51 protein-coding genes (1 of these 51 only partly in view) are annotated in these 57,671 nt (G+C 35.0%); 8 read left to right on the top strand and 43 right to left on the bottom strand.

Annotation, left to right across the window (positions count from 1 at the left end; genetic code table 11):
- The 4 genes in view from ACYSNW_RS00535 to sfsA are tightly spaced (at most 36 nt apart) and all read right to left on the bottom strand, a layout consistent with a single transcriptional unit that may run on beyond the window.
- A protein-coding gene (locus tag ACYSNW_RS00535; RefSeq protein ID WP_461742314.1) for a sigma 54-interacting transcriptional regulator crosses the window boundary here: on the bottom strand, positions 1-144 show its beginning. 2,577 nt of this gene lie to the left of the window's left edge; only the first 144 of its 2,721 coding nucleotides appear in the window; the start codon lies at positions 142-144; its stop codon lies off the left edge, out of view.
- Positions 145-176: 32 nt separating this feature from the next.
- Positions 177-1,436, bottom strand: coding sequence for a DEAD/DEAH box helicase (locus tag ACYSNW_RS00540; protein WP_461742316.1), 1,260 nt, complete (start codon positions 1,434-1,436; stop codon positions 177-179).
- Between the two features lie 36 nt (positions 1,437-1,472).
- Positions 1,473-2,471, bottom strand: coding sequence for a Gfo/Idh/MocA family protein (locus ACYSNW_RS00545; RefSeq protein ID WP_461742318.1), 999 nt, complete (start codon positions 2,469-2,471; stop codon positions 1,473-1,475).
- An 8-nt stretch (positions 2,472-2,479) separates the two neighbouring features.
- Positions 2,480-3,217 (bottom strand): DNA/RNA nuclease SfsA, encoded by a 738-nt coding sequence (gene sfsA / locus ACYSNW_RS00550; RefSeq protein ID WP_461742983.1) that lies wholly within the window; start codon positions 3,215-3,217, stop codon positions 2,480-2,482.
- Positions 3,218-3,399: 182 nt separating this feature from the next.
- Between sfsA and ACYSNW_RS00555 the strand changes: the two genes are divergently transcribed.
- On the top strand, positions 3,400-3,786 hold the full coding sequence (locus ACYSNW_RS00555; RefSeq protein ID WP_461742319.1) for a DUF4828 domain-containing protein: 387 nt from the start codon (positions 3,400-3,402) through the stop codon (positions 3,784-3,786).
- A 69-nt stretch (positions 3,787-3,855) separates the two neighbouring features.
- Here the strand turns inward: ACYSNW_RS00555 and hisE are convergent, their stop codons facing one another.
- From hisE to ACYSNW_RS00620, 13 genes are all read right to left on the bottom strand, one after another.
- Positions 3,856-4,170, bottom strand: a complete 315-nt coding sequence (gene hisE, locus ACYSNW_RS00560) for a phosphoribosyl-ATP diphosphatase (protein WP_461742321.1) — start codon at positions 4,168-4,170, stop codon at positions 3,856-3,858.
- 21 nt (positions 4,171-4,191) lie between these two features.
- A complete protein-coding gene (gene hisI / locus ACYSNW_RS00565; RefSeq protein WP_461742323.1) occupies positions 4,192-4,500 on the bottom strand; it encodes a phosphoribosyl-AMP cyclohydrolase in 309 nt (102 codons plus the stop codon).
- A complete protein-coding gene (gene hisF, locus ACYSNW_RS00570) occupies positions 4,497-5,252 on the bottom strand; it encodes an imidazole glycerol phosphate synthase subunit HisF (RefSeq protein ID WP_461742324.1) in 756 nt (251 codons plus the stop codon). Before hisF ends, hisI begins: the two co-directional genes overlap by 4 nt.
- Positions 5,242-5,967: a 1-(5-phosphoribosyl)-5-[(5-phosphoribosylamino)methylideneamino]imidazole-4-carboxamide isomerase gene (hisA, locus tag ACYSNW_RS00575; protein WP_461742326.1), complete on the bottom strand. Its 726-nt coding sequence runs from the start codon at positions 5,965-5,967 to the stop codon at positions 5,242-5,244. The genes hisF and hisA overlap by 11 nt, the downstream gene beginning before the upstream one ends.
- Positions 5,945-6,571 carry an imidazole glycerol phosphate synthase subunit HisH gene (gene hisH / locus ACYSNW_RS00580; RefSeq protein ID WP_461742328.1) on the bottom strand — a complete coding sequence of 209 codons (627 nt, stop codon included), beginning with the start codon at positions 6,569-6,571 and terminating at the stop codon, positions 5,945-5,947. The genes hisA and hisH overlap by 23 nt, the downstream gene beginning before the upstream one ends.
- Positions 6,572-7,156: an imidazoleglycerol-phosphate dehydratase HisB gene (gene hisB, locus ACYSNW_RS00585; RefSeq protein WP_461742330.1), complete on the bottom strand. Its 585-nt coding sequence runs from the start codon at positions 7,154-7,156 to the stop codon at positions 6,572-6,574.
- Positions 7,153-8,445 carry a histidinol dehydrogenase gene (hisD, locus tag ACYSNW_RS00590; RefSeq protein ID WP_461742331.1) on the bottom strand — a complete coding sequence of 431 codons (1,293 nt, stop codon included), beginning with the start codon at positions 8,443-8,445 and terminating at the stop codon, positions 7,153-7,155. Before hisD ends, hisB begins: the two co-directional genes overlap by 4 nt.
- Positions 8,442-9,083 carry an ATP phosphoribosyltransferase gene (hisG, locus tag ACYSNW_RS00595; protein WP_461742333.1) on the bottom strand — a complete coding sequence of 214 codons (642 nt, stop codon included), beginning with the start codon at positions 9,081-9,083 and terminating at the stop codon, positions 8,442-8,444. Before hisG ends, hisD begins: the two co-directional genes overlap by 4 nt.
- Positions 9,080-10,270, bottom strand: a complete 1,191-nt coding sequence (gene hisZ / locus ACYSNW_RS00600; RefSeq protein WP_461742335.1) for an ATP phosphoribosyltransferase regulatory subunit — start codon at positions 10,268-10,270, stop codon at positions 9,080-9,082. Before hisZ ends, hisG begins: the two co-directional genes overlap by 4 nt.
- 556 nt (positions 10,271-10,826) lie before the next feature.
- Complete coding sequence (locus tag ACYSNW_RS00605; RefSeq protein ID WP_461742337.1) at positions 10,827-11,822, bottom strand: LacI family DNA-binding transcriptional regulator; 996 nt, start codon at positions 11,820-11,822, stop codon at positions 10,827-10,829.
- Positions 11,823-11,843: 21 nt separating this feature from the next.
- A complete protein-coding gene (gene galT / locus ACYSNW_RS00610; RefSeq protein ID WP_461742338.1) occupies positions 11,844-13,325 on the bottom strand; it encodes a UDP-glucose--hexose-1-phosphate uridylyltransferase in 1,482 nt (493 codons plus the stop codon).
- Positions 13,326-13,336: 11 nt separating this feature from the next.
- A complete protein-coding gene (gene galE, locus ACYSNW_RS00615; RefSeq protein ID WP_461742339.1) occupies positions 13,337-14,326 on the bottom strand; it encodes a UDP-glucose 4-epimerase GalE in 990 nt (329 codons plus the stop codon).
- Between the two features lie 46 nt (positions 14,327-14,372).
- Positions 14,373-15,533, bottom strand: coding sequence for a galactokinase (locus ACYSNW_RS00620; RefSeq protein ID WP_461742340.1), 1,161 nt, complete (start codon positions 15,531-15,533; stop codon positions 14,373-14,375).
- Between the two features lie 231 nt (positions 15,534-15,764).
- Between ACYSNW_RS00620 and ACYSNW_RS00625 the strand changes: the two genes are divergently transcribed.
- Positions 15,765-15,932, top strand: coding sequence for a DUF3042 family protein (locus ACYSNW_RS00625; protein ID WP_461742342.1), 168 nt, complete (start codon positions 15,765-15,767; stop codon positions 15,930-15,932).
- Between the two features lie 61 nt (positions 15,933-15,993).
- Here ACYSNW_RS00625 and ACYSNW_RS00630 read toward each other — a convergent pair whose 3' ends face one another.
- The 18 genes from ACYSNW_RS00630 to uvrB form a co-directional block, all read right to left on the bottom strand.
- Entirely contained in the window at positions 15,994-16,353 is a 360-nt protein-coding gene (locus ACYSNW_RS00630) for a DUF488 domain-containing protein (protein ID WP_461742344.1), read from the bottom strand.
- 426 nt (positions 16,354-16,779) lie between these two features.
- Positions 16,780-17,718, bottom strand: coding sequence for a class C sortase (locus tag ACYSNW_RS00635; protein ID WP_461742346.1), 939 nt, complete (start codon positions 17,716-17,718; stop codon positions 16,780-16,782).
- A 503-nt stretch (positions 17,719-18,221) separates the two neighbouring features.
- Positions 18,222-20,930, bottom strand: a complete 2,709-nt coding sequence (locus ACYSNW_RS00640) for a cation-translocating P-type ATPase (RefSeq protein WP_461742348.1) — start codon at positions 20,928-20,930, stop codon at positions 18,222-18,224.
- A 585-nt stretch (positions 20,931-21,515) separates the two neighbouring features.
- Entirely contained in the window at positions 21,516-22,256 is a 741-nt protein-coding gene (locus ACYSNW_RS00645; RefSeq protein ID WP_461742349.1) for a tRNA lysidine(34) synthetase, read from the bottom strand.
- Positions 22,257-22,259: 3 nt separating this feature from the next.
- The gene (locus ACYSNW_RS00650) at positions 22,260-24,035 is read right to left on the bottom strand and encodes an LTA synthase family protein (RefSeq protein ID WP_461742984.1); all 1,776 of its coding nucleotides are present in this window, start codon (positions 24,033-24,035) and stop codon (positions 22,260-22,262) included.
- A 192-nt stretch (positions 24,036-24,227) separates the two neighbouring features.
- Positions 24,228-25,262: a Gfo/Idh/MocA family protein gene (locus tag ACYSNW_RS00655; protein WP_461742350.1), complete on the bottom strand. Its 1,035-nt coding sequence runs from the start codon at positions 25,260-25,262 to the stop codon at positions 24,228-24,230.
- 52 nt (positions 25,263-25,314) lie between these two features.
- Positions 25,315-26,283, bottom strand: a complete 969-nt coding sequence (locus ACYSNW_RS00660) for a sugar phosphate isomerase/epimerase family protein (RefSeq protein ID WP_461742352.1) — start codon at positions 26,281-26,283, stop codon at positions 25,315-25,317.
- A 2-nt stretch (positions 26,284-26,285) separates the two neighbouring features.
- Entirely contained in the window at positions 26,286-27,023 is a 738-nt protein-coding gene (locus tag ACYSNW_RS00665) for a ThuA domain-containing protein (protein WP_461742353.1), read from the bottom strand.
- The gene (locus ACYSNW_RS00670) at positions 27,020-27,778 is read right to left on the bottom strand and encodes a sugar phosphate isomerase/epimerase family protein (RefSeq protein WP_461742354.1); all 759 of its coding nucleotides are present in this window, start codon (positions 27,776-27,778) and stop codon (positions 27,020-27,022) included. Before ACYSNW_RS00670 ends, ACYSNW_RS00665 begins: the two co-directional genes overlap by 4 nt.
- 16 nt (positions 27,779-27,794) lie before the next feature.
- Positions 27,795-28,874: a Gfo/Idh/MocA family protein gene (locus ACYSNW_RS00675; RefSeq protein ID WP_461742355.1), complete on the bottom strand. Its 1,080-nt coding sequence runs from the start codon at positions 28,872-28,874 to the stop codon at positions 27,795-27,797.
- A gap of 552 nt (positions 28,875-29,426) precedes the next feature.
- The gene (locus tag ACYSNW_RS00680) at positions 29,427-30,317 is read right to left on the bottom strand and encodes an AraC family transcriptional regulator (RefSeq protein ID WP_461742356.1); all 891 of its coding nucleotides are present in this window, start codon (positions 30,315-30,317) and stop codon (positions 29,427-29,429) included.
- Positions 30,318-30,558: 241 nt separating this feature from the next.
- Positions 30,559-31,386 carry a DUF975 family protein gene (locus ACYSNW_RS00685; protein ID WP_461742358.1) on the bottom strand — a complete coding sequence of 276 codons (828 nt, stop codon included), beginning with the start codon at positions 31,384-31,386 and terminating at the stop codon, positions 30,559-30,561.
- A gap of 1,097 nt (positions 31,387-32,483) precedes the next feature.
- Positions 32,484-32,924, bottom strand: coding sequence for a threonine/serine exporter family protein (locus tag ACYSNW_RS00690; RefSeq protein ID WP_461742360.1), 441 nt, complete (start codon positions 32,922-32,924; stop codon positions 32,484-32,486).
- 15 nt (positions 32,925-32,939) lie between these two features.
- On the bottom strand, positions 32,940-33,725 hold the full coding sequence (locus ACYSNW_RS00695) for a threonine/serine exporter family protein (RefSeq protein ID WP_461742362.1): 786 nt from the start codon (positions 33,723-33,725) through the stop codon (positions 32,940-32,942).
- A gap of 234 nt (positions 33,726-33,959) precedes the next feature.
- Positions 33,960-34,235, bottom strand: coding sequence for a hypothetical protein (locus tag ACYSNW_RS00700; protein WP_461742363.1), 276 nt, complete (start codon positions 34,233-34,235; stop codon positions 33,960-33,962).
- 357 nt (positions 34,236-34,592) lie between these two features.
- Positions 34,593-35,030, bottom strand: a complete 438-nt coding sequence (locus tag ACYSNW_RS00705; protein ID WP_461742364.1) for a GNAT family N-acetyltransferase — start codon at positions 35,028-35,030, stop codon at positions 34,593-34,595.
- Positions 35,031-35,143: 113 nt separating this feature from the next.
- Positions 35,144-37,966, bottom strand: coding sequence for an excinuclease ABC subunit UvrA (uvrA, locus tag ACYSNW_RS00710; RefSeq protein WP_461742366.1), 2,823 nt, complete (start codon positions 37,964-37,966; stop codon positions 35,144-35,146).
- A 24-nt stretch (positions 37,967-37,990) separates the two neighbouring features.
- Positions 37,991-39,985, bottom strand: coding sequence for an excinuclease ABC subunit UvrB (uvrB, locus tag ACYSNW_RS00715; RefSeq protein WP_461742368.1), 1,995 nt, complete (start codon positions 39,983-39,985; stop codon positions 37,991-37,993).
- Between the two features lie 446 nt (positions 39,986-40,431).
- On the opposite strand from uvrB, the gene ACYSNW_RS00720 reads away from it, so the two are divergent.
- The 3 genes from ACYSNW_RS00720 (at position 40,432) to ACYSNW_RS00730 (ending at position 45,230) form a co-directional block, all read left to right on the top strand.
- Entirely contained in the window at positions 40,432-42,048 is a 1,617-nt protein-coding gene (locus ACYSNW_RS00720; protein WP_461742369.1) for an immunoglobulin-like domain-containing protein, read from the top strand.
- 284 nt (positions 42,049-42,332) lie between these two features.
- The gene (locus ACYSNW_RS00725; RefSeq protein ID WP_461742370.1) at positions 42,333-44,492 is read left to right on the top strand and encodes an amino acid ABC transporter substrate-binding protein/permease; all 2,160 of its coding nucleotides are present in this window, start codon (positions 42,333-42,335) and stop codon (positions 44,490-44,492) included.
- Entirely contained in the window at positions 44,493-45,230 is a 738-nt protein-coding gene (locus ACYSNW_RS00730; protein ID WP_461742371.1) for an amino acid ABC transporter ATP-binding protein, read from the top strand.
- Between the two features lie 84 nt (positions 45,231-45,314).
- Here the strand turns inward: ACYSNW_RS00730 and ACYSNW_RS00735 are convergent, their stop codons facing one another.
- Both ACYSNW_RS00735 and ACYSNW_RS00740 read right to left on the bottom strand, forming a co-directional pair.
- Complete coding sequence (locus tag ACYSNW_RS00735) at positions 45,315-47,033, bottom strand: Na/Pi cotransporter family protein (protein WP_461742372.1); 1,719 nt, start codon at positions 47,031-47,033, stop codon at positions 45,315-45,317.
- 369 nt (positions 47,034-47,402) lie between these two features.
- Complete coding sequence (locus ACYSNW_RS00740) at positions 47,403-48,506, bottom strand: glycerol dehydrogenase (protein WP_461742373.1); 1,104 nt, start codon at positions 48,504-48,506, stop codon at positions 47,403-47,405.
- 147 nt (positions 48,507-48,653) lie between these two features.
- On the opposite strand from ACYSNW_RS00740, the gene ACYSNW_RS00745 reads away from it, so the two are divergent.
- The gene (locus ACYSNW_RS00745) at positions 48,654-49,763 is read left to right on the top strand and encodes an SLC13 family permease (RefSeq protein WP_461742985.1); all 1,110 of its coding nucleotides are present in this window, start codon (positions 48,654-48,656) and stop codon (positions 49,761-49,763) included.
- A gap of 55 nt (positions 49,764-49,818) precedes the next feature.
- Here the strand turns inward: ACYSNW_RS00745 and trhO are convergent, their stop codons facing one another.
- Together trhO and ACYSNW_RS00755 are read right to left on the bottom strand one after the other, a co-directional pair.
- Positions 49,819-50,757, bottom strand: coding sequence for an oxygen-dependent tRNA uridine(34) hydroxylase TrhO (gene trhO / locus ACYSNW_RS00750; RefSeq protein ID WP_461742375.1), 939 nt, complete (start codon positions 50,755-50,757; stop codon positions 49,819-49,821).
- A gap of 200 nt (positions 50,758-50,957) precedes the next feature.
- The gene (locus ACYSNW_RS00755; RefSeq protein WP_461742377.1) at positions 50,958-51,341 is read right to left on the bottom strand and encodes a VOC family protein; all 384 of its coding nucleotides are present in this window, start codon (positions 51,339-51,341) and stop codon (positions 50,958-50,960) included.
- Between the two features lie 121 nt (positions 51,342-51,462).
- Here ACYSNW_RS00755 and ACYSNW_RS00760 point away from each other — a divergent pair, with 121 nt between their 5' ends.
- Positions 51,463-52,272 (top strand): MBL fold metallo-hydrolase, encoded by an 810-nt coding sequence (locus ACYSNW_RS00760; RefSeq protein WP_461742378.1) that lies wholly within the window; start codon positions 51,463-51,465, stop codon positions 52,270-52,272.
- Positions 52,273-52,328: 56 nt separating this feature from the next.
- Here the strand turns inward: ACYSNW_RS00760 and ACYSNW_RS00765 are convergent, their stop codons facing one another.
- Entirely contained in the window at positions 52,329-53,720 is a 1,392-nt protein-coding gene (locus ACYSNW_RS00765) for an L-cystine transporter (protein ID WP_461742380.1), read from the bottom strand.
- Positions 53,721-54,059: 339 nt separating this feature from the next.
- Between ACYSNW_RS00765 and ACYSNW_RS00770 the strand changes: the two genes are divergently transcribed.
- A complete protein-coding gene (locus ACYSNW_RS00770) occupies positions 54,060-55,364 on the top strand; it encodes an ISL3 family transposase (protein WP_461742381.1) in 1,305 nt (434 codons plus the stop codon).
- 86 nt (positions 55,365-55,450) lie between these two features.
- Here ACYSNW_RS00770 and ACYSNW_RS00775 read toward each other — a convergent pair whose 3' ends face one another.
- From ACYSNW_RS00775 to ACYSNW_RS00785, 3 genes are all read right to left on the bottom strand, one after another.
- Positions 55,451-55,837 carry a DUF1149 family protein gene (locus tag ACYSNW_RS00775; RefSeq protein WP_461742383.1) on the bottom strand — a complete coding sequence of 129 codons (387 nt, stop codon included), beginning with the start codon at positions 55,835-55,837 and terminating at the stop codon, positions 55,451-55,453.
- Between the two features lie 128 nt (positions 55,838-55,965).
- A complete protein-coding gene (locus ACYSNW_RS00780) occupies positions 55,966-57,309 on the bottom strand; it encodes a DUF711 family protein (protein WP_461742385.1) in 1,344 nt (447 codons plus the stop codon).
- 59 nt (positions 57,310-57,368) lie between these two features.
- Positions 57,369-57,638: an ACT domain-containing protein gene (locus ACYSNW_RS00785; protein WP_461742387.1), complete on the bottom strand. Its 270-nt coding sequence runs from the start codon at positions 57,636-57,638 to the stop codon at positions 57,369-57,371.
- Positions 57,639-57,671 lie beyond the last annotated feature (33 nt).

Below are 57,671 nucleotides of genomic sequence, written 5' to 3' on the forward strand. Positions count from 1 at the left end.
GATTTTTTTCTCTTTATACAGTTCACTTAGATATCGACTTGCGTTGCTTCGATCGATAGTCAATTTTTCCGCAATATCGCTTGCGGTCATCCCTGTTTTTTGAGATTCTAAAATCGACAGAATCTCATCTTTTCTAGACTTCATAACTACCTCCTTCAAACACAAAAAACATCAATCTAATGTGACTCTTTCTTGCGAGCCCCTTTGTTTTTGCTTTTTTTCGATTTCGATCCTTTTTTCTTTGGTTTACTATCTTTAGTGGCTCTAGGATTGTTCCCTTTTTTAGCCCCTTGTTCTTTTCTACTTCCAATGCCTTCTTTTCGAGTCAGATGAAAATCACCATCATAAATAAAAATCTCTTTCGTTGGAAGATCAATTTTTTTCATTAAACGTTGATAATCTCTTTTCGTTGCATCATTAACAAAAGTAATGACTGAGCCGCTAGCGCCCATTCTACCTACCCGTCCCGCACGATGAATATAGCTTTCTTCTGATAAAGGGACTTCTGTATTAATTACGTAGGGAACTGCTTCAAAATCAAGTCCTCTAGCTGCTACTTCCGTCGTCAAAAGTAATTTTGCATTCTTTTTAGCAAATTCATGAATAGCCAATTTACGCAGTTGTTTATTTTGATCCGAAGCTAAACCAACAACTGGAACTCTTTCATAAAGTAATTTTTCTTCAATATTTCCTAAATCCATCACTTGATTAAAAAAAACAATGGCTGAAAAATCTGGCGTATAGGCAAAGCTTCTTAGAAAATCACTTTTTTTTCTTGGAGATAAAGTCATGAAATAATGTTGCACTTGTCCTGATGACGTATCCTCTTGCGTCACATCCAAAACAACTAATTCATCGACCAGTTTATTCGCTTCTTCAACTACTCGATCTGCAGTTGCTGAATAAAAGACTAATTGGAATTCATTCGGCGCACTGGCAATGATTTGTTGCGTACGATTCATTTCAGCATCAAAAAATAGTTGATCGACTTCATCCATCACAATTGTCCGCAGTAAATGACTTTTGATTTTTTTCGCTTTGATTAACTCTAAGACTCTCCCTGGAGTACCAACTAAAATTTCAGGCTTCTTCTTTAGTTTTTCGACCTGACGATTGACATTGGCTCCCCCTATTAATGCTTGCGTTTTTAATTGTAACAACGCTGCCCATTCTCTTACTACTTCTGCGATTTGCATCGCTAATTCTTGCGAGGGCGCTAAAATCAATAACTGATTTCCTTGGTCTTTCTCGACATTCAAAAGCAACGGCAAAACATAAGCGAGCGTTTTACCTGAACCTGTAGGTGAAATTCCTAATACGTTTTTTTGTTCATGTAACGGAGCAAAGCTCTTTTCTTGAATGATTGATGGCTCTTTAAAACCAGAGGCTTGCCATTGGTTCAGCCAAGCCTCTGGTAATTGATTTAATATACTCATAAAAATCCTTTCTATCTTACCTTTGACTACACTAGTTTATTTATCTGCGTCAAAGGTGATATTCGCGCTTTTTCTTAATGCATAAAGCGTTGTATTAACATTTCTAGCTAATTCAACCCACTCTTCATAAAGAGTAATATAGTTTTTATCTTCTGGATGTTCTAAAATATCCGCAAAATCACGCGCTTCTTCAATCATTGGATTTTCTTCTACTTTAACCTCAATCGCTTCATTTTCTTTTGTTTTACGGTTATAAAACGCTGCTCTTGAGATTGCATTCACACTGTCCAATAATAAGGTTCCATGATCAAAATAAATCTCAGAATCTAAAAAGGCATCGCCGATTTTACCTGTTTGTAAAGTAACATCAAATGAATCATATCTTAAAATCGCTGTCCCGATACCATCGACACCTGTAGCAATTTTCCGAGCAAAATAATGACTTTCTTTTGGCAAACCAAACCAACCGACTGCTGCATAGACTAAGTAAACACCTAAATCCATGATCGCGCCACCTGAAAAATGAGTCGAAAAGATATTTGGTTCATTGCCTTCTAACACTTGATCATAACGAGAAGAATATTTCATATAACTAAAGTTTGCACCAGTGATTTGGTTTTCCAATGGTAACCACTCGGCAATTTTTTTGAAACTTGTTTCATGAATATTTCGAGCTGCCTCAAAAAAGAAGACTTTCTTTTGATTCGCTAATGTAATGATTTCATCCATTTCTGCAGGTGTTGAGAAAGCTGGTTTTTCAACGATGACATTTTTTCCAGCTAAAATAGCTTGTTTCGCTTGTTCAAAATGAAGCGAATTGGGAGAAGCGATATAGATCGTATCCATATGAGCAATACCAAAAAAGGTTGCTAAATCGGTTGCATATTCTACATCTCCATATTTTTCACCAAATTTTTGGGCCGTTTCTAATTTCCGAGAATAAACAGCCGCCAAATCATATCTTTTTGTTTCGATAGCAGCCATTACGAATTGATGACTGATCCAGTTTGTACCAATAACGCCTAAGTGAATCATTTAAATCCTCACCTTTCTTTGTTTGGGCTTTCAAAATCATAACTCACATCAAATGGAACTGGTTTATCTATGCTAATTGTCGCGGGTGTTACTTGACAATTATACGCAATCACTTGTACGCCGTGTGCCTGTGCACGTTGAATCGCTTGTGCTAATTCAGGCTGCATCTCTTGATGAATCGTGGCTTTCTTTACTTGTTCAAATTGAATCACAAACAAAACGTAACACTGATAGCCGTCTGATTGAGCAGCAATCAGCTCATTGACATGCTTCAGGCCTCTTAATGTAGGAGCATCTGGAAAAGCACCAATCTGATTATTTTCCAAAGTCATTCCCTTAACTTCCACAAAAGCCAAACGTTCGTTGTCTGTTTGAATCAATAAATCAAATTGAGAATTCGCGTATCTTTTTTCTCTTTTGACAGAAACAATTTCACCACTTAGTTCAGGTAAACAGATTGTTCCATCTAATAAAGCTTGAGCTGCTAAAGCATTTGGTACTTGACTATCGATATTGATCCATTGATTCCCCTTTTTTACCGCAATCAAATCATAGTCCGTTTTTCTTTTTGAAGAGGGTTGGTAAGATAGCGCCACTTCCGCATTTGGAAGCAATAACTCTTTGCACCGACCAGTATTTTTCACATGAGCGATAATTGGTTCTTCGCTATCCTCTAGACGACACTCGGCAATAAATCGATTGGGTCGCTGAATAAATCTTGCCAGATGAATATTCGGATAAGTAATCATACAAACACCCTTTCCTCAAAACAATACCATAATTCAGCTAAAAAATCATATTTATTCTCTGGGTTTTAAAAGTTTAAGTTATTTTTTACGCTTCTTTACAATTTAGTTACTAAAATCGTTTCACGTGGTTTATAACCCTATTCCGTGCTATTATTACTAGGTGGGAGGAGATTGAATAAATGAAAAAAAATTGGTCATTTTTATTAGGTGCTTCATTAATTACAGGCGTAGTTGGCTCGGTCTTTTTAAAAAACAAGGCAAAAAAACATCCAACCGAACGTTCTGAACAAAATCTCTATCAATCTTACAAAGGAAATTGGTGGTTTGTAAACCGACAAAAAGCCACTCAGCATACATTAAAAATAGAAGAAAATCTTTCTATTTTAATTGATGGCAAAAAGCTTCGTTACGCTCTGATTGAGTTGACGAAAGATCGTTTGGTCGTTCAAGATGAGTTTGGCTATCATTTAATCATCCAATCGGAACAAGCAAAACCAATCGCACTTTATGATGAAGCCGATGATGCGACCTATCCATTAGAAGCAATAAACCCATTAGAAACTTAATTACTTTTTAAATAAACAAGCAGAGGTTCCCAAACGAGTAAAACGGTTTGGTGAATCCCTGCTTTATTTTTATAATTCCTTAATCTCTTTACGCTCTTCTGTTTTACTTAATTTACCTTCTCTTTTTCTTAATTCTGCCTCAATCGCAGATAAAGGAATATTTTTTTCAGCAAGTAAAACAAGCATATGATACACTAAATCAGCCGTTTCATAAATCAATTCTTCGTCGTCCTCATTTTTAGCTGCGATGATGACTTCGGTTGCTTCTTCGCCAACTTTTTTCAAAATTTTATCTAAACCTTGAGTAAATAAGTAATTTGTATACGATCCTTCTTTAGGATTTTGTTTTCGTTCCATAATTTCTTGGGATAATTGATCGATCATTTTTTTACCTCCGTTCATCTTTTATCCTTTAATTTCATTAAAAAAGCAGCTATGAGCCCCGGTATGACAAGCAGGGCCCGTTTGCTCTACAGTGATTAATAAAGTATCTTGATCACAGTCTGTCGCTATCTTTTTTACTTTTTGAATGTGACCGCTCGTCTCGCCTTTGTTCCATAATTTTTGCCGAGATCGCGAATAAAACCAAGTTTTTCCAGTATCCAATGTTTTTTGATAACTTTCTTCGTTCATATATGCCAGCATCAAAACGTCATTTGTTTGCTCTTCAACAATGATTGCTGGAATCAAGCCGTTTGTAAAATCTGGTTTCATATCCGCACCTCCACGTTTTGTTCCTTTAAAGTTTGTTTTAAATCTGGAATTTTTACTTCTCCATAATGGAAAATACTGGCTGCTAAAGCTGCTGAAACTTCAGTCTTTTCAAACACTTCGACAATATCAGCCGCATTTCCGCAACCTCCTGAAGCAATCACCGGAACTGAAACAGCTTCACAAATCGCTTGATTCAACGCTAAATCATAACCTTTTTTCGTTCCGTCGGCATCCATACTTGTCAGTAATATCTCACCAGCACCCAAAGAGACCGCTTTTTCCGCCCATTCGACTGCATCTAGACCCGTATCTTCACGGCCACCCTTCACAAATACGTGCCACGAATCACCTATTTTCTTTGCATCAATCGCAACAACGATACATTGAGAACCAAATTTCTCTGCTCCTTGTTGAATCAATTCTGGTTGTTGAATCGCTGCTGAATTAAGCGAAATTTTATCTGCTCCAGCTAAAAGCATTTTTTTCATATCTTCAACAGAACGAATTCCTCCACCCACAGTTAAAGGAATAAATACTTCAGCTGCTGTACGTTCCACAACATCAACCATCGTATTTCGCTCATCACTTGTCGCAGTAATATCTAAAAAGACTAATTCATCGGCCCCTTGTTCGTTATAGGCTCGTGCAACTTCTACTGGATCGCCAACATCCTGTAAATCAATAAAATTAACCCCTTTGACCACTCGTCCATTGGTTACATCTAAACAGGGAATAATTCGTTTAGTTAACAATTTGCTCCACCTCCAACATATCTGCTAAAGTAATCGCACCATTATAGAAAGCTTTCCCCACAATGGCTCCATAAATCTCACCTTTAGCTAATTTGATTAAATCCTCTTTACAGCTAACTCCACCAGAAGCAATGATTTGCACATCCGGAACTGCCACTGATAATTTTTCATAGTCTTCAAATGTTGGACCTGTTAACGTTCCATCTTTGGCAATATCCGTATAGATAATCGTTTTTACCCCAATGGCTGCCATTTCTTTTGCCATTTGAATAAAATCAGTTTCGCTGACATCCAACCAACCACTAATAGCAACTTTGCCATTTTTAGCATCGATCCCAACGGCAATTTTATCGCCATAACGTTCGACCGCTTTTTTAACAAGTTCTGGATTAGTTAACGCTGCAGAGCCAATAATCACTCGATCAATCCCTAAAGAAACATAACGTTCAACCTGCTCCAAAGTGCGTATCCCACCGCCCACTTCAAGCTTGATTCCTGTCGTTTTTTTCATTTGTTCAATTAACGTGGCATTTGTTGTTTTCCCATCTAAGGCACCATCTAAATCCACTACATGCATCATTTCAATCCCAGCTTCTTTAAATTCTTTCGCTTGAGCAACAGGATCTTCATTAACCACTGTTTTTTGTGAAAAATCTCCTTGCACGAGACGAACAGCTTTGCCTTCTTTAATATCAATTGCTGGTAAGACGTGCATTTTCAACAACCTCCTTGAATCCTTTTAAAATCGTTAAGCCAACTTCGCTACTTTTTTCAGGATGAAACTGCGTACCATAAACATTTTCTTTAGAAATCATAGCTGGAACTTTTAGTGAATACTGAGCAAAAGCATCAATCATCGTTGGCTCACAATCAGCATAGTAAGAATGAACAAAATAAACAAATTGATGATCAATATGCTTAGTCAATGCCGTTTCATTGGTGACCACCAGCTCATTCCACCCCATATGAGGAACTGGATAGCCTGGATCATCTGGTAATTTCTCACAAATTCCTTCGATTAAGCCCAATCCTTCAGTAAAACCATTTTCCATACTACCTTCTAAAAGTAATTGCATACCCAAGCAAACACCTAAAATCGGAATTCCATTTGCTGCTGCCGTTTTAATAATGGGTACAAGATCACGCTGATTCAATTCTTCCATAGCCAAGGAAAAAGCGCCCACTCCTGGTAAAATCAACCCATCTGCAGCCAAAATTTCTTTAGGATCAGCTGAAATTTTATTTTCTAAACCAACAAAATCTAAGGCTTTTTGAACGTTGCGGGTATTTCCTGTGTCATAATCTATAATAATGATCATCTACAAAATCCCCTTCGTAGAATTAACCCCTTGAATATCAGGGTTTTTCGTAATCGCTTCTCTTAGTGCACGACCAGTTGCTTTAAATAAAGCTTCAATTTTATGATGGGTATTTTTCCCGTGTAAAATTTTCAGATGTAAATTCATTTGCGTGTTAAAAGCTAATGCTTGGAAAAATTCTTCTGTTAATTCAGTATCAAACGCCCCTAATTTAGGATTATCAAATGTTGCATCGAAAACTAAATACGAACGTCCACTTAAATCTAATGAAGCCATTCCTAATGATTCATCCATTGGTACAAAACTAGTTCCATAACGATTGATGCCCACTTTATCGCCTAAAGCTTCTCTAATACATTGTCCTAATACGATGCCGACATCTTCCACCGTATGATGACTATCTACTTCAATATCCCCATCAACAACTACTTCCAAAGACATCCGGCTATGTCTAGCAAACAACGTTAACATATGATCAAAAAAGCCGACACCGGTTTGAATGATTACAGGCTCTTGTTGATCCAGATTTAAACTTAAAGAAATTTTTGTTTCCGCTGTTTCTCTTTTTAATGAAGCTTGTCTCATTTTTCTTCCTCCTCAAAACGACATTCTACAGCGCGAGCATGTGCTTCTAAACCTTCTTTACGTGCTAAAAGCGCAATAGAATCTTTGGTTTGTGCTAAAGCCTCTTTGGTATAATAGGTCACTTGACTGTATTTAACAAAATCGTAGACACCCAATGGCGAATAAAACTTCGCTGTGCCACTAGTCGGTAAAACATGGTTTGTGCCTGATAAATAATCCCCAACCGGTTCTGATGCATAAGCACCCAAGAAAATAGAACCTGCATTTTTGATTTTATGTAAATAACTCATTGGATCATCAAGTTGAACTTCTAAATGTTCTGGTGCAATCCCATTCATAATTTCAAACATTTCTTGAACGGTCTCAGTCACAATGATTTGACCATAATCTTCAATGGCTTTTTCAGCAATTTGCTTGCGAGGTAATGTTTTTAACTGACGCTCAATTTCTTGTTCTACCTTCTTCCCTAATTCCGTTGAATTTGTTACTAAAATCGCTCGAGCTAATGTATCATGTTCGGCTTGTGATAATAGATCTGCTGCAATATAAGTTGGATTTGCTGAGTCATCTGCTAAGACACCAATTTCAGAAGGCCCTGCAATCATATCGATTCCGACTAAACCAAAAACTTGTTTTTTAGCTGTCGCAACATAAATATTTCCCGGTCCAACAATTTTATCAACTTGGGGAATCGTTTCAGTTCCCAAAGCGAGTGCTGCTACTGCTTGGGCACCACCCACTTGATAAATTTTATCAACTTCCGCAATTTTAGCTGCCGCTAGTATCACATCTGGAATTCCCTTGCTTGATGGTGGAGTGACCATGATGATTTCATTTACGCCAGCGATTTTAGCTGGCAACACATTCATCAAAACCGAAGATGGATAGGCTGCTGTTCCACCAGGAACGTAGACTCCGACACGATTTAATGGTAAAACTAATTGGCCTCGGATGACTCCTGTTTTTTCCGTATCCATAAAATCATATTGTTTTTGCTTTTTATGATAGCTAATAATATTTTCTTTTGCTAGTTCCAACGCAGCGATAACTTCTTTTTCCACACGTTGATAACCTGCTTCGATTACTGCTTGAGAAACTTCCAGCGATTCCAACTTAACCCCATCAAACATCTGGGAAAATTGTCTCAGTGCTTTATCTCCCGTTAGACTGACTTCTTCCAGAATTTCTTGCACTTGATTTTCAATGTTTTGATTGCTTTGTTGCGCCCCACGCTGTTCCTCTTGCAGTAACGCTAAAATTTCTGCTGTACTTCCAGTGATCCATTTCATTCGTTGGTTCCTCCTTCAATCACAGATTCTAATTGCTTGAATAATTGAAAAATCGCTTGTCTTTTTCTCTTCAACAGCGCTTTATTCACAATTACTCGAGCAGAAATCGGACAGATATCTTCATAAATCTCTAATCCATTTTCTTTCAACGTTGTGCCCGTTTCTACAATATCGACGATTGCATCTGCTAAACCTAAAACAGGTGCAATTTCAACGGAACCTTCAATTTTAATCAATTCAATATCTTCGCCTTTTTTACGAAAATGATCGGATGCTACTGTAGGATATTTCGTCGCAATTCGTTTTCGTTTATAATCATCTGGTTGATAATCTTTCGTAGAAGCAACAGAAAACTTACATTTACCGATTCCTAAATCCAGCATTTCATAATACCCAAAAGGATGTTCATAAAGCACATCTTTTCCAACGATACCCAAATCAGCAACCCCGTGACGCACATACGTCGTTACATCAGCCGCTTTCACTAATAAGAATGTCAATGTTCCATCTGGACTCGTAAAAATTAGTTTTCGTTGTTTATCTTTCATAAATGACAAGTCGATGCCTGCTTGTTCAAATAAAGTAATTGTTGATTTTTCTAAACGACCTTTTGTTAATGCTATCGTTAATTTTGTCACAGTGATTCACCTACCTTGATTATGCGTTGATTTTCTGCTGTTACTTCGATTACTTCTTGATAGTTCCATTTTTCACCATAAGCAATCGCTTCTTCTAATGTATCGAATAAAGATAATTGATAGTTTTTATTCTCTTTGACTAGTTTTTCCATTGTTGAAAATTGACTTAAATTACCATGAACCAGAGTCGTTGGTTGATCCAATTTTGCTAATTTGTTTAATTGATACTGTAAATTAACTAACGTATCTAAATTAATCCCTAAACCAACTGCTGGAATCACTGGATGGTCAAATTGTTCAACCAAATGATCATAACGTCCCCCTCTTAAAAAGACGTCTGGAACTAGATCAGCATAACCATTAAACAAGACACCCGTATAATAATCCATAATAGCTACTAAGCCTAAATCAACCGTCAACGACATTTCTTTATGGACAGTCGTAATAGCACTCGCAAGGATCGCCAACTCTTCAAGCAATTCATTGATTGGTGAATCATTGGGCACCAACGATTTCGCTAAATGCAACACTTCTTTTGCTTCTCCAAACAACATTGGAATCGCTGCAATAAAAGCATCTAATTCACTTGGATGTTTTTTGGTAAATTCTTTTAACTCTGTTAAACTTTTATTATTAACATGCAGTTCTAATTCTTTTTTCTCTTCTGCATTCAAATCAAGCGTCTGAACAATCAAACGGAACAATTGAGCATGGCCTAATTCAAAATGAAAATTAGGAATCATCAAATCTTCTAATATTTCCACTGCACAACTAATACATTCTACTTCTGCTTTGATAGACGGATAGCCAATCAATTCAATGCCAGCTTGAGTCAGTTCATTTTGTTCTCCAAGCATTTCATCATTCGCTCGAAAAATTTTACCACTATACGAAAGTTTTAATGGAGGTGTTATCCCTGTCGTTGCTAATACACGTCCAATCGGCATTGTCATATCTGGTCTAAGAACAAGCAATCGACCATTTTTATCAAAAAAGCGATAGAAATCCTTTTTATTTTTACCTTCGCTATAAAATACATCTTCAAATTCAATCACAGGTGTATCAATCCGCTGATAGCCTCTTCTTTTTAAAGTATCATTTACTTGCTTTTCTAATTGATAAGCGCCATTTGCCTCACGAAATAGTTTATCTTTCGTTCCTGAGGGTAAACTACGGTTCCATCTCATCCCAACACTTCCTATCTTTTTTCATTTTTTATTTCTCATTCATACTCACTTAAACGCTCAATTTTTGCGATACAACTTTTAAAACAATAAAAAACGCCCCCTTGGCAAATAAGCCAAGAGGACGAGAATATTTATTTCACGTGATCCCACCTCAGATTCATTTTTACTTCACAGTAAAAATCTCTGTTAGTCAAAAAGACTATGAGCAATAACGGGCTCTCCGAATTTTCCTACTTATCAAAATCAAGTTAATTTGATTAATCACTTAAATCAATTTCCAAGGTAGAAACTGAAGAAAAATGATCCTATGTTTCAGAAAAAAAACTTTCAGGCGTGTTCAATGAACCTTTATTGTTTTCTTGCACCAACCGAAAACTCTCTTAAATAAATAAATTCATCTACTATTCTGATCTTCGTTCTTTCATTTTATTCTCATTTATTTCTTAAAACTTTATCATGAAAAACACCAATAGTCAATTGTTTTTCTAAGATCAACAAGTAATAAATCTATATGGAAGATAGGGAGTGTTGAAAAAAATTTTCTTTCTGACCAAACTCAATTTAATTCATTTTTAGTCGAATCTCTAAGAACCAATTCAGTTCCTACCGTTATTTTTCTAGCAACAGGTGTTTTTTCATGTATTAGTGACATCATCGTATCAACTGCTAATTCACCCATCCACTCGGTATAAACTTTTACAGTCGATAAAGGCGGACTAACATACTTAGCCACGCTACTATCATTAAAACCAATGATGGCAATATCTTCCGGTACGTTGAACTTCATTTCTTGAATCGCTTTTAAGGCGCCGATTGCTAAAGCATCGTTTGAAGCAAAAAAAACTGCTGGATATTCTTTTGTTCCCTTTAAATACTGTCTCATTGCTTGATAGCCGCCATCTACCGTAAAATTTCCCGATAAAAAAAATCGTTCTTCAAATAAATTATGTTCCATTAATGCTTCTTTAAACAATTTTAACCGACGATCTTCTATTGGAACTCGACTACCTCGGATACATTCTTTGCCTGAAAGCATACCAATTTGCGTATAACCTGCCTGAATTAAAAAACGAGTAATCAGTTTAATGCTTTGTTCAAAATCAATTACGAGCGAGTTATGGCCGTATTCTAACGCATCAAAATCAACAAATAATACATTAGGATTAATCTTAGTTAGTTGTTGGATTTGTTGCTGATCAAATTTACCTACTGCAATTATTCCATCTACATCCATTGGTACTAAGTTATCAAGCGTTTGTTTAACTAATTCGCAACCTAATTCTTCTGCTTTTTTTTCAATGCCTAAACGAATCGATAAATAATACAAATCATCAAGTTCTTCCGATTCATCATACCACTGAACGAGTATAATTCTTGCTTTAACTATTTTTTGATTTTTTTTGTATTTTGTATAGTTTAACTCTTCCGCCGCTTCAAAAATTTTCTTTTTGGTATCATGCCCCACGGATAATTCAGTATCATAATTTAAGACTCGAGAGACTGTCGCAGGTGAAACATTTGCTAAGGTTGCAATATCTTTGATGGTTGCCATTCGTTCACCTCTCTCTTTTTATCATAAGGTTTCAATAAATCGTTTAAATGCTTTTTGTCCCTGTTCATCACGCTTAAATACACCCGCATCAGTTAAAACTTGCGCAAAAATCAACCCAACTTCTTTTTGGATGATATCCGTCACATTCTCGTTTGAAAATGAATAGTTTTCTCTCAATCGGTCAGCCCATTCTTGATGGTATTCAGCGATATCATTTTCTTTTTCTAAAACATAACGTTCGACTTCTTTTAATTCGGTTGCTAAACGAGGTGGTAAAACAGCTAAGCCCATCACTTCAATCAAGCCAATATTTTCTTTTTTAATATGTTGCACCTCTTTATGCGGATGAAAAATCCCATCTGGATGCTCCTCAGAAGTTTGATTATCACGTAATACTAAATCTAATTCATAAAGATTTCCGCGTCTTCTAGCAATTGGAGTAACTGTGTGATGTGGAACTTCTGTTTCTGAAAAAGCACGTACTGAAACGGATTCATCTGAATAATTACGCCATTTTTCTAAAATCATCGTTCCAACTTCTACTAAGTCTTCTGCATTCGGACTTTGTAAACGAATCACTGACATTGGCCATTTGACGATTCCTGCATTAATTAGTGGAAAATCAGCTAATTCGAAAAAGTATTCCATTTCTGCTATTTCCATCGGGAAAGTAAAACGTCCAGCTTGATAGTGATCGTGAGATAAAATAGATCCCCCAACAATCGGTAAATCCGCATTAGAACCAACAAAATAGTGAGGTAATACTTCAATAATCTTCATCAAGCGCTTAAACGTTCCGCGAGAAATAACCATCGGACGATGTTCTTCAGATAAAATAATCGCATGCTCATTATAATAAGCATAAGGCGAATATTGAAACGCCCAGCTTTCTTGATCGAGGTTCATTCGAATCAAGCGATGATTCGTTCTCGCTGGGAAATTTTCACGTCCTTTATACCCTTCGTTTTCCATACAAAGTTGACATTTCGGATAATCAATTTTTTTTAACTTACTATCCGCAATAATTTGTTTAGGATCTTTTTCAGGTTTTGAAAGATTAATAGTGATTTGTAGTTCTCCATATTCTGTTTCAACTGGAAAAATAATATTTTTAGCGATTGCTCGCGTTTTAATGTAATCATTTTCCTTGCTCAATTTATAAAAGTAATCTGTCGCTTCTTTTGGATCATTAGCATAATGCTGAGCGAAAAAAGCATTAACCACCGATGGAGGCGGTGTTAAGAAATCCATAATCTGAGCTTCTAAAATTTCTTTACTGGCTAATGATTCATCGATTAGCTTATTTTCACGAGCTTTGACAATCAATTGATCCAATAATTCTAACGACGTGCTAGTTGGTTGTCTCACCTGGACCGCTTCTAAACTATCTTCTCCAATCAGAGCTAAAACACGATTTTGAACGTAAATTCGATCCATTTCCATCCAGCCGCCAGCTTGAATTGCTAAAGTGGTAAAATCACAAATTGTTTGACTAATTGACATCTTTTTTCCTCCTAGCCTTCGTAACCATTGGGATGATTTTGATGCCATTGCCATGCTGTTTCAATAATTGCCTTAATTGATGTTACTTGTGGTTGCCAACCTAAAATAGCTTGCGCTTTTTCACTTGATGCAATCAGCGCTGCTGGGTCTCCAGCACGACGTGGTAAGATTTCGGCTGGAATTTCTTTCCCAGTGACTTCTCTAGCTGCTACTAACATTTCATTAACAGAATAGCCTTGATTACTACCAAGATTGAAGACATCACTTTTACCGCCGTTTTGTAAATATTCTAAAGCTAAAACATGGGCATTAATCAAATCTTCAATATAAACGTAATCTCGAATACAAGTACCATCTGGTGTCTCATAATCATCACCAAAAATTCCTAAAGAGGTTCTTTGACCTAAAGCTACTTGTAAAATAATCGGTACTAAATGACTTTCAGGTGTATGATCTTCTCCAATCGAAGCATCGCCTTTTGCACCAGCAACGTTAAAATAACGAAGCGCTACATAACGCATGTCATAGGCATTATCACACCATTTCATCATTTTTTCCATCATCAGTTTACTTTCACCATAAGGATTCTTAGGATTGGTTGGCATCGTTTCTTTGATTGGCATTTCTTTAGGTTCGCCATAAGTTGCAGCGGTTGATGAAAAGACGATATGTTTCACATCAAACTCTTCCATCACTTCTAAAACAATCTGAGTCCCATAAACGTTATTATTAAAATAAAGCAATGGTTTTTCAACAGATTCTCCAACTAGTGAGTTAGCGGCAAAATGAATGACTCCTTCAATTTCTTCTTTAGCAAAGACTGCTTGCATAAAGGCTTTATCGCGAATATCCCCTTCATAAAAAGTCGCTTCTGGATGAATCGCTTTTCTGTGTCCTGTTTGTAAATTATCTATAACAATGACTTGTTTTCCACGATTAACTAACTGATCTACTGCATGCGAGCCAATATAACCTGCTCCACCTAAAATTAAAATAGACATGATTTTCCTCCAATTTTTAACTCAAATTTTATTTAGCTTTTCAAGTTTAAAGCTTTCTTGCACCATCATCAATACTTGCTTGATAAAAATCAGCAGAATAGCCAATTTTTTCAGCATATTTTTTACCAACGACGTCACTAAAAGTCGCTACATCTTTTTCTTTGACTAACGCAATCGCACAACCGCCAAAACCAGCCCCAGTCATTCTTGCTCCTAACACATCTGGGAAATTTTGAGCAGCCGCTACTAATGTATCCAATTCAATCCCTGTTACTTCATAATCCACTTTTAATGATTCATGAGAGGCATTTAGTAATTTTCCAAACGCAGTAAGATCTCCATTTTGTAAAACTTCTTTAGCCTTCAAAGTACGTTGATTTTCAGTCACAGCATGTTTCGCACGTTTGATTAGAACTTCATCACCAATCGCTTGTTTATACTGTTCAAATGTTGCTTCGTCTAAAGCACCTAATGAAGGAGTATCGATTGCCTTTTGTAATAAGCTTAGCGCCTCTTTACATTGTGCAAAACGTTCATTATATTTCGAATCTGCTAATTCTCTTCTCTTATTTGTGTTCATAATAACAATACAATATTCGCCAAATTTAGCGGGAACTAGTTCATAATCCAAGGTATTTGTATCTAAAAGTAGAGCCTGCGCTTTTTTACCCATTCCAATCGCAAATTGATCCATAATGCCTGAATTAACACCTATAAAATGATTTTCTACTCGTTTACCAGTAATAACTAAATCTAACGTACTAATCTCTAAATCAAACAAATCTGCTACAATTACACCTGTCAATAATTCGATTGAGGCAGATGAAGAAAGTCCTGCACCATTGGGAATATTACCATTAAAATAGATGTCTAGGCCTTGTTCAATTTGATAGCCATCTTCAATCAAATAATGAATAATTCCTTTAGGATAATTGGTCCAGTCATGCTTTTGGTCATAGCTTAAGTCATCTAATGTAAATTCAATAATTCCTAAATCAGCAAAATTTTCTGAATATAAACGGAATGTTCGATCTGTTCTTTTACGAGCTGCTCCGTAAGTCCCAATTGTAATTGCAGCGGGAAAAACATGTCCGCCATTGTAGTCTGTGTGTTCTCCAATCAAATTGATTCTTCCTGGAGCAAAGTAAAAGTCAGCTGTTTCCTCTTGAAAAACGCTTTCAAATCGTTCCGATAACTTTTCTTTCATCCTATAGACACCTCTTCTTTTTTATTTAGTAAATATATGATAAAACATTTACTAAATATTTTCAAGAGTTTTATTGACGAGAATCGTCATTTTTTCTAATAGTAAATACTCATTCAGACATTCACTTATAAATGTCTATCATATTTAAAAAAAAGTGGAATACATTGGCTTTTTATTTCATTTTAGTTCATAATGAATACAAAGTAGTTAGAAAAGAAAGGAAGAATTTATATGAAAAAATTTGTATCAGGATTATTAGTAGGGACTGCGATTACTTCAGCTGCAGTCGTTGGTTTAGCTGCAACTATTAAGAAAACAGTTATCGATCCAATTGAGGAAAAAGAAGATATGATTGATCAAAATCGTAAAAAAGCGATGCGTAAACGTATTGCTCGTTAATTCAAGCAATAAAAAAGAAGCTATTTCTCAGTATTTTGTGAAATAGCTTCTTTTTTATATTTTAATTAAACGATTCTTGTGTTTCCATAAATTCTTTTAAAACGACTGCATTGTTATCTTGTTGATTTTTCGCAGCATAAACCAACGTTACTATTTTATGTGTTGCGACTATTTTCATTAATTGGCTAATCGCTTCTTGATTATTTTTTAGTTCTTCAATATATTTTTTTCTAAATTCAGGAAATTTTTCTGGCTCATGACCAAACCACTTACGCAATTCATCACTAGGAGCAATCTCTTTTAGCCAACAATCAAGTTGCTCTTTTACTTTTGATTCACCTCTAGGCCAAAGTCGATCCACTAAAACACGATATCCGTCACTAACTTCTTGGGGTTCATATGCTCTTTTTATTTGTATCATTCCTCTCACCTCTTATTTTATAGTTTATCTCAGCTAAATCAAAACATTCAAATAAAATAGATTGAGATTCTAAAAATTTTACCTTCTAAAGCGCGGAAGACAAAATAAAAAACAATCACTTAGAATCTCAGCAATTTTCTCCTTTCCATTCATTGCATCGCTTGCAATAAATGAGGATTCGTTCAATTGCTCGATTTTAAGCGATTGTTTTATGTTCTAGGGAAAGAAATGCTTCGGAAATTGCTTCATATAGCAATAAATCATGAAAAATACCGTCCTTCGATGATGAAACATGCATACTTAGATGCTGATGCTAACCACTTTAGTCTACTCGTCTATTTCGTTTATTCAGGGTATGTCTGAATATTTTTTATAGTTTTATTAACTCAATTATTTTTAGAAAACCTCTAAACTAAATACCAATTTTTACTCAACAATTTTTTGCTTCTTTTTCTTTAACTTTTTCTTGTTCTTTCGTTTTCGGACCTTCTTTTTCTTTACATTTCGCCAAATAATAAAACTAGCGACAAGCAAAAAGAGTCCTAATAGAACTACCATCAAAATATGTTGTAGGGTCCAGAAATAGCCTTTTTCTGCATTTTTTTCTTTGCTATCGTAAGGAATTCGCTGACCTCTAACAAGTAAACGGTGACTATTAATCCCTAGTGGTGTACAAGTAACTAAAGTAACGGTATCTTTGCCTTCTTCTTTATCAAAATGAGATAAATCATCTGGCTTGATGGTTTCAATTTGATCAACTTCATAGGCTAGTGTTTTATCTAAAACTTCAATATAAAATTTATCACCTAATTTAAGCTTTGGTAAATCCGTAAACATTTTTCCTAATGATAAACCTCGATGACCAGTTAAAACAGAATGATTCCCCTCCCCACCAGTCGGCAACGAAGTTCCTTCTAAAATCCCGATCCCTTTTTCCAAGACTAAATTTGATGTCGTTGGATAAACTGGAACTTCTAGATTTATTTTAGGAATCGTTAAGATACCAAAAACATCAGGCAATTTGCTTTCTTTCAAATCAAATTTACTTGTTGCAAAAGGATCTTCTACAGATGATGACTGTTCATTCAATTCTTTATTATTTTTTTCTATATCAGCAATTTCGGCAGTAGACTTTTTTTTGTTCTCCACTCGATAAGAGCGAATTTCCGCTTTTTGTGACTGATTCAATTTATAATCTGTATAAAAAGGATACAACAAACATAATAGCCCTGTAATAGTAATCAATAAAAAGAGACTATCTTTGATTTTTCGACTTTTATTTTTATTAAGATTCTGCTTATTCATCGTATTTTTTTGCTTGGTGGGTCTTATTTTCTTTTGTTTCTTTTTTGGTTCCTGCTTCAATGCTTACACCTAATTTCATTTCTGTTCTAGCTAGGGCTAGGTAAGTAAATAGCTAAATTGGGGAAAATTAATGTATTTCAAGTCTACTCACGTTATTTATTTTTTCTTGTCACTAGAGACTACATTGACTATAAAAATCAATGATTCCACTAGCTACAACTCTAACGCATTTTAATTATAGTAAGGCGAATAAGCCGTTGGACTTTTTACATCAATCTTTAAATTACTTGATAACAATGAAAAAAACATGGAATCTATATTTATTTAACGGTTTCTTAATTAAATACTTTTGTTATTTTTAATCACTTTCAATCGTTTGATTCCCTCGTTTAGAGCGTAACTAAAACGTTAATAGTAAACATTCCTAGCTAAATCCAAAAAAAAATCGCAGAGTCTTCATTTTTCAATGATTGCTCTACGATTTTTTAGTTCTTGTTCAATAAAACGTGGGTGCAAAAGCAGCTTTCCTGGAGCTAAACGCTTTTTGAACCAATTTCATTTTCCTATCCTTTGCCCATTTTCCTTTGAAAGAATTTTACCAATTCAACAATCGGAACAATAGCAAATGAAGTTCCTACAACGATGCCCCATTGATAAGCATCAAGTGAAGTTACGCTAAACAAACTATTAAAACCAGGAATTAAAATGGTTGATGCCAAAAGTACAAATGAAATTAGAATTGCCCAGTTAAATGATTTGTTGCGGAATAAACCAACTTTGAAAATTGATTGATAAATAGATTTCACATTAAAGGCATGGAATAATTGGATTAATCCTAATGTAGCAAAAGTCATGGTTAACGCATCTCCATGTTGTAAATCATTCAATGCTTGTGCAGATAAACCAGGCATATTTGCTGCTGTATGAGCAGGAAACTCAATCGCCATTTTATATACAAATAATGTCAAACCACCTTGAACAATACCTTGATAAACCACGCTTCCAAACACTCCACCAGAAAAGAAATTAGATTTTTTGCCTCGTGGTACATGATTCATCACATCTCGCTCAGCTGGTTCTACTCCTAATGCGATAGCTGGAAACGTATCTGTTACTAAATTAATCCATAATAAATGAACAGGTAGTAAGGTATCCCAAGCAAACATCGTTGCAATAAATAGTGTTAAAACTTCACCTAAGTTAGCAGAAAGTAAATATTGAATGGTCTTTTGAATATTTGAGAAAACTTTTCGTCCTTCTTCAACAGCTACGATGATGGTCGAGAAGTTATCATCCGCCAACACCATATCAGAAGCCCCTTTAGAAACTTCGGTACCTGTGATTCCCATACCGATTCCAATATCAGCAGCTTTTAAGGCTGGCGCATCATTCACTCCATCACCCGTCATGGCAACGACTTTTCCTTCTTGTTGCCAAGCTTTAACGATACGAACTTTATGTTCAGGAGAAACACGTGCATAAACGGAATAATGATCAACTACTTTGGCAAATTCTGCCTCTGATAATTCATTCAATTCTCCCCCAGTAATTACCGCATCATTATCTCCCTCTTTAATGATACCTAGACGAGCAGCAATTGCTTCAGCAGTATCCCGATGATCGCCTGTGATCATAATTGGACGAATTCCTGCTTCTTTAGCCACTTTAACAGCTTCAGCTGCTTCTTTCCGTTCAGGATCAATCATTCCTACCAATCCAGCAAAAATCAATTGATTTTCAACAGTTTCTGAATCCACTTCTGTTGGAATTGTGTCGATGATTTTATAAGCCATGCCTAGCACACGTAAGGCTTGTTTCGCCATCTTTGTATTGTTGCTTAAAATTTCTTTTTGCACTGTTGTATCTAATGTTTTGACATCGTCATTTATCAATACTTGTGAGCAACGTTTTAGTAATTCATCGGGTGCGCCTTTGACAGAAACTAAAAATTTTCCATTGGCTAATTGATGGATTGTTGTCATTAATTTTCGATCTGAATCAAAAGGAATCTCTGCCACACGCGGTTCAGCTGCTACTTTTTCAGTAACATTAAACGCATGATCTAAACCAAATTGAATCAGAGCTGTTTCCGTCGGATCACCAATCAATGTACCATCCTGAGAGATCTTTGTATCATTCGTATAAGACATAATTTTTAATGCCATTGTTTCTAACGAAATATCTGAATTTGCTGGTTTGATTTGGTTATCCACATACAATGCTTCAACGGTCATTTGATTCAATGTCAAGGTTCCTGTTTTATCGGAACAAATAATATCTGTACTTCCTAATGTTTCAACAGCTGGTAATTTACGGACAATCGCATTTTTCTTCGCCATTTTTTGAGTACCTAAGGCTAAAATAATCGTCACAATGGCTGGCAAACCTTCTGGAATAGCCGCTACTGCTAAGGAGATTGAAGTTAATAACATATCAATCCAAGTTCTACCATTCATCAACCCAACAACAAACATGATTGCTGCAATAATCAAAATAGCAATCGTCAACATTTTTCCTAATTGATTTAAGTTTTGCTTTAATGGCGTTTCAGTTTCTTGCTCGTTTGCTAACATCCCAGCAATTTTACCAACTTCGGTATTCATCCCAGTAGCAACAACAACGCCGACTCCACGTCCATAAGTTACGTTACTGTTAGAATAAGCCATATTGATTCGATCACCAATCCCAGTAGCAGTATCAGCAGCCAATACACTCGCTTCTTTACTAACTGGAACAGATTCGCCAGTTAGAGCCGCTTCTTCAATTTTTAAACTCGCAGCTTCCAACAATCTTAAATCAGCTGGCACTACATCGCCCGCTTCAAGTAAAACAATATCACCTGGAACTAATTGATCACTTTTTACAGTACTCACATGTCCGTCTCGACGAACATTTGCATTTGGTGAAGACATTTCTTTTAGGGCATCAATTGCCTGTTCGGCTTTCGCTTCTTGGACTACACCAAAAATAGCATTCAATATAACAACAATTAAAATAATAACTGAATCAACAATATCATGTGAAAATAATGCCGAAATAACTGCAGCGAATAAAAGAACAATAATCATAAAATCTTTGAACTGTTCCAAAAATTTTATTAAAATTGATTTCTTTTTCCCTTCATCTAACGTGTTTTCCCCATAACTCACTAATCTACTTTTTACTTCTTGCTCTGATAATCCTTCAAGCGATGAATCCATTTTTTGTAGCACTTCTTGCTCTGATTGTGTGTAAAAAGCTTCTGACAATTGTGCTTTTTTTTCGTCTATCATTTCCTGCTCCTCCCTTTTCTCCCTTACCATTCTTATTTTACTTTAAAAAAACGGGATACGCATGTCCTAACCCTTATAACTATTTTTCACTTTTTATCCTAAAATTCAGAATTCAGTCTCTCAAATTTATCGGAAACGATCTTTCTTTAAAAAGAAAATAAAAAAATAGACCCTTGTATGTTCACTAAATAAAACATACATAAGTCTCACCGTTTAAGACAACACCAGAAATTTCTTTCGGATTTGGTGATGTTGCCGCAGCTTACGCTGTCAGTTACTCCCTCATGAATTATGATAACAAAATGCTGAAATAATTAAATAGAGCACAACCATTCGTATCAATGGATGTACTCTATTATAACGATTTGATTCTTTATTTTCAAATAGTATTTTGATTTTAGGCAAACTTATTTAGTTACTTGTATAAATTAACTAGTAGAAAGACTAAACTTATCTCATTCGTGGGTGAGACAAAAGTAAAGAACACTTTTCGGAAATTCCTTCTTATTGCGATAAATCACGAAGAACGTAGTGATTCAATGATGCATCGTACCTACTTGGTTCTCGGAGCTAAACACTTTTTTCTCAACCTCTCGTCCAAAAATTATCAGCCGTTCCTTGTTCCATACCCATAATAAATTTCTCTCGAATATCTTCATAGTTTTCAGCCAGAGAGGAAACTAAGTGCTTGATTTCTTCCCGTTTCGTTTTTTTATCGACTGGACAAGGATTAAAAACAACCGGCAATTGCTCTCTTTTTACAAAGCGAATGACTTCTTGTTCCCTGAGATAAAGTAACGGTCGAATCAACGTGATATCGGTCTTACTCAGATAACTTTTCGGCTCAAAACTCGCCATTTGTCCATGAAACAAGAAATTCATAAAGTAAGTCTCAATTGCATCATCCAAATGGTGTCCCAAAGCCACTTTGTTACATCCTAATTCTTTGGCACGATTATATAAAATTCCCCTTCTCAATTTTGCACAAAGAGAACACGGCGATCGTTCTTTTTTAATATCAAAAACCACTTTAGCAATGTTAGTAGGAACAATCTCTAAATCATAACCTAAAGAATCAACAAAAGTTTTCAAAGGCGTAATATCCATCTCAAATCCCATATCCAATGAAATTGGAACAACTTCAAATTCAAAGCCTAAACGCTTTTGTTTACTAATCATATCTAAAAAATACAATAAACTTGTGCTATCTTTTCCACCACTCATGCCGACGGCTACCTTATCCCCTGGCTGAATCATTTCATGATTTAAAATCGCGCGCCGAATGGGATTGTAATATAATTGATTATCTTTTTTCTTAAAACTCATAGGCTACTCCTTAAAAAAATCGGTTTTCAAACTGTACTTTTCACCAGAAAAAATATCATATTGAATCATTTGATACTCTTTATAAAGTTCTTCTTGGTTTTGATTTAGAGACAATGTTTTAGACCACTGCTCATCTTTATAATAAAGACCCTTTTCAAATGCTGGAATCTCTTTTTCGACAGTCGTCAATAATTGATAAAAACCAGTCATTTTTAAATCACTTTGTTCAAACAACGAAGGGGCAAAATAAAAGGTACTTAAAATCGCTTGGTGATCTTCTTTTTGCGACAACTGATTTTTATTATCATACATTAGAAATTCTGTTTGATGCAAGGTTTCTTCTTGGTTTTGATTTTTGATTTCATCAGAATAAATACTTGGCAAATGGTCTCCCCAAAATACAACTAATGTTCGTCGGTCAATTTGATCTAATTCCTTAATAAACGCTTTTAATGCCTCGCTACTATAGGCAATATCTTGCATATAGCTATCAATCGCTTCTTTGTTCCCTTCACTTTGAGAGGAGTACTCTTTTTCAGTGTATTTATCGCTATATGGCATATGCGTTTGCATCGTAACTAAATGAACAAATTGTGGACTGTCTTCTTTTAATAAATCCATGACTTCTTTATACGCAGCTTCATCTGAAATATACGGATTGTTTTGAATTTTATCCGTGTATTTCATCGTGCTTTCACTAATAAATTGATCAAACCCAAATACATCATATACATCTTTGCGCTTATACATTGATGTATTGTATGGATGAATTGCTGTCGTTTGATATTTTTGTTCATTTAGTAGAGAAACAATCGACGGAGCTTTTTCCATTTTTGGCACTAACATCGTATAAGGTGTAGTCATTTGAGCATTCATTAGTTCCATCGAAAAACTTGTCAAAGCTTCAAATTCAATATTAGCCGTTCCGCCACCATAGTTTTGCGATAACATTTTACCACTATATGTTTGATCTGCTACGTCATAATAATCTTTTAATGGATCTTTATCTGCCGTTACACCAACTAAATTTTGAGGATTAGAGAAACTTTCACTCATAACAAAGATAATATTAGGTTGCTCATCTGACTTATTTTTGTTCGTTTTCTCAGCTTCTTCACTATATTTGTCGGTAATTTTTTCAACCGCTTCTTTAGAATAGCCTTCAGGTTTATCCATTGCTTCTACTTTTAAATTAAATAAAAAACCACCCATAAATCCAGTATTATAATAATTCATTTTTTGGCTATAAGGAATCCAATACGCCGTTCGATTATACGCTTTTCTTAATAGATTTGATGGATTATTAAAATTACTTATGTAAAATAGCATGCCTACTGTAAACACCAAACCAGAAATTCGAAAAAATTGCTTTTTTTTCGATAAATAAAAACTTTTATAAATTGCGCGTCCAAAAAAGAACAAAACAACAAATGAAATTAATAGTATTGCAATAAATGGACCTGTACCAACCATCTCTCTTAATAGATCAAACTCTGTAATCATTTTTAAATCATCTGGATAAATCGGTTCTGTCCGATAATACATTTTTAAATAATCAGCCAAGCCTAAAACAGCAATTGATACTGCATAAACTAATGAACCAAAAAGAAAAGATCCACCTAGACTACATAAAAACAAGAGAAATACGGCCAACACTAAGCATCCTAAAAAGAATTTTTCCGTATGCCATGAGAAAGCAAATTTGAAAGCTAAATCTAGTGATAATTCGTTTTGACACCATTGTAAATATAGATTACTGACTAGAATAAGTATCGCCATACTTATAAAAATAAGAGGATACTTGATCTTTTTTTGTTTAAAAAAAGCTCGGTTTTGTTTAAAAAAATCAAATTTCTGTTTCACATAAATCTCCTTCTCAACTAAAAATACATACTTATTCATTGTATTCTTAGTCGAAAAAAAAGTAAAGTTCCTGTTTAATTTCAGAAACTTTACTTAAGATTTAGATTATTAAATTTCTTTTGCTGCGGCAAAAATACGTTCAATCAGAACCATTACCTCACGAACTTCTTCATTTTTAACGATTGGTTCCGCATTTTCCCGAACCACTTCATAAAAGTTTTGATAAAAAGGTGCGTATCCTGCTTTTGGTTCTGGCATTGGAATCTCTTTTGTCGCTTCTTCTGAAGGAGGAGCCATGGTTTTTGTCAAGCCAACACCCGCTTGGATTGGTTTTGGAGCTGTTACTTCTTTATTAGTTGCACCTACTATTTTGCCAGAAAGAGACCAATCATTGATGGTTCCTGTTCCCTCTGTTCCTTTAATGTACCAGCGTGGTAATTGCGTATAGTTGGTTGTCCCTACTTCGACGATTGCTCGCAAACCATTTTCAAAGATAATATAGCTGATAAAGCCATCATCGACTTCATCACCAAGAATAAAACTTAAGTCAGCGGATACTTTTTTTACCGGACTATCTACAAGAAATAATAATTGATCGAGCAAATGAACGCCCCAATCTAAAACCATTCCGCCACCATGTTTCAATTCATGGCGCCAATCACCTGGGATTCCATTTGCTCCTTGAACCCGAGACTCAATTTGAAATAAATCACCAATTTGTTTATTTTGATACAAGTCACGAATAATCAAAAAGTCTGGATCCCAACGACGATTTTGATGGACCATAAACGTTTTTCCTGTTTGTCTCGCTACAGCCAAAATCTCATCTAACTCTTCAACATTCATTGTTACAGGTTTTTCACATACCACATGTTTACCTGCTTGTAAAGCACGAATCGCTAATTCTTTATGCACATCATTTGGCGTAGCGATTAAAACCGCTTCAATTGCCTCATCGGTTAGTACTTCTTCTAATGAACTATAAATTTTATGATCATGCTCTTTTGATACTTTTTGACGTTCTGCTGAAATATCAAATGTACCAACGACATGGATTCGTTCACTTTCACTTGGCATAATCGTATGGACATGGTACGAACCCATTCCACCGTAGCCAATTACCGCAAAGTTGATTGCTTTCATTCTAAGGATTCCTTTCTAACTAAAGAATACATATTGTTTTACTGATTTCTAATTACGCCCACCACATATCAACTGGTTTGTCTTTGATCATGATACTTTTCAGATTTGTAATCGCACGTCCCAAACCTTCTTCGATTGACATAATTGGATCTTCATGTTCAATACTTAATACATAATCATAGCCATAAATACGTAATGCACTAATAATATCAGACCAAACTTTTAAATCATGCCCACAACCAACTGAACGGAAGGTCCAAGCTCTTGTTTTAACATTGCCATAAGGTTGCATATCTGTTAGACCATGCATATTGATATTATCTTGATCCAAATATGTGTCTTTCGCGTGAAAGTGATGAATCGCGCCTGCTTCACCTAAAATTTTCACTGCTGCTACTGGATCAATTCCTTGCCACCATAAATGACTTGGATCTAAATTACAACCGATGGCATCCCCTGTTGCTTCTCTTAATTTCAACATAGTATAAGGAGTGTGACATAAGAACCCACCATGTAACTCGATACCGATTTTTACACCTGCATCTTCTGCTACCGTATTAATCCCTTTCCAATAAGGAATTAATTTTTGTTCCCATTGATAGTTGTAGTTATCATCGTATTCAGTTGGCCAAGGTAATACAGGCCAGTTAACTTGTGTATCAGTTGGATTTCCTCCTGAAATTCCTGAGAACCCATTAACGACAGGAACGTTCATCAATGAAGCTAACTTGATTGTTTTGCGTAAAAGTTCATCAGCTTCAGTTGCAACATCTTTCAATGGTGAGATGGGATTATTGTGACAGCTTAAGGCACTAATCGACAATCCTTTATCAGCTAATTTAGCCAAATATTCTTTACGATCATCGGCACTAGCTAATAATTTATCAATATCCAAATGAGCATTACCAGGTGAACCGCCTGTACCGATTTCAACTGTTTCTAAACCAGCTTTTGATACTGTATCAATCATTTCTTCAAAGCTTAAATTATTGAATAGTGGGGTAAATACACCTAATTTCATAACTAATTTCCTCCTCTGTTTTCTTTATCAAGTGTTTCTAATGGTTCATGATGACCATAATTGGGGTAAGCATTTTGTGTTGGATAGCACCAACGAACGCCATTTTTAATCACTTTTTGAACATCTTTATTATAATACGATGGATACGTTTCATGCCCTGGTTGGAAATAGAAAATCTTCCCATTCCCACGACGATAGGTACAACCACTGCGGAAAACTTCTCCGCCAGGATACCAACTAATAAAAATTAATTCATCTGGTGCCGGAATATCAAAATGTTCACCGTACATTTCTTCTTTTTCTAGTTCAATATATTCGCCGATTCCTTCAACGATTTGATGACTAGGATTAACAGACCAAATTCGACAATTTTCTTCTGCTTCACGCCATTTTAAATCACATGATGTGCCCATCAGCTTCATAAAGATTTTTGACATATGACCTGAATGAAGAACCACTAGCCCCATGCCTTGTAACACACGTTGGTGAACACGATCCACAACTTCATCTGAAACTTCTTGATGTGCAACATGGCCCCACCAAATCAATACATCCGTTTCTTCTAACACTTCGGTAGTCAATCCATGCTCTCGTTCGTCCAATGTTGCAGTACGAACGGAAAACTCATCTTCTCTTAGAAAACTAGCAATTTGTTCATGAATCCCTTCTGGGTAAACATCTCGAACAGCTTGGTCGGTTTTTTCATGACGGTATTCATTCCAAACAGTAACTTGAATCATGCGTAAACCTCCTCAACGATAGTGCGTAACGCTTGAACATTTTTAGCTGCGCTTTCCATGGGCGTCAACGCTTGAAAAGCTTCTTGTTCAACAACTAACCATGAAAGCTTAACCGATTTCGCCCATTCAACATACGAACGAATGGGTAAAATACCCGCTGTAATCTCGGTACTTTCTTTTTCGCCATCATTGATAATACGCATATCTTTAATATGAAGTAAGGCAATCACATCACGGTGATTTTCTAACCAAGGAATAACCTGTTCCCCTGCATGCTGAACCCAATACGTATCAACTTCTAACTGCATATCAGGCACTGCTTGGATCATTTCATCTAATATACTAACGGTAGGGATTTCAGTAAATTCATGACTATGATTATGATAAATCAAGGTCATTCCTACTTCAGCTAATCTTTTTTGGACAACCGCCATTTTTCCAAAAAATGCTTGCCATTCTTCTAATGTCTCAAAACTTGCATACGGACAAATAATTCGCTGATTACCAATTATTTTTTCAAAAGCGATGACTTCCTCTAAACGATTTTCTAACTCTTCATAACCAATATGTGAACCAGCTACTTTTAAGTCGATTTTCTTTAAAAAATCAGCAAGTTCTTCCGCTTGAGCTCCTTCATAGCCGGCAAATTCAACGCCATCATAGCCCATATCTTTGACTTGTTCTAAAGTACCCCAAAAATCTTGACGCATCATGTCTTGGATACTCCATAACTGTAATGCTATATTTGCTTTCATCATGGTTACTCCTCTATTATTGATTTAAAAATACTGGTTGGTTTGTTTTTGAAGACTCATAAATAGCTTCTAAAATTTCTGTCACAACTAGTGCTTGTTCTGGTAAAACAACAGGATCTGTATCATTTAAAATTGCATCAATCCAAGATTGTGCTTCTAATACTTCAGGACTTGCACCAGCTCCATCATAAAAATCAACACCACCAGTTTCTAATTCGATTTTCTTTTCATAAAGTAAGCTATGATCTTCGCCATTAATGGTCAGTCCATCGTTCATATCTGCTCCGCCTTTATTACCAAAAAGACTTGTTTTTGCTTCTTTTACATCTAAACTATTCAACGCCCAACTAGATTCTAAGAAAATTGATGCGCCATTTTCCATTACAACATAACCAAAAGCTGAATCTTCCACTCTAAATTCTTTTGGATCCCAAGAACCCCAAGCATTTGCTGCATTTTCAGTTTTAGATAATTCGTGATATGTTTTACCAACAACATATTTTGGTTTGTAATTATCCATCATCCATAGCGTCAAATCTAATGCATGTGTACCAATATCAATCAATGGTCCGCCACCTTGTGCTTCTTCATCAAGGAAAACACCCCAAGTTGGTACTGCACGACGACGAATGGCATGAGCTTTGGCAAAATAGATATCACCAAGTTCGCCTTCTTGACAAACTTCATGTAAATAACTTGAATCCGTGCGGAAACGGTTTTGATAACCAATCGTTAATTTTTTGCCGGTTTTCTTAGCTGCCGCAATCATTTCTTTCGCTTCTTCAGACGTTTTCGCCATTGGTTTTTCACACATGACATGACAACCCGCTTCCATCGCAGCGATTGATAATTCTGCATGAGAACTATTTGGTGTACAAACATGAACCACATCTAAGTCACTATTTTTCAACATTTCTTTGTAATCAGTAAATACTTGCGCCGAATCAACACCATATTTTTCGCTTGCTTCTTCCGCTCTTTCAATCACTAAATCACAAAAAGCAACCATTTCAATTCCTTTTACTTGTGCCAAAGCAGGTAAATGTTTTCCGTTTGCAATTCCACCACAACCAATAATTCCAACTTTTAAGACCATTAAATAAATCCTCCAACTTCTATTCTTTATTTTTTTGTTTCCCCCTAAAAAAGCGGTTCCACATCTTATCTACTACTATACAAAAAAAATAAAGGGCTTTCTTCCTAATTTCACCACCAAAAATTCCCAGATATTGCGTTTTTAAATTGAAAAACTAGTAAAAGAAAAATAGAAGTAACAAAAAGAACTAGTTGTGTTAAATCATTGTTGAGAAATGATTCGCAACAAAAAAGAGGTTGGGACAGAAGTGTTTAACTCCAAAAAATAAGCGACAAATCACGAAAATTATTTTTCAAATTTTTGTGATTTGTCGCTTATTTCCGTAAGAGTTGCTTCTGCTCCCACCGTTTATCAAGGTCATAAAACAATCGTTTAGAATCGAGCAATTGGACGAACCAGCAGTTATTGCGCTTTTTGCAATGAATGATGGAGAAGAACTTGCCGAGATTCTGATTGTTTTCTGCCGTTTATTCGTTTTTAGGACATAAAACAAAAGTGTTCTTTACTTTTTTCTCACCCACTTATATTCTAACGTTAGATTCTCTAGCTAAATTATGACAATTGACCTGTTTCTTCTACTGCTACTTGCTTTTGATATTTCAAAGGAGAAAGTCCGACTTCTTGTTTAAACACATGATGAAACGTTTTAACACTAGAAAAACCTGATCTTTCTGCCACATCAACCATTGGTACTTTTTCACTAGCTAAAATGAATTTTGCTTGATTGATCCGATATTCATTTAGAAATCCCATAAATGTCATTCCCGTATTATTTTTAAAAAAGCGCGTAAAATAATAAGGACTAAATCCAACTTCTTTAGCGACATCATCTAAAGTAATTGATTCAACATAATGATTTTCTACATAAGAAAAAATCTGATCCAATCGTTCAAGTGTTTCTTTATATTTGATTGTTGAGGCTTTACCACCTTTTTTAACAATCCTATTTGACTCAGGCAGTTCTCGATAAAATAAAAGAACTAATTGAAAAAGGTAATGATAAATGGCATAATTTTTTCCCACTTCTTGGCTTTCAGACTCTGAAAACAATGCTAAAAGATTTGCTTGAACTTTTTCAGCCAAATCTTGTGACCACTTCAAACTATGCTTTTCCCCTTTTTCAAAAAGCTCAGTAAGTGAAGGTTCATTTGCGATTTTCAATTTTTTTTCATCAAATAACTGTAAATCAAATTGATAAACGATTCGTTCACTTTCAGGTGAAGCTAAAAAATAATGAGGTTCACCACTGGCAAAAAAATAGATTTCTCCTTCCGCGACATGCACGATTTCTTCACCAACACCGATGTTAACCGTTCCCCGCTTTGAATAAATCACTTCAACTTCCTTATGCCAATGAGGATAGACAATGGTCATCCCATCATTAATAAAGGCACGAAAAGGCATTTTTTTATCCAAATCCGGGATTTCTAAATAAAGACTCATTTTTTCCTCCAATATATCTATTTAAAATCATAACTTCTGACTCGTTTTCTGATAGTCATTGATTACTTCCGCTGTTTCAATGCAAACGGTTTAATCAATTGAACCATGAATCAACTGAAAATACAACTATTCATACTACGCGCTTTCTTTACCCACTTATAATTTAATAGGAAAGCGTTCAAAAAAATTTAGCTGTTCATAGCTGTTAATCAATCGCATTATGGATAATTTTTAGAACAGTTTAAGTGATAATCAGCAAGGTTTCTTTTTTTGCTTCAAAAGAATTCCCTGTTTCCTCCATGATTTGATCAAAGAAAAGAACTTTTGCTGTATTGTAATAAGGAGCAACATAAATATTACTTACTCCCAACGTAGTAATATTCAATATTTTCCAAAAAATAAATGAACTAACAAAAATTAAATACTCTGCTTTGTACCCATTCATTAAATCTGAACTGATCCGCATCGCTTCACTAGACGATAACTTAGCATTTCTTTTCAATAAATAATTTGTCATACTATAAGAAAGTGCTTTTACAATTCCTGGAATAAGTAAAAGTAACAGCCAAAAGAACGTATACAAACTCATTAATAAATTAGCTTTAAGCATCTTTTTCCCATTCACCTTAAAGAAGTTTTCAGCAGTCTTTCTGAGTGTGAATTCTCTTTCTAAAATCATATCTAACGCCAACCATTGCATAAATCCATTATAAAAACGAATAAGAAAATGAATCCCTACTCCTAAAATCAAATAGGGGATTAAAGGAAACGTAGTAGTATTGGTAGCTGGATTGCCTGTAGCAACTTTTTCCTCTGCATTTTCATGTATTGAAAGTGCGCTTAATGAGCTTAAATTTTGTTTGCCGTTATCATCAAATATATCTTCTTCCCAGTTTCCGTCTGTCTGATAATCCTCCTCGTATTCGTAATAGCCATCAAACCAGCCATCATCATAGCCTTTATTATAAATCCAGTCCTCATGAAGCTTCGAATTTCCTTGCCAAGAATCATATTGCTGAATTTTATCTTTATAACTATTCTTATCGATTTTCAAAATAAGAAAAAACAAGCCCCTTTACATAAATCAAGCAACATAAATTATATGACAAATACGCATTCTACTTTATTCTCAACCCATTCAACTCACCTATCAAAATAAATCGAACCAAAAGTAATTAAATAATCTCTAAAAGGATTTATATAACGACCTAATGCGTGCATAAAGACGCATTTTTACCGTTTTTTCTCATTGCGAATCCTTGTTATTTTGTTTATAATAAAGGAGCAGGATAGAAACCGATTGGACAGGCTCTATTTTATATGTTTAATCCTCTTTTTCTGTAATAGCCTTCCGTTATATAACAAAGGTTATTAAAAATCTTTTGGCCCTTCACTGGTTGACGGCAATCAACTAAGAAGAAGTCTTGTATAGTTAGCACAAACTGCTCTACAAGTTGCCAATAGTATAGTATTATTTTTCCATTGCTTTTTCCTATTAAAAAATAGTTGGAAATTTCATTGGATAAATATACTGGACTGTTGATATCGATGTTGGAGAGTCTGCCAATATCGTTTTTTCTATTCTGCAAATTTTTAATCCATAAAGGAGGGAATCTATGAAAAATAAAAAAAGCACTTCATCGTTTAACGGCAATCAAACGATGAAGCCTTGCAAAGACAGCACAAACTAGCTCTACAAGTTGCTCTCACTAATACTAAAGTATTAGCATTTTCTATTGTACCTAACTTTTCGGTAAATTTCTAGTTCTATTATATTTTTTTTACACTTTAATAAAATTATCGTATTTCTAGTGCTTTATAAAAATCATTTCAACTGATAAAACCGCTCAGAAAAACTAACTTGTCCGTTCCTACTTTGCTTGAACAAATTTTATTCTACACAACCAGATTTCATCTGAGAAAAAATTTGTCCTTCTTACATCAATAGCCCAATCAATTCTCAACCAAATCGAATAATAAATAATTTTCCATTCTTTTCCTAAAAAAGACTCCGATAGCGTTAAAAACATCAAACAATTTCTCTAAACCTTGCTATTTCATAGTATGTAATAAAAGGGCTTAATTAATTGTTTGATGTTTTACTATCTTACTTTAAAATAAATTTATTGAATGTATCAATCGTCATCTGACGCTACTTAGTTATATTTATCTTCTTTTAACAAATCGATTCTTTAAATTCATTAAGGTCGTAGTCATTGTTTCATTGATAAAAAAACCAATTGCAATTGAAAAACCTACTAGAATGGTTTGTGTCCCAAAATTCACGGCTTGGCTATAATCATTCTCCGCTAAAGAATTAAAGGTTTTAAATAACAGACTACCAGGAACAATCGGCATAATCCCTGATATCGTAAAAATAGTACTGGGAACTTTCGTTAATTGACTAAATATTTGGCTGCAAATAGACAAAACGACACAGGAAACTAACGCTGATAATGCCGCATTTGCATGCAGAATGGTTAAGTGATAGACCACAGATGAAATAACTCCAGATAAACCACATAAGATAATATATTTTTTTTGTACACTATTTAAAACAGCCACACTGCCACTAACCAAAAAACTAAAAATGACTTGCAAAAGCACAATAATCCCCCCTCTTTATAAATTAGTCAAAATAAACGCAACAGGCAGCCCTAGCATTAATGCAGTATTGATTGCTTCTGAAGCCTGAGATAAACCGGTCAAATAATCACCATCAATACTTGCTCTTATTGCATTCACAAACGTTGCTCCTGGTAATAATGGCATCATACAACTAAGAATTAAAGAAAAAGAATCATCAGCGATATTTTCTTTTGCTAAGAAAACGGCTACTAAAGAAATGAACGTTGAATACAAGAAAACAGAAAAAATTGTAATATTTATATACTTCTCTAAAAGAAGATAAATTATGTACCCAAAAACACCCAATACTAGAGATACTAAAGCCGTTAAGGAGAGTTTAGCAATCAATACGTACATTGAGCCACAAATTAACCCTGCCGAAAAAACTTGTATAAATAATGGGAATGCATAGCTACGATTGTCAATCTTCTTAAATTCGTTATAAAGTTGATCAGCATCAATCTTCTTATCAAAAAAAGCATCCACTTTCGTTTTGATATGGCCCATTTTTTCAAAATTATATGAATTTTTTTTTACGTTTATCATTTTCACATCATTCGTCCTCTGATTAACTAACATCAGGCTAGTCGTAGTAATAAAAAAAGAAAAATAATTAATTTTCATAAAATACATCATCTTAATTAAATTATTTCGTACTTCGGAAGCACCATAGTTACTTTCAAGCATTAATTTTCCATATAAAATCAATACTTTGATATAAGAATCAAATTGTTTTTCATCTAATTGTGAGTCATTACTTATTTCCTGTTTGTTATCCATTTTATCAATAACCTCCAAAATTAACTATAACCGTTAATTTTTATAATCATTTCATGCCTAATTCTTTCCTAGTATACTACAATAACTATCGATTAATAAAACAATAACAAAGTAAATCTGATTTTTTTAAACTGCTCTTCGTTTCCTTTTCTAATAAAAAAATAGTAAAAAAACGATTGAATTTTTCATTCAACAGTTTTTTCACTATTTCAATCAATTACTTATTAATTACCTTTAAAATCTTCCTAGACTAGCTAAATAAAAATCCATTATATAGTATCGGTAATCACTTTTAGAGTACTTCGATTTAGTATCTTCATATTTACGAACAAGTTCCAAACTTTCGTTTTCTGTAACTTCTTCCCAATCTTGAATATCTGTACGACAATATAATTTGAAGGGGAGTTCCACGTCCATACGTACTTCTAAAAAATTATCAGGATCTCCTGCTCCATGGTACTCAACATCTGTAAGTATCTCGCCAACATAATTTAAACGCTTTCCACTCATTTTTCCCACCCCGTTTTATATTTTATACTACTAATTGTACTCCTTAATTCCAGAATACACAAATTTTTTTTTAGCAAAACAAAAAAAAAATTAGGCTTCATCTAATTTTAAATGCTAAAAATTGTAAGCGTTATCCTGAGAATCAATTAACTAAAGTACTGCGGAAACCGATTAAGAAAAATTGGAAGCACCTCTTTTAATTATAAACTGTCTAAATGGCAGTTCAAAGACAGCTACTCCCATTCACTTCAATCACAATAATGATGTTAGAAAAATGAGTTTTAGCTAAATTATATAAATATTTGCTGCTTTGATTTTCAGAAGCTCCCTAATCAATTCACTCTTATATTCAAATGATTATTTTCGCAAATGCAATATCGGAAATGGATTTCCTTGTTCATCAGTAGGCGATTCTGAAATAATTTTAAACCCCTGAGCTAGATAAAAAGCAACTGCATCAGAATTCTGCTTATTAACATCAGTAAACTCAATCGCTTCATTTTCAACTAACCAATTAAGAATTGTCTTTCCGTATCCTTTTCTAAAAGAAGTTGGCTTCAAAAATAGCATTTCTAGTTTTTGATTATGAATTCCTGAAAAACCAATTATCTCGTTTGGTACATTACTCTCAAACCAAATAAATACCTTAACTGCTTCAAAATAATGAGGTAATTCTTTTTCAATCCTATCTATATCTTCTGCACTCAAAAACAAATGCGTTTCACTTACAGAATCCCGCCATATTTTAATCAAATCAATGTAATCCATTTCTTTTGCTTCTCTAAATTGAATCATTCTATCATCTCGTCCTTTTTAATTGTTTAAAAAGAGAGCCTGAGAATTTCGTCTAATTACTTACACGTATTCTTCAGACCCACTTTCGTATTTTTTATTTCAATTCGTTACTTTTACGATGGTAAAACACGTTTTAAATATTTTCCAGTATAGCTTTTCTTTTCTTTGGCGATTTCTTCTGGTGTTCCTGTCGCAACAATCGTTCCGCCACCATCTCCGCCTTCTGGACCCAAATCAATCACATGATCAGCTGATTTGATTACATCCAAGTTGTGTTCTATTACTAAAACCGTATTTCCTGCATCGACAAAACGCTCTAAAACTAAAAGTAATCGTGCGATATCATCCGTATGCAGCCCAGTAGTCGGCTCATCTAAAATATAAAAATTCTTGCCATTCGAATTTTTGTGCAATTCACTAGCAAGCTTCATCCGCTGCGCTTCACCACCAGATAAGGTTGTTGCCGGTTGTCCTAACTGAACATAACCTAAACCGACATCAACAATGGTTTGCAGTTTGCGATGAATTTTAGGAATTGATTTAAAGAAGTCAACAGCATCTTCAACAGTCATTTCTAAAATATCAGCAATATTTTTGCCTTTATAATGAACCTCTAATGTTTCAGAATTATACCGTTTCCCATGACAAATTTCGCAAGGAACGTAAACATCTGGTAAAAAGTGCATCTCGATTTTAATGATTCCATCTCCACGACAAGCTTCACACCGTCCACCTTTGACATTAAAACTAAATCGTCCTTTTTTGTAGCCACGAACTTTCGCTTCATTTGTCTTAGCAAATAAATCACGTACATCATCAAATACACTAGTATAAGTAGCGGGATTACTTCTTGGTGTTCGACCAATTGGACTTTGATCGATATCAATGATTTTTTCGATATTTTCATAACCAGTAATTGTTTTGAATTTACCAGGTTTATTGGAATTACGATTTAGTTTTTGCGCCAATGCTTTTTTAAGGATTTGATTAACTAAGGTACTTTTTCCTGATCCTGAAACACCTGTCACAGCAACGAATTGTCCTAGTGGAAAACTAGTTGAAATATTCTTCAAATTGTTTTCAGACGCCCCTGTTATCTTGATGCTTTTACCGTTTCCTTTACGGCGTTCTTTTGGAACTGGAATCACTTTTTTTCCAGACAAATACTTTCCTGTCAGTGAATTTTTGTTGTTTTCTACTTCTTCTGGTGTTCCAAAAGCAACAATTTCTCCACCCAAATGTCCAGCACCAGGTCCTACATCAATCAAATAATCAGAAGCACGCATGGTATCCTCATCATGTTCAACTACAATCAATGTATTTCCTAAATCACGCATTTTTTTCAAAGAACCAATTAAGCGATCATTATCCCGTTGATGTAGACCAATCGATGGTTCGTCCAGAATATACAACACGCCTGATAAATTTGAACCAATTTGTGTGGCTAAACGAATTCGTTGCGCTTCACCTCCTGATAGAGTCCCAGAAGCACGGCTTAACGTTAGATAATCCAAGCCAACATTTTCTAAAAAGGCAAGACGATCTTCGACTTCTTTTAAAATCGGTTTAGCAATAATTTGCTCTTGTTCTGAAAGTTCTATTTGATCAAAGAAATTAACAGCCTTCTTAATCGCTAATTGACTAACTTCACCAATACTTGTTCCTGCTACTTTGACAGATAAAGCTTGCGGATTCAAACGATAACCTTTACAGCTCCGACACGTCAATTCAGTCATATATAAACGCATTTGTTCTCTTGTAAAATCACTATTCGTTTCATGATAACGACGTTTAATATTCGTTAAAACCCCTTCGAATGGTACTTCTACGTCACGAACACCGCCAAAATCATTTTCATAATGGAAATGGAACAGTTCGCCATTCGATCCGTTCAACACAATTTCTTGATGTTCCTCTGGCAGTTCATTGAAAGGCGTATCCATATCGATTGCAAAAGAATCTGCTGCTTGCTCTAACATTTGCGGATAATACTGAGAACTAATCGGGTTCCAAGGAACGATTGCTCCTTCTCTTAACGTCTTATTGGGATCTGGAATCACCAAATCTCGATCGACTTCTAGTTTCATACCCAAACCATCACAATCTGGACACGCGCCAAATGGAGCATTAAATGAAAAAAGTCTTGGTTCTAACTCTCCAACAGTAAAACCACAATAAGGACATGCGTAATGTTCACTAAACAACATTTCTTCGCCGCCGATAACATCTACCAAAGCATACCCTTCTGCTAAACGAAGAGCCGCCTCAAAAGAATCAAATAGACGCGAACGAATACCTTCTTTAATCACAATTCGATCGACAACAATCGCAATATCATGTTTTTTACTCTTTGTTAACTCTGGAACTTCACTAATATCATAAGTCTCTCCATCAACTCGAACTCGAACATATCCTTCTCGTTGAACCATTTCAAATACTTTTTTATGCTGCCCTTTTTTCTTAACGACTACTGGTGCTAATACTTGAATCTTTGTCTTATCGGGCAATTCTAAAACACTATCTACCATTTGTTCAACGGATTGACTACTGATTTCTACATGATCGTTCGGGCAAATCGGATGTCCAACTCGCGCATAGAGTAAACGTAAATAATCATTGATCTCAGTAACTGTTCCTACTGTTGAACGAGGGTTTTTACTGGTCGTTTTTTGGTCAATCGAAATCGCTGGGCTTAAACCATCAATACTATCAACATCTGGTTTATCCATTTGACCTAAAAATTGTCGCGCATATGCCGATAAACTTTCAACATATCGGCGTTGTCCTTCTGCGTATAAGGTATCAAAAGCTAAAGAACTCTTGCCGGAACCAGATAACCCAGTAATAACGACTAGTTTGTCTCTAGGAATGGTCACATCTATATTTTTCAAATTATGCGCTCGTGCACCATGAATAACTATTTTGTCATTTGCCATTATGTCTCTCCTTATCTGCTAACGTTATTTTTCTGCTTTTAACTCCAAAATCGTATCTCTTAGGGTTGCTGCTGTTTCAAAATCTAACGCTTTTGCAGCTTCTTTCATTTCGTTTTCCAATTTCATCAATAAATCGGCTTTTTCTTGACGAGATAGTTCATGGTATGATTTATCAATGGTAACAGAAGACTTTTCATCACTTGTTTTTGAAATAGAAATTAAATCGCGAATTTCTTTAATAATCGTTTTTGGCGTAATACCATGTTCTTTATTGTAGGCTTCTTGAATCGAACGACGACGAGCGGTTTCATCGATGGCTTTTTGCATCGAATCTGTCATCTTATCTGCATACATAATTACGCGACCATCTGCATTTCGCGCTGCTCGTCCAATCGTTTGAACTAATGAGCGCTCACTTCTTAAGAATCCTTCTTTATCCGCATCAAGAATAGCGATTAGAGATACTTCCGGCACGTCCAACCCTTCTCTAAGCAAATTAATCCCTACAAGAACATCAAATTCACCCAAACGTAAATCTCGAATGATTTCTGTTCGTTCTAAGGTCTTAATATCACTGTGTAAATATTTCACCTTGATTCCCAATTCTTTAAAGTAATCCGTTAAATCCTCTGACATTTTTTTAGTCAGAGTGGTTACAAATACTCGTTGATTTTTCTCAACGCGCTCGTTAATTTCACCGACTAAATCATCAATTTGTCCCATGATTGGGCGAACTTCAATCAATGGATCTAAAAGACCTGTCGGACGAATGATTTGTTGAATAACTGTATCTGTTTGTTCATGTTCGTAAGGTCCTGGAGTTGCAGAAACATAGACAACTTGGTGGACATGCTCTTCAAATTCCTCTAAGCGCAATGGACGATTATCTAATGCACTTGGCAAACGAAAACCATAGTCAACTAACATTTGTTTTCTAGCTCGATCTCCATTGTACATTCCCCTCACTTGAGGCATCGTTACATGAGATTCATCAATCACAAGTAAAAAGTCATCTGGAAAGAAATCAATCAATGTATATGGTGGTTCTCCTTCTGAACGACCATCCATATGGCGCGAGTAATTTTCGATTCCAGATGTATAGCCCATTTCACGCATCATTTCGATATCATAATTGGTACGTTGTTCTAAACGTTGCGCTTCTAATAATTTATTTTCGGATCTAAGAACTTTTAAACGTTCTTCTAATTCTACTTGAATTTGAGCAATAGAATGTTCCATATGTTCTTCATTGGTCACAAAGTGGGTCGCAGGAAAAATTGCAACATGCTCCGTTTCACTAATAATTTCTCCAGTCAATGCATCTACTTCTCTAATTCGTTCGATTTCATCACCGAAAAATTCAACTCTTAGCGCATGCTCATCTCTTGAAGCTGGGAAAATTTCAACTACATCACCACGCACCCGAAAACGACCACGTTGAAAATCAATGTCGTTTCGTTCAAATTGAATATCTACTAAATTTTTTAATAGCGTGCTACGATCCATTTCCATTCCCACTCGCAACGAAACAACCTGTTCACTGTATTCTTTAGGATCTCCTAAACCAAAAATACAGGAAACAGAAGCAATCACAATCACATCATTTCGTTCTAATAAAGAACTAGTTGCTGAATGTCTTAACTTATCAATTTCATCATTAATACTTGCATCTTTTTCTATGTACGTATCACTCGAAGGAACATAGGCTTCTGGCTGATAATAATCATAGTAACTAACAAAATACTCGACTGCGTTATTCGGGAAAAACTCTTTAAATTCTCCGTACAGCTGTCCAGCAAGGGTTTTATTATGAGCAATAACTAATGTTGGTTTATTGACTTCCTTTATCACATTTGAAATAGTGAAGGTCTTCCCTGTTCCAGTCGCACCAAGCAATATCTGCGCTTTTTCGCCGCCTTCAATGCCTTCTACAATTCGCTTTATCGCTTCGGGTTGATCTCCATCAGGTTGATATTTTGAAACTAAATCAAATGTATTGGAGGTTTCTCTTTCTATCATCTAATATCCTCCTTCTAGTAAATAATGTACCTATTTTTTTGCTGTACTTATTCTAACATACCGAACATATTTTCGCTAGTTTTAGAATTAGCAAAAAATAAATTACCGCCTCAAAAAATTATATGACCAAAAAGACTATTATTACAAACATAAAATACTTAAACAATTGTTTTTATCAGAAAATAATTATTTCAAACAACTAAATATAACAATTAATAAAATAAAAACTATCAAAAGTAACATTAATAGATAAAAACTGTAATATACTATGAAAAAGATGATAAAAACCATGGCAAAAAAAGATTGATAGATAAAAACAACTGTAGTATGATAAAAAATATAATATAAATATTTTTTTATTCAGTTTCTCTTATATAATAGACGACAGACTGACATAAAAGAAAAATATTATAAAAAAAAGGATATGAAAAAGAAGGAGAAAAGATATGAAAAACAAAAAAATCATTAGTGCAACGGTCATTGCATTATTGGCACCTACATTGCTAAACTGCCAAGTAGCTCTAGCTGAAGCAACTAACACTCAAGAAGCAGTTGCTACTCCAGAAGTTACTGCTGTTTCTGAAACTGATGAAACAACAGCTAGCTCAAAAGAGGAAGTTGTGGTACCTGAAACATCTGAAAGCGAAGCAACAACAGAAAGCTCTGTGCCTACAGCACCATCTGAAACACAAGATTCTGAAACCGCTACATCTGATAGCACACCACAAGCAAATGAAGCTGGAAAAGATGCTGCAGCTACTAAAGATATTACTGTTTTAGATCCTGAAGTTGGAGATGTTGTTATTAATGTTTTACCTACATTATCTGTACCAAAAGGTTCTTCATTCAACGCAATGGATGGCGTTTCTGCCTATGATAATGTAAACAAAAAAGATGTAACCGGTGATGTTAAATACACTATCCAATACCAAAACGGGCCTACATCATTTATTACTGTTCCAACTGTGGATACCAACACAGAAGGGAGTTACTGGATTACTTATAAGGTTTCAACTGACAAAGGTACTGCTGAAGTTACTCGTTGGGTAATGGTCGTTGCTGAAAACGTTGGAATGTACTCTGTTTCAGTTCCCAATTTAACTTTACCAAAAAATGCTGATCTTGCTGCTGCAATTGAAAGCAACGCTGTAGTAAAAGATGCATATGGAAAAATTATTCCTTCTGCTGATGCTGAACTTTTCATTGGAGGTCAATATTCAACAAGTGAAGTTGGAACATTTACTGTAGAAGTTGGTATTTTATCTTCAGAATATAACACAGTAACTACAACTAGCACTACTGTTACAATCGTTGATCCAGTGAAAATCAATGCTGCAGATAAAGAAATTTTTGTTGGCGATAGTTTTGATGCCGCTAACTATGCAACAGCGACTGGTTTAGACGGAAGTGGAAACACTGTTACTTTACCAGCACAACTTGTTTCTGGCAACGTAGATACCACTACTCCTGGAACCTACACTTTAGAATATAAAGCAGAAGATAGTTTTGGAAATACTGCAACTAAAACAGTTACAATCACTGTTTCTGAAAAACCTGTAGCTAAAGCATCTGTTACTGCTGAAGATAAAGTAATGTATGTTGGCGATAAATTAACTACAGATATGGTTATGGATTGGGCTACTTTCGAAAACATCGAAGGCTACGAATATGGATTCGAAGTTGTTGGTGAAGGTATCCAAATTACTGAATTTGGAAGTAAATTAGTTGAACCTGGCACACACAAAATTAGATACTACGCTACTAACGGTAAAGATACTGTAGAAACATTTATTACATTAACTGTTTTAGCTTCAAGAGGTGGAGATGGAACTGGTACTGATAATAATGAAGATAATAATGCTGCAGGAACTGTGACACCAACTGATAATAACAACAATACTAAAAAAGAACCTGTAAAAGAAATCAAAAAGAAAACTGAAAAACAATTACCTGAAACAGGTGCTCAAGAAAGTAGCATGATGTTAACATCTATCGGTTTGACTTTGATTGCTAGTGTTTACTTCATGAAAAAACGTAAAGAAAACGAATTTGATTTGTATTAATCAATCCACTTTACTTTTATAACTAGTTAAGTTAGTAAATGATTATTCAATTTCTAATTTACTAAACCGCACAATTTATTTTGTGCGGTTTTTAGTTCCTTCTTAAATCAAATCATTTAATTAATTAAATCGAACCTAATCTCCACCACCTACATGTTATATATTCTCACATAGAATGTGATATTTTTACTTTTTTTTACGTTTAGAAAGATTAAACACTTGTATTCCAATCCTTTTTTATTTTATAATTATTAAATATGCTTATATATCTAAGGAGGTATTTAATGAAAAAGAAACAGTTATTACTTAGTTTACTATTTATGGTGGTAGGTTTTCTAACTATTGTTAGTGGAACATCAGCTAATGCTGAAGAAAAAACATATACGATTGGTACAGATTTGACCTTTGCCCCTTTTGAATTTCAAAATGCTGATGATGAATATGTTGGGATTGATATCGATTTATTAAATGCCATTGCTAAAGATCAAGGATTTAAAGTAGATTTAAAACCTTTAGGCTTTGATAGTGCAATTCAAGCGGTTCAATCAAATCAAATTGATGGTATGATTGCAGGAATGAGTATTACAGACGAACGAAAGAAATCGTTCGACTTCTCTGAGCCATACTTTGATAGTGGTTTACAAATGGCTGTGAAAAAAGGCAATGATACAATCAAATCCTATCAAGACTTAAAAGGAAAAACAGTTGCTGCAAAAGTGGGAACTGAGAGTGCAACGTTCCTAGAAGATCATCAAAAAGAATATGATTACAAAATCAAAAACTTTGATGATGCAACTGGACTTTATCAAGCACTCCAAAATAATGAAGCAGATGCCATTTTTGATGATTATCCTGTTCTTGGTTACGCGATTACCAATGGACAAAAATTAGAATTAATTGGTGAAAAAGAAACAGGAAGTTCCTACGGATTCGCCGTAAAAAAAGGACAAAATCCTGAATTGATTGAGAAATTCAATGCTGGTCTAGCTGATTTGAAAAAATCAGGTGCCTATGATGAAATTATTGATACGTACATTTCAAGTGGGACTGATTTAGACACTGATGATTCTCCAATGAAAAAAATCGAACCTAAAAAAGATAAATATGTCATTGCTAGTGACTCCACATTCGCCCCTTTTGAATTTCAAAATGCTGATGGCGAATACGTAGGAATCGATGTTGATTTAGCGAAACGAATTGCTGAATTACAAGGCTTTAATGTTGATTTTAAATTTATCGGCTTTAGTTCTGCCGTACAAGCAGTGGAATCTGGCCAAGCCGATGCAATGATTGCTGGTATGACTATTACTGACGAACGTAAAAAATCCTTTGATTTCTCTGATCCTTATTTTAATAGCGGCATTCAAATCGCTGTAAAAAAAGGCAATGATAAAATTGAATCTTATGAAGATCTAAAAGGACAAAAAGTTGGTGCAAAAATCGGTACAGAAAGTGCTGAATTTTTAGAAGACAATAAAGATACATATGGTTATTCAATAAAATATTTAGATTCTACAGATGCACTATACAGCGCCTTAGAAATTGGTGAAATTACAGCAATGATGGATGACTACCCTGTTATCGGTTATGGCGTTGCTCAAAATCAACCTCTAGCGACTCCAATTCCCAAAGAATCTGGTGGTTCATATGGTTTTGCTGTGAAAAAAGGACAAAATCCTGAATTGATTGAAATGTTCAATGAAGGGTTGAAAGAATTAAAACGAACTGGTGAATACGATGAAATCGTAGGAACATATATTCAAGAAGCAAAAGCACCAGAAACTAAAGCAGACGAATCTACTTTGACTGGAATGCTTAAAAATAACTGGCAACGATTATTGAGTGGATTATGGATGACGATTCAATTAACGCTAATTTCATTTATTCTTGCGTTAATCGTCGGTGTGGTCCTTGGCCTATTCAGTGTTTCTCCAGCCAAACCACTACGTGTTATTGCAACAATTTATGTAGATATTATTCGCGGAATTCCTTTGATGGTATTAGCCTTCTTTATTTATTTTGGTTTACCAGGTCTGCTAGGTTTCAATATCCCAGTCTTTATTGCAGGAATCATCACATTGACTTTAAATGCCAGTGCTTATATTTCTGAAATCTTCCGTGGCGGAATTAAAGCTGTACCCGTTGGTCAAATGGAAGCTTCAAGAAGTTTAGGTCTTTCTTATAATCGAACCATGCAAAAAATCATTTTACCGCAAGCTGTTAAAATCATGATTCCATCCTTCGTCAATCAATTTGTTATTTCATTAAAGGATACAACTATTCTTTCTGCTATCGGATTGATTGAGCTACTACAAACAGGGAAAATCATTGTCGCACGTAGTTTACAAAGTACGTTGGTTTACTTTGTAATTGCCATGATGTATTTGATTTTAATTACTGCTTTGACAAAATTAGCGAAAGTCTTAGAAAAGAAGGTGAAATAAATGACTGAAAAAATTCTAGTAGAAAATCTCGTTAAAAAATATGGTGATCATACCGTTTTAAATAATATTAATGTTTCTATCCAAGAAGGTGATGTCGTTTGTGTTATTGGCCCTTCTGGATCAGGTAAAAGTACGTTTCTACGCTGTTTAAATCAATTAGAAGAAGCAACCAGCGGTGATATTATTATCGATGGCGCAAACTTAACGGATAAAAACACAGACATCAATAAAGTTCGGCAACATATTGGGATGGTATTTCAACATTTCAACTTATTCCCACATTTATCTATCTTGGAAAATATTACTTTAGCACCGACTGATTTAGGTCGTTTATCTAAAAAAGAAGCGGAAGCAAAAGCATTGAGTCTTTTAAAAACAGTTGGTTTAGCTGATAAAAAAGATCAGTATCCAGAATCATTATCTGGTGGTCAGAAACAGCGTGTAGCGATTGCTCGTGCGTTAGCCATGAATCCAGATATTATGTTATTCGACGAACCAACTTCTGCGCTTGATCCTGAGATGGTGGGTGATGTTCTAAACGTCATGAAGGATTTGGCCGAGCAAGGAATGACCATGGTGATTGTTACACACGAAATGGGATTTGCTAAAGAGGTAGCCAACCGAGTAATGTTTATCGATGGCGGAAATTTCCTAGAAGACGGTACTCCCGAACAAATTTTTGGTAATCCACAAAATGAGCGAACTAAAGACTTCCTAAACAAAGTATTGAATATTTGATTCCTATTTTTAAATCATCTTAATAAAAAACGAGTGGGACAATAGTCAGAAAAAATCTGATTATTACTCCACTCGTTTTTTGTATTATTGAATAATTGGACTAATGGATTCTTCAACTGAAATTGCTTCAGTTCCGTAACGTTCTCCAAGGACATATTTTGCCATATGTACGGTTCGATCACTCATTCTTTCAAGATTAGCGGCGGTATCTATAAATAGTACCCCGTCAGCGGCTCTTCCGATTCCGCTGTTCATAATCGAAATATATTTTTTACGAAGCATTTTTACCATCGAATCGATTTCCACTTCACGCTCTAAGATATGTTGAGCAAGTGCATGATCATTCTTTTCAAAAGACTCCAAAGAAGCTTCAATACTTTTTAATACTTTATCAAATAACTGAATTAAATCCTCATCATGCAAAATCAGCTCATTTCTTGAAGAAACTTTCCCAGTTTTCTTATCTTTTATTTTCTGTTTTTTCTCAAGGTGAATCGCTTCATTTAGATTTAAAATAATATTACTACAATGATCGCCGATTCGTTCTAAATCTTTTGTTAATTCTAATAGCATCGTTTGTTCATGACTTTCTGAAATCGAAAGTTCAGTCGCAGATAACTGTACTAAATATTCTGTTAAACGATTATCTATATCGTTAATCGCGCTCTCATATTGATTTGCATTTTCCTTATCGACACTTTCCTGATTTTCATAATATCGTTTTGCCGATTCGAAAGAGCCTACCACATACTCGCCCATTTGCAATAATTCAAACTTTGCTTGATTTAAGGCCAAAACTGGTGAATTTTGTATAATTGATTCATTTAGATTGGACGGCTTAAATTCAATCGTGCTATCGTTTCCAGGAATTATTTTTCGCACAAATAACTCGATTTTATCAATAAACCAAAATTGGATACATAAATTGGATAAGTTAAACAATCCGTGAGCAAAAGCAATCTGCATTGACGGATTCAAATTCAAGCGATTAGAAAGACCAACTACAACGAGTGTAAAAGGAGAAAGTAATAGCGTAAAAATAGTCGCTCCGACTAGATTGAAAACAACATGAGAAGCCGCAGCTCTTTTAGCAGTCACACTAGCTCCTAAAGCCGCGATAACTGCGGTGATTGTCGTACCAATATTATCACCAAACAAAATCGGTAATACTGCGTTGATTGCTAAACTTCCTTGGCTATAAAGCTGCTGTAAAATACCGATTGTCGCACTAGAGCTTTGCAAAATCATCGTCAAAATCGTTCCGATTCCAACACCCAAAATTGGAAAGTTTGAAACATCCACCATTAGCTTAGAAAATTGAGGCAGTTCGCTTAGTGGTGCCATGCCCGTTCCCATCAAATTTAAGCCATAAAATAAACACCCAAAGCCAAATAGAATTTGTCCTATACTGTTGACCTTTTCTTTATTTGAGAAAAATAATAGCAATGATCCAATCCCTATAATCGGCAACGAGTACGAGCTTAAATTGAAGCCAATAATAAAAGCGGTCACAGTTGTCCCAACATTGGCGCCCATAATCACGCCAATCGCTTGCCGTAAAGACATAAAACCAACACTTACTAACCCTACCGTTAATACAGTTGTTCCTGAACTACTTTGAATGATAGCGGTTACAACCAAACCAGCCAAAACTGATCTCAAAGGAGTCGAAGTAAACGTATTTAGAATATCCCTTAGAGAATCCCCCGCAGATTTCTGTAATCCGTCCCCCATATACTTCATCCCAAATAAAAATATTCCCAAACCACCTAAAAAAGGAAATAATATTTCTTGATAAGCCAAAAACCGTTCCTCCTTAAAATTAACTCTAATTAAAGAGTACATAAAAAACTTCTGAATGTAAACCAAAAATACGAATAGTATAATAAATTCAGTCATTTTAAATAAAAAACAAACAGAAAAAGAGAGTGGGACAATTTGTCGGCTCTCCACTTTCTTTATTTTTAAAATCGAACAAACGGCGTAAAACAATCAACTAGTTAATCCAATAGCAAACCTAACAATGAGAGCAAATAGCTCACTTTCTTACAAAACAAGCCAAAATTATTGAAAAATACAGGGAATGAACTGATGTTGCACAATACTTATTCGGTTCTCGGAGCTAGCTAGCCGCTTTTGACCAATCTCCTCTTATAGCTTATTTATTTATGATTATGCCTTTAAAAAATAAGTTTGGACATATTGATCCAATGTCTTCATGGCGGCTACAATATCTTCTGCTGACAGTGTCATAGGCATTTGTTGTAAACTATCGCCTTTAGCTAAGGCTTGATTTCCAATTTCTAACAAGGTTACATCGGAAACTTCTGCTAACCCTATTTCTTCTAACGTTGTCGGTAAACCTAAGCCTTGATAAAATGCGATATATTTATCTAGTATTTCTTGTGGCTGATTTTCTAAAACCAATTGCGTTAATGTTCCAAAAGCAACCTTTTCTCCATGCGTTAATTGATGAACGGTTCCTTGAACGGCAGAGAACCCATTATGAATCGCATGAGCTGCTGCTAACCCAGCACTTTCAAAACCAATACCACTTAATAACGTATTCGCCTCTATTACTGCTTCTAATGCTTCTGTAACCACTTTAGCTCGATTCGCTTCAACAGCTTGTAAGCCGTAAGTAAAAATGATTTCCTCGCATTTTTCCGCCATTAATTGAGCAGCTATTGTCGGTTGTTTCCCTAATACATTTTGACCATTCTTTTGCTTCACTGCTCGCGCTTCGATTGTCGTGGCCAAAGCATCTGCCATACCGGATATTAAGAACCGAACAGGCGCTTTGGCAACTACTTCTGTATCGACTAAAACTAATTCTGGATTATGCTCATAAAAACTATATTCTTTAAAGCGACCATCCGCTTCATAAAGTACTGAAATAGATGATGTAGGTGCATCGGTGGAAGCCGTCGTCGGAATGATTGCAACAGGAAGTTTTAATTCATTCGCTAATGCTTTGCCTGTATCAATCAATTTTCCACCACCTAAAGCAAGAATCACCTCTATGTCTTCTTCTTCAATCCTAATCATGATTCGTTGAATTTCCGCTTCTGTCGTTTCACCATTAAACCGTTCATTAATCATGTTCATTCCTTGATCAAGCAAACGTTCATAAAAAGAACGCCCCACTAGTTCCCAAACAAATTCATCTGTGAGTAATAATGCTTTTGTACCTAATTGCTTAATGTAGGGAATCCCACTCTTGAGCAGCCCTTTTCCTTGAACATATTTCGAAGGACTTACAAATAATTTTTCCATTTTTCCACCTCATTTATCTAACAGTGTGTCATACATTTCACTGTTTTTCAATCCTTCTTTTTATCTCATCGATTATTTTGCAAAGTAGTTGTCAATTCATCTTGCTTACGGTAAATTTAATGTTAGCGTAAAATTTTTTTGATTGAGGTGTTTCACTTGAAAAAGGTAATCCATTTTTTTACACAGGATTTATTATTTACTCTTTCTTTACTAATTGCTATAATCAGCTGTTTTTTCGGTTCTCCTTCCATCCAATCAATAGATTTCAAAGTAATTTTTTGTTTATTCGGTTTAATGTTACTTTTACAAAATATTGAACAATTAGGAATTTTAACCTATTTATCAGAAAAATTGATTGTACGTTCTACGACAACCAGACAATTGATTCGCAATATTACTTTTCTTTCTTTTGTTAGCTCAATGTTTGTAACCAATGATGTCGCTATTTTAACATTTATGCCGATTTATTTAACAACTGTAAAAAAAATAAACTTGCCTAATAAATCGACCGGTGCCGTCCTTTTAATCGTTGCTGCAAACTTAGGAAGTGCATTCTTTCCTTTTGGCAATCCGCAAAACTTATTTTTATTTTCTTATTACTCGATGTCTCTGATTACTTTTTTTGAATGGTCCATCGTTCTTTTAGTGATTTCTTTACTGTTTTTATCGATTACTTGTTTCTTAATCCCCCAAAAAAGATTAGCCGATTTTTCGATGACTGATCAACCATTAAATAAAAAGAAAACACTCTTTTTAAGTATTTTAGGTTTATTCATCCTTTCTAGTGTGGTAGATTTTCTTCCTTATTGGCTAGTTGTTCCAAGCGCCTTTTTACTTCTACTAGTTTATGATTCTTCCAGTATTAAAAAGGTTGATTATCGTTTACTAGGAACATTCATCTTCTTTTTCATTGCAATCGGTGACTTTTCACAATTTGCGCCTTTAGCGAATCTGATTCGTCAACAATTTACAACAGCTACTCACACTTTTTTTGGTAGTATTCTTTTAAGCCAATTTATCAGCAATGTGCCTGCTGCGATTTTAATTGCTCGTTTTACGAATCATGTCAAAGCCTTGTTTTGGGGTGTTAATATTGGTGGTTTAGGAACACTTATCGCTTCTCTCGCAAATTTGATTGGTTATAAAATTTATAAAAAATATGAGCCTCGTAAAGCAAAAGCTTTTATGATACGTTTTACTTGGATTAATGGACTATTATTGATTGGATTTATTAGTATTTTTTATTTTCTTTTATAAAAAGATGAGAGCGAAACAGCCAAATTTATGGTTGTCTCACTCTCTTTTTTTAGTACTAGTTAAGTAACGCTAATCTTGTTTCAACGTCTTCTCGACTCAGATTATTTTTCAAAATATAACGATTTGCTTCATGATGGCGACATTCAGAAGAACATGCCCCTAAATACTTCGCTTCATTTTCTTCTGAAGCTAAAATTTGTTTATTGCAGAACGGATTTGAACAATTGATATATCTTTCACACGGTGTTCCGTCAAACCAATCTTTACCGATAATGTTCTTATCAACATGATTAATTTCAACGCTGATTCGTTCATCAAACACGTACATCTTTCCATCCCATAATTCCCCTTGAACTTCTGGATCTTTACCATAAGCTGCGATTCCACCATGTAATTGCGCAACGTCTTGAAACCCTTCTTTGATTAGCCAACCAGAGAATTTTTCACAACGAATGCCACCCGTACAATAGGTTACTACCTTTTTATCCATAAATTGCTCTCTATTCTCACGAATCCATTGTGGTAATTCACGAAAATTTCGAATATCTGGACGAACCGCATTTCTGAAATGACCTAAATCATATTCGTAGTCATTGCGAGCATCAATTACAACGGTTTCTTCATCCAATAAAGCTTCCCTAAATTCTTTAGGTTCTAAATATTTTCCCGTTACTTCTAAAGGATTGACATCTTTTTCAAGATTCAATGAAACTAATTCCTTTCTTGGACGGACAAACATTTTATGAAAAGCATTTTCACTTACTTCATCGATTTTAAAGTACGTATCCTTAAAACGCTCGTCGGCAAGCATTACTTCCATATATTGATCCGTTTCAGCTGTCGTTCCAGAAAGGGTGCCATTAATTCCTTCCGTTGCTACCAAAATCCGACCTTTTAAGTGTAACGACTGACAAAAAGCTAAATGCTCCTTAGCAAATTCCTCAGGGTTTTCAATTGGCGTATATTTATAATAAAGCAGTACACGATAATCCATTTTTCTAGCTCCTTTTCTATTGATTCAAAAATCATTATATAGAAAAGAAAAAAGGAAAAGCGACTTATTTGCTTGTGTTCTTCCACACAAAAGGAAAATAAGTCGCTTTTACTAATTAAATTGAAGCGTATCTGAACATGATACGGTTAATTCGTTTTGCAATTTGGCTTGTGTCTCTATCTTTTTTAGATACTCTTTAGTTATTCTGCTGTATCTTGTCCCGAAACTGCAAAGTAATTCTCATCGTTGTCGGCAAAATTGAAAACTAAACCTGACGGTAATTGGACCATTTCTCCCACACGAACACCAGCTGCTTGCATTTTCTTATATAAACTGAAAATGTCATCACTGTGGAACATTAAAGACGGTGTATTTCCTGCCACTTCTGGCGAATGTTGTTGAATAAATGCTAGTTCGTACAACACAATTAGCGTGTCAGCTGTTTCTGTTGGTGCGATTTCAACTACTAACGTTCCATCTACCGCTGCTCTTTCAACTTCTACAAATCCTATTTTTTGCCAAAATTGGCTTGATTCCTCGACATTATTGACATATAACATGATTTTCACTTGATTGTTAAACATTTGTTTGCTCCTTTTCTATGATGATTCTGTTTTCATCGATGATTTCTGTTCTATTATATACTTTCTATTTTAGCTTATGTTATGATTTATGAAAATAATTAACTATTGGAGAGGAAAAAATATGAAATTAACTGTTTTGGTCGATAATAATACCTACATTGATCGCTATTTTCATGGGGAACCAGCTTTATCATTTTTTATTGAAGATAACGGGACACAACTATTATTTGATACTGGTTATAGTGATTGTTTTATAACAAATGCACAAAAACTAGAAATTGATTTAAGTAAAATAGAAAAAATCGTTTTATCTCATGGTCATAACGACCACACTGGTGGCTTAGCTTATCTTGCTAATCTATTTGACGAGGAAAAACCAGCAATAGTTGCTCATCCAGACACTTTTTTAGCCAAACAAGCAGAAGAAGGTGATATTGGTGCTAGCCGATTAAAGCAAGAGTTATCAGAAAACTATCTTTTTTCTTTAGTGAAAGAACCTGTTCAGTTAACCGAAAAGCTATTATTTTTAGGGGAGATTCCCCAACTAGTTTCATTCGAACCACGAAAACAAGTAGGAGAAACTAAAAAAAATGGCTCTTTCGTCCCAGATTTTGTTTTAGATGATTCAGCTCTTGTTTATCAAGGAATCGATGGACTGTACATTATCACAGGTTGTTCTCATGGTGGTATCTGCAATATTTGTGAATACGCGAAGCAAGTCACAGGTATCGATAAAATTATCACTGTTATTGGTGGTTTTCATCTATTTGAAGAAGATGATCAATTGGTACAAACTGTTGACTATTTCAAAAAGCAAAAACTAGAAAAACTGTATCCCTCTCATTGTGTTTCTTTCAAAGCCAAAGCTTTTATACATCACCAAATTCCAATTGAAGAAGTTGGTGTTGGTTTAGTCTTAGATTGGCAATAAAAAAAGACGGAAGTAACTTTTCTAAAATAAGAGAAGTCCTTCCGTCTATTTTTTATTTACGCGTTTGCTTCGACTACTTGAGAATCATCATTTAAGATATCTCGGTCTAATTCATTGATTCTGTCGCTAGTAACGATTCCTGCCACCATACTATCACTTACATTGATTGCAGTTCTAGCCATATCAATTAAAGGTTCTACAGAAATCACCAATCCTACAATCGCTACTGGCAAATTCATAGCACCTAAAACGATTAAAGAAGCAAAGGTAGCTCCCCCACCGACTCCTGCTACACCAAAAGAACTGATTGTCACAATTGCTACTAACATAATAATAAACTCTAAACTAAACACATCGATTCCCGCTTGTGGTGCAACAATTGTCGCCAACATTGCCGGGTAAACACCCGCACAACCATTTTGTCCAATTGAAAGACCAAAACTAGCTGCAAAATTAGCTGTAGCATCATCAACACCTAAAGCTTTTGTTTGTGTTTCAATATTTAAAGGTAAGGCTCCAGCACTTGAACGAGAGGTAAAAGCAAAGCTTAATACAGGAAAGGCTTTTTTCAAGTAATTTAATGGATTTACTTTGACAATCGTCAAGATAAGCAAGTGTACTAATAAAACAACAATTAAAGCGGTATAAGAGGCAATCACAAATTTACCTAAATTTAAAATCGCTTCGAAATCACTTGTAGCAACAACATTGGTCATCAAGGCTAAGACCCCATATGGTGTCAAACGAAGAACCAAGGTCACGATACGCATGGTAATTTTATATAAACTATCAATTAAATTAGCAAAAAAATCGGCTTCTTTTGGCGATTTTTTCTTCACTCCTAAAAAGGCCACGCCTACAAATACAGCAAAGACGACGACTCCAATCGTACTTGTTGCACGTGTTCCTGCAAAGTCAGCAAAAACATTTCGCGGAATAAACGATAAAATTTGTTGCGGAATTGATAAATTTTCAACTGTTTCTTGTCTTGTTACCAATTCAGCGATTCGGGCAGTTTCACTGGCTCCTTCAGTAAATTTAGCGCCTTGTAAATTAAAAACTAGAATTGAACCGATTCCGATTAAAGCGGAAATCGCTGTTGTTCCCAATAATGTTGCCAATACAGTAAAACTGATTTTTCCTAATTGTTTTGTTTCTTTCATTTTGGTAAATGCACCCACAATTGAAACGAAAACTAACGGAATTACTAACATTTGAAGCAATGCCACATAGCCATTACCGACTAAGTTAATCCATTCCATTGATTGGGTTGTCACCTTATCTTGGGTTCCGAACGCAAATTGAATAATTGCTCCTAACAAAATCCCTACAGCTAATGCCGTAAATACGCGGGTAGAAAATTTTAAGTGTTTCGCTTGCATCCGATAAAATACATAAAGTACGGCTACAAAAGCAAGGACCACTAATACAGTGATGAATGTTGTCATTTTTTCTCCTCCTATAATTTTAATGACAAGTACATCAGAGGAAGTAAAGGTTCCCGGAAACTATTCTCCAATAATTTCCCTAAAAAAAAATTTTTTCTAGTGATAAATATATTATACACAAGTCTATTTCAAGTTACTTACTATTGAGCTTATTTGTCGATAAAAAAAAGAATTGGTGATAACTAAAAGCTATCGCCAACTCTTTGTGATTTAGGCTCTATACTTTTTGATGTTGGTGAGAAATCACTGGCATCTTTTTTTATACAAAATACTAGAAAAGACACCTTGATATCCTTTAGAATTAAGTCGACTAAAACCATTAAAAAGGAGGAATTCAAGATGTCCTATACAAATCTTATCAAAGATATCTTAGATATTCTAGATTTAAACATTACTTTTTCTGAAAATTCTTTTAAAAAAGAGCTCATTAATGGAAGAATTTGTCAGGTGTTTTCTGGTACATTAGATTATTCAGCTCATTGCTGTCCTCACTGTGGTGAGGATAAAAAGGAGAAAATCATCCGTTGGGGCTACACTACCTGTCTTATCCTGATGAATGATGTGTCTGAATATCAAACTTATTTACCCCTGAAGAAACGCCGTTTCTTCTGTCATTCTTGTAACAGAACATTTGTCGCAAAAACAAGTCTCGTTGAAAAATGTTGTTCAATTTCAGCTAAAGTGAAGTTGTCCATTGCTGACCGGCTCAAAAGCGTCACTTCTATGAGTGAAATTGCACGTCAAAAAAAGGTCTCTGTTTCCTCTGTCTATCGTGTGTTGAAACGATTTTATGAACCGAAAAAAATCAATCGACTTATCTTACCTGAAGTGCTTTGTTTTGATGAATTCAGCTCCGTGAAGCACGTCGTCGCTTCCATGAGTTTCATTATGATGGATGGGAAAACAAAGCAATTAATTGATGTCGTTGAAAACCGACAGTTACCTTTTTTAGAACGCTATTTTTCACGCTTTTCTTTAGCTGTTCGTGAACGTGTGAAGTACATTGTTTGTGATATGTATGCCCCTTACTTTTCCTTAGTTAAGAAGTTATTCCCAAAAACTCAGATTATTCTTGATCGATTTCATATTGTTCAACACATTGGACGGGCGTTCTTAAAACACCGCATCCAACGAATGAACACCTTTCTTCATCATGGAACTGCAGAGGCAAAAAAATATCGTCATCTGAAAAAATATTGGAAATTACTTCAAAAGAATCATTCAACACTAGATTTTGAAAAGCGTCTTTGGCGACCTTCTTTTCGTACCTATTTAACCGAAACGGAACTCATTGATCGTTTACTTTCCTACGATGAGGAACTAAAAGCTAGCTATACCTGTTATCAAGACTTTCTTTATGCTATCCAAACAAGAGATTATACGAGGTTTCATGCTTTATTAGAACAAGATTTCTCGATGTTGCCAAAGTATTATCAAACGACCATTGATACCTTTAAAATGCTTCAAACTGAAATTAAAAATGCTCTGGAATTGCCTTATTCTAATGGATCGTTGGAATGCTTGAACAACCATATTAAAGTGTTAAAGAGAAATGCCTATGGATTTCGTAACTTTTACAATTTTAAATTGAGAATTACTATATGCTTTGGCTCTGTTCTTTTAAAACCAAATAGAAAATCCTAGAGGCTTTTTCCTCTAGGATTCATTAATACTGATTTAATTCTTGGATTTTCTTCACCAACATTAGTTGACAAAGAGCCGTGATTTAATTATTCAGGTGTTCCTGATTGAAAATTCAATTGAACGCCTGGTTTATCCAAAGCAATCTCAGTAATTTCATACGCCATACGTTGAACAATACTAAATAATGGACTAACCAACTCATCCACTTCTTCTTGTGCAATGTCTTCTTGATTTTCGATTTTACGATTAATGATATGATTTACTTGGCTTACTGAGCCACTCAATACATATTCTTCAAACACTAAACGAAACTCTAAACGAGCCGCAATAATTGAATTTTCTTTGGGATAATTTTCATCTGCTGATTCTATTGGTGCAAAACCAACTCTTAAATCGGTCTTCAACTCGTCATCTTGCATACGCATATCATAATGAAATTTTTCTACAACTTCTTGTTGACGCTTTATTTCCATAGTATATCAATCTCCTTAAAATTTAATGCTGTTATTTTTCACTAATTATTTTGAATTTAAAAATAACAGTTCTCCTTTTTTTAAGTATAACATACTCTTAGTTTCCAGACACCTTCAATTAAAAAAATCTAGTTTTTGAATGAATGAATCGGCGCTGGGATTCTTCCACCACGTAAAATAAAGTCTGTCGAGCCATAGTCATTTACTTTCATAACAGGCGCCCGACCAAGTAAACCACCGAATTCAACCATATCACCAACCACCGTTCCTTTTGCAGGAATAATTCGTACCGCAGTTGTTTTATGATTGATAACACCAATCGCTGCTTCGTCAGCAATCATCGCAGAAATCGTTTCGGCAGAGGTTTCACCAGGAATTGCAATCATATCCAATCCAACCGAACAAATCGCTGTCATTGCTTCTAATTTTTCTAAATTCAATGCACCATTATTAACCGCATCAATCATTCCCGCATCTTCTGAAACAGGGATAAATGCTCCTGAAAGTCCACCTACGTGATTACAGGCCATCACGCCACCTTTTTTGACCGCATCATTCAATAAAGCCAAAGCGGCTGTTGTACCATGTGTGCCAACGCTCTCTAGACCCATTTCTTCTAAAATATAAGCAACACTATCGCCAACAGCTGGTGTCGGTGCCAATGAAAGATCGACAATCCCAAACGGTACATTTAATCGTTCAGAAGCGATTCGACCTACTAATTGACCCATCCGCGTGATTTTAAAGGCTGTTTGTTTCACAACTTCAGCAACCACATCAAACGGTTCTCCTTTAACTTTTTCCAACGCTCGTTTAACAACACCAGGTCCACTCACACCAACATTAATTACACAATCCGCTTCTCCTACACCATGAAAGGCACCAGCCATAAATGGATTATCCTCAACCGCATTTGCAAAAACAACTAATTTCGCACAGCCCATATCTGATTTTTCTGCCGTTTCTTTAATAACATACCCCATATGACGAACTGCATCCATATTGATTCCCGCACGAGTTGAGCCAATATTAACTGACGAACAAACAAAATTAGTTTCAGCTAATGCTTGCGGGATTGAGTTAATCAAAATATCATCGCCATACTGATAGCCTTTTTCGACTAACGCACTAAACCCTCCGATAAAATTAACACCGACAGTCTGCGCGGCACGATCAAGTGCTTTAGCATATTTAACATAATCTTTGTCTGGACAAGCCGCTGCAATAATCCCAATTGGTGTCACTGAGATTCGCTTGTTAATAATTGGAATCCCATATTCAGATTCTATCTCTTCGCCAACTTTAACTAAATTTTTAGCCAGTCGAGTAATCTTATCATATATTTTTTGACACGCTTTATCACTGTCACTATCGATACAGTCTAATAATGAAATACCCATAGTAATGGTTCGAATATCCAGATTTTCTTCTTCAATCATGCGAATCGTTTCTAAAATTTGATTTGTTTCCAATGAAATCATGCTCCTTTTCTTTGTAATAAATTTATAAAATTATTTTTTTGGAGCTATGGCTACAACTTATGCATTACATCAAAAATTTCTTCATTTTGGATACTGATAGTCACATTTAAAACTTCGCCAAGTTTATTTAATTCAGCTCTTACTTCATCAAAATTGATTGTTGCTTTTGGTAGTTCTAGCATCATCATCATCGTGAAATAGTCATCCATGATTGTTTGAGAAACATCAATAATATTGATATTTAGTTCTGATAATTTTGTGCTAACTCCCGCAATAATACCAACCTTATCTTTCCCAATAACTGTTAATACAGCTCTCATACTTATTCCTCCTAAATTGTTTTTCCTATTATA

The organism is Enterococcus sp. LJL99, from assembly GCF_054871725.1.

Excerpts from the sequence above, each read along its gene's own strand:
- hisH (WP_461742328.1), bottom strand. The coding sequence starts at position 6,571 with ATGATCATTATTATAGATTATGACACAGGAAATACCCGCAACGTTCAA.
- ACYSNW_RS00765 (WP_461742380.1), bottom strand. The coding sequence starts at position 53,720 with ATGACAACATTCATCACTGTATTAGTGGTCCTTGCTTTTGTAGCCGTA.
- ACYSNW_RS00545 (WP_461742318.1), bottom strand. The coding sequence starts at position 2,471 with ATGATTCACTTAGGCGTTATTGGTACAAACTGGATCAGTCATCAATTC.
- ACYSNW_RS00760 (WP_461742378.1), top strand. The coding sequence starts at position 51,463 with ATGAAATTAACTGTTTTGGTCGATAATAATACCTACATTGATCGCTAT.
- ACYSNW_RS00555 (WP_461742319.1), top strand. The coding sequence starts at position 3,400 with ATGAAAAAAAATTGGTCATTTTTATTAGGTGCTTCATTAATTACAGGC.
- ACYSNW_RS00650 (WP_461742984.1), bottom strand. The coding sequence starts at position 24,035 with ATGGCGATACTTATTCTAGTCAGTAATCTATATTTACAATGGTGTCAA.
- ACYSNW_RS00700 (WP_461742363.1), bottom strand. The coding sequence starts at position 34,235 with ATGAGTGGAAAGCGTTTAAATTATGTTGGCGAGATACTTACAGATGTT.
- ACYSNW_RS00630 (WP_461742344.1), bottom strand. The coding sequence starts at position 16,353 with ATGATACAAATAAAAAGAGCATATGAACCCCAAGAAGTTAGTGACGGA.
- ACYSNW_RS00725 (WP_461742370.1), top strand. The coding sequence starts at position 42,333 with ATGAAAAAGAAACAGTTATTACTTAGTTTACTATTTATGGTGGTAGGT.
- trhO (WP_461742375.1), bottom strand. The coding sequence starts at position 50,757 with ATGGATTATCGTGTACTGCTTTATTATAAATATACGCCAATTGAAAAC.
- ACYSNW_RS00625 (WP_461742342.1), top strand. The coding sequence starts at position 15,765 with ATGAAAAAATTTGTATCAGGATTATTAGTAGGGACTGCGATTACTTCA.
- hisD (WP_461742331.1), bottom strand. The coding sequence starts at position 8,445 with ATGAAATGGATCACTGGAAGTACAGCAGAAATTTTAGCGTTACTGCAA.
- ACYSNW_RS00730 (WP_461742371.1), top strand. The coding sequence starts at position 44,493 with ATGACTGAAAAAATTCTAGTAGAAAATCTCGTTAAAAAATATGGTGAT.
- hisA (WP_461742326.1), bottom strand. The coding sequence starts at position 5,967 with ATGCACGTCTTACCAGCAATTGATATTAAAGAAGGCAAAGCTGTTCGT.
- ACYSNW_RS00665 (WP_461742353.1), bottom strand. The coding sequence starts at position 27,023 with ATGATTCAAGTTACTGTTTGGAATGAATACCGTCATGAAAAAACCGAC.
- uvrB (WP_461742368.1), bottom strand. The coding sequence starts at position 39,985 with ATGATAGAAAGAGAAACCTCCAATACATTTGATTTAGTTTCAAAATAT.
- hisZ (WP_461742335.1), bottom strand. The coding sequence starts at position 10,270 with ATGAGATGGAACCGTAGTTTACCCTCAGGAACGAAAGATAAACTATTT.
- hisI (WP_461742323.1), bottom strand. The coding sequence starts at position 4,500 with ATGAAACCAGATTTTACAAACGGCTTGATTCCAGCAATCATTGTTGAA.
- ACYSNW_RS00620 (WP_461742340.1), bottom strand. The coding sequence starts at position 15,533 with ATGAAAGAAAAGTTATCGGAACGATTTGAAAGCGTTTTTCAAGAGGAA.
- ACYSNW_RS00660 (WP_461742352.1), bottom strand. The coding sequence starts at position 26,283 with ATGAAATTAGGTGTATTTACCCCACTATTCAATAATTTAAGCTTTGAA.
- hisB (WP_461742330.1), bottom strand. The coding sequence starts at position 7,156 with ATGAGACAAGCTTCATTAAAAAGAGAAACAGCGGAAACAAAAATTTCT.
- ACYSNW_RS00640 (WP_461742348.1), bottom strand. The coding sequence starts at position 20,930 with ATGATAGACGAAAAAAAAGCACAATTGTCAGAAGCTTTTTACACACAA.
- hisE (WP_461742321.1), bottom strand. The coding sequence starts at position 4,170 with ATGATCGATCAATTATCCCAAGAAATTATGGAACGAAAACAAAATCCT.
- ACYSNW_RS00740 (WP_461742373.1), bottom strand. The coding sequence starts at position 48,506 with ATGGAAAAATTATTTGTAAGTCCTTCGAAATATGTTCAAGGAAAAGGG.
- uvrA (WP_461742366.1), bottom strand. The coding sequence starts at position 37,966 with ATGGCAAATGACAAAATAGTTATTCATGGTGCACGAGCGCATAATTTG.
- ACYSNW_RS00770 (WP_461742381.1), top strand. The coding sequence starts at position 54,060 with ATGTCCTATACAAATCTTATCAAAGATATCTTAGATATTCTAGATTTA.
- ACYSNW_RS00775 (WP_461742383.1), bottom strand. The coding sequence starts at position 55,837 with ATGGAAATAAAGCGTCAACAAGAAGTTGTAGAAAAATTTCATTATGAT.
- ACYSNW_RS00705 (WP_461742364.1), bottom strand. The coding sequence starts at position 35,030 with ATGATTCAATTTAGAGAAGCAAAAGAAATGGATTACATTGATTTGATT.
- ACYSNW_RS00720 (WP_461742369.1), top strand. The coding sequence starts at position 40,432 with ATGAAAAACAAAAAAATCATTAGTGCAACGGTCATTGCATTATTGGCA.
- ACYSNW_RS00785 (WP_461742387.1), bottom strand. The coding sequence starts at position 57,638 with ATGAGAGCTGTATTAACAGTTATTGGGAAAGATAAGGTTGGTATTATT.
- ACYSNW_RS00645 (WP_461742349.1), bottom strand. The coding sequence starts at position 22,256 with ATGAGTTTTAAGAAAAAAGATAATCAATTATATTACAATCCCATTCGG.
- ACYSNW_RS00755 (WP_461742377.1), bottom strand. The coding sequence starts at position 51,341 with ATGTTTAACAATCAAGTGAAAATCATGTTATATGTCAATAATGTCGAG.
- galT (WP_461742338.1), bottom strand. The coding sequence starts at position 13,325 with ATGTCAATTAGTCAAACAATTTGTGATTTTACCACTTTAGCAATTCAA.
- galE (WP_461742339.1), bottom strand. The coding sequence starts at position 14,326 with ATGTCTATTTTAATTTTAGGTGGAGCAGGTTATATTGGCTCGCATGCA.
- ACYSNW_RS00695 (WP_461742362.1), bottom strand. The coding sequence starts at position 33,725 with ATGGATAACAAACAGGAAATAAGTAATGACTCACAATTAGATGAAAAA.
- ACYSNW_RS00680 (WP_461742356.1), bottom strand. The coding sequence starts at position 30,317 with ATGAGTCTTTATTTAGAAATCCCGGATTTGGATAAAAAAATGCCTTTT.
- ACYSNW_RS00670 (WP_461742354.1), bottom strand. The coding sequence starts at position 27,778 with ATGAAAGCAAATATAGCATTACAGTTATGGAGTATCCAAGACATGATG.
- ACYSNW_RS00655 (WP_461742350.1), bottom strand. The coding sequence starts at position 25,262 with ATGAAAGCAATCAACTTTGCGGTAATTGGCTACGGTGGAATGGGTTCG.
- ACYSNW_RS00540 (WP_461742316.1), bottom strand. The coding sequence starts at position 1,436 with ATGAGTATATTAAATCAATTACCAGAGGCTTGGCTGAACCAATGGCAA.
- ACYSNW_RS00605 (WP_461742337.1), bottom strand. The coding sequence starts at position 11,822 with ATGGCAACCATCAAAGATATTGCAACCTTAGCAAATGTTTCACCTGCG.
- ACYSNW_RS00675 (WP_461742355.1), bottom strand. The coding sequence starts at position 28,874 with ATGGTCTTAAAAGTTGGAATTATTGGTTGTGGTGGAATTGCAAACGGA.